This window comes from Cognataquiflexum aquatile (assembly GCF_003316845.1).
GTDB lineage: Bacteria > Bacteroidota > Bacteroidia > Cytophagales > Cyclobacteriaceae > Cognataquiflexum > Cognataquiflexum aquatile.
The window spans coordinates 1-57,671 of sequence record NZ_QMIK01000006.1; the positions used below are offsets into that span (position 1 = coordinate 1).

At 41.8% G+C, this 57,671-nt stretch carries 49 protein-coding genes; 33 read left to right on the plus strand and 16 right to left on the minus strand.

What is annotated here, in order from left to right; all coding sequences use genetic code 11:
- Window positions 1–340 precede the first annotated feature (340 nt).
- Complete coding sequence (locus DQW11_RS16950) at window positions 341–1,318, minus strand: pyruvate dehydrogenase complex E1 component subunit beta (protein WP_113925305.1); 978 nt, start codon at window positions 1,316–1,318, stop codon at window positions 341–343.
- Window positions 1,319–1,434: 116 nt separating this feature from the next.
- Entirely contained in the window at window positions 1,435–1,860 is a 426-nt protein-coding gene (locus DQW11_RS16955) for a rhodanese-like domain-containing protein (protein WP_113925306.1), read from the minus strand.
- A gap of 232 nt (window positions 1,861–2,092) precedes the next feature.
- Here DQW11_RS16955 and DQW11_RS16960 point away from each other — a divergent pair, with 232 nt between their 5' ends.
- On the plus strand, window positions 2,093–2,599 hold the full coding sequence (locus DQW11_RS16960; RefSeq protein ID WP_113925307.1) for a metallophosphoesterase family protein: 507 nt from the start codon (window positions 2,093–2,095) through the stop codon (window positions 2,597–2,599).
- A 448-nt stretch (window positions 2,600–3,047) separates the two neighbouring features.
- Window positions 3,048–4,421 (plus strand): histidine--tRNA ligase, encoded by a 1,374-nt coding sequence (gene hisS / locus DQW11_RS16965; RefSeq protein WP_113925308.1) that lies wholly within the window; start codon window positions 3,048–3,050, stop codon window positions 4,419–4,421.
- A gap of 47 nt (window positions 4,422–4,468) precedes the next feature.
- Here the strand turns inward: hisS and DQW11_RS16970 are convergent, their stop codons facing one another.
- Window positions 4,469–4,750 carry a hypothetical protein gene (locus tag DQW11_RS16970; protein ID WP_113925309.1) on the minus strand — a complete coding sequence of 94 codons (282 nt, stop codon included), beginning with the start codon at window positions 4,748–4,750 and terminating at the stop codon, window positions 4,469–4,471.
- Between the two features lie 192 nt (window positions 4,751–4,942).
- On the opposite strand from DQW11_RS16970, the gene DQW11_RS16975 reads away from it, so the two are divergent.
- Together DQW11_RS16975 and DQW11_RS16980 are read left to right on the plus strand one after the other, a co-directional pair.
- Window positions 4,943–5,275, plus strand: coding sequence for a YbaB/EbfC family nucleoid-associated protein (locus DQW11_RS16975; protein WP_113925310.1), 333 nt, complete (start codon window positions 4,943–4,945; stop codon window positions 5,273–5,275).
- Window positions 5,275–6,279 carry a glycosyltransferase family 2 protein gene (locus DQW11_RS16980; protein WP_113925311.1) on the plus strand — a complete coding sequence of 335 codons (1,005 nt, stop codon included), beginning with the start codon at window positions 5,275–5,277 and terminating at the stop codon, window positions 6,277–6,279. The genes DQW11_RS16975 and DQW11_RS16980 overlap by 1 nt, the downstream gene beginning before the upstream one ends.
- On the opposite strand, the gene DQW11_RS16985 is transcribed toward DQW11_RS16980, so the two are convergent.
- Window positions 6,276–6,494, minus strand: a complete 219-nt coding sequence (locus tag DQW11_RS16985) for a PspC family transcriptional regulator (protein ID WP_113925312.1) — start codon at window positions 6,492–6,494, stop codon at window positions 6,276–6,278. The two genes, DQW11_RS16980 and DQW11_RS16985, sit on opposite strands and share 4 nt — an antisense overlap.
- 144 nt (window positions 6,495–6,638) lie before the next feature.
- On the opposite strand from DQW11_RS16985, the gene DQW11_RS16990 reads away from it, so the two are divergent.
- The 4 genes from DQW11_RS16990 (at window position 6,639) to DQW11_RS17005 (ending at window position 17,573) form a co-directional block, all read left to right on the plus strand.
- Window positions 6,639–8,348, plus strand: a complete 1,710-nt coding sequence (locus DQW11_RS16990) for a tetratricopeptide repeat protein (protein ID WP_232826779.1) — start codon at window positions 6,639–6,641, stop codon at window positions 8,346–8,348.
- A gap of 477 nt (window positions 8,349–8,825) precedes the next feature.
- Window positions 8,826–12,080, plus strand: a complete 3,255-nt coding sequence (locus DQW11_RS16995; RefSeq protein ID WP_113925314.1) for a SusC/RagA family TonB-linked outer membrane protein — start codon at window positions 8,826–8,828, stop codon at window positions 12,078–12,080.
- 59 nt (window positions 12,081–12,139) lie between these two features.
- The gene (locus DQW11_RS17000; protein WP_113925315.1) at window positions 12,140–13,891 is read left to right on the plus strand and encodes a RagB/SusD family nutrient uptake outer membrane protein; all 1,752 of its coding nucleotides are present in this window, start codon (window positions 12,140–12,142) and stop codon (window positions 13,889–13,891) included.
- Between the two features lie 160 nt (window positions 13,892–14,051).
- A complete protein-coding gene (locus DQW11_RS17005; protein WP_113925316.1) occupies window positions 14,052–17,573 on the plus strand; it encodes a VCBS repeat-containing protein in 3,522 nt (1,173 codons plus the stop codon).
- 1,285 nt (window positions 17,574–18,858) lie between these two features.
- Here the strand turns inward: DQW11_RS17005 and DQW11_RS17010 are convergent.
- Window positions 18,859–19,620 (minus strand): creatininase family protein, encoded by a 762-nt coding sequence (locus DQW11_RS17010; RefSeq protein ID WP_113925317.1) that lies wholly within the window; start codon window positions 19,618–19,620, stop codon window positions 18,859–18,861.
- A 346-nt stretch (window positions 19,621–19,966) separates the two neighbouring features.
- On the opposite strand from DQW11_RS17010, the gene DQW11_RS17015 reads away from it, so the two are divergent.
- From DQW11_RS17015 to DQW11_RS17035, 5 genes are all read left to right on the plus strand, one after another.
- Complete coding sequence (locus tag DQW11_RS17015) at window positions 19,967–20,953, plus strand: isoaspartyl peptidase/L-asparaginase family protein (protein WP_113925318.1); 987 nt, start codon at window positions 19,967–19,969, stop codon at window positions 20,951–20,953.
- 3 nt (window positions 20,954–20,956) lie between these two features.
- Window positions 20,957–21,703 (plus strand): copper homeostasis protein CutC, encoded by a 747-nt coding sequence (locus tag DQW11_RS17020; protein WP_113925319.1) that lies wholly within the window; start codon window positions 20,957–20,959, stop codon window positions 21,701–21,703.
- Window positions 21,700–22,281: a sugar O-acetyltransferase gene (locus tag DQW11_RS17025; RefSeq protein WP_113925320.1), complete on the plus strand. Its 582-nt coding sequence runs from the start codon at window positions 21,700–21,702 to the stop codon at window positions 22,279–22,281. Before DQW11_RS17020 ends, DQW11_RS17025 begins: the two co-directional genes overlap by 4 nt.
- Before the next feature lie 168 nt (window positions 22,282–22,449).
- On the plus strand, window positions 22,450–22,908 hold the full coding sequence (locus tag DQW11_RS17030) for a CBS domain-containing protein (protein ID WP_113925321.1): 459 nt from the start codon (window positions 22,450–22,452) through the stop codon (window positions 22,906–22,908).
- A 67-nt stretch (window positions 22,909–22,975) separates the two neighbouring features.
- Window positions 22,976–23,779: an endonuclease/exonuclease/phosphatase family protein gene (locus DQW11_RS17035; RefSeq protein WP_232826780.1), complete on the plus strand. Its 804-nt coding sequence runs from the start codon at window positions 22,976–22,978 to the stop codon at window positions 23,777–23,779.
- On the opposite strand, the gene DQW11_RS17040 is transcribed toward DQW11_RS17035, so the two are convergent.
- Complete coding sequence (locus DQW11_RS17040) at window positions 23,776–26,262, minus strand: DUF3857 domain-containing protein (RefSeq protein WP_113925322.1); 2,487 nt, start codon at window positions 26,260–26,262, stop codon at window positions 23,776–23,778. The two genes, DQW11_RS17035 and DQW11_RS17040, sit on opposite strands and share 4 nt — an antisense overlap.
- Window positions 26,263–26,357: 95 nt before the next feature.
- Window positions 26,358–26,861: a DUF6265 family protein gene (locus DQW11_RS17045; RefSeq protein WP_113925323.1), complete on the minus strand. Its 504-nt coding sequence runs from the start codon at window positions 26,859–26,861 to the stop codon at window positions 26,358–26,360.
- Window positions 26,862–26,943: 82 nt separating this feature from the next.
- Here DQW11_RS17045 and DQW11_RS17050 point away from each other — a divergent pair, with 82 nt between their 5' ends.
- Window positions 26,944–27,816: a 3-keto-disaccharide hydrolase gene (locus DQW11_RS17050; RefSeq protein ID WP_113925556.1), complete on the plus strand. Its 873-nt coding sequence runs from the start codon at window positions 26,944–26,946 to the stop codon at window positions 27,814–27,816.
- A 273-nt stretch (window positions 27,817–28,089) separates the two neighbouring features.
- Window positions 28,090–28,959 (plus strand): hypothetical protein, encoded by an 870-nt coding sequence (locus DQW11_RS17055; protein WP_113925324.1) that lies wholly within the window; start codon window positions 28,090–28,092, stop codon window positions 28,957–28,959.
- A gap of 555 nt (window positions 28,960–29,514) precedes the next feature.
- On the opposite strand, the gene DQW11_RS17060 is transcribed toward DQW11_RS17055, so the two are convergent.
- The 6 genes from DQW11_RS17060 to DQW11_RS17085 form a co-directional block, all read right to left on the minus strand.
- Window positions 29,515–30,402: a dienelactone hydrolase family protein gene (locus tag DQW11_RS17060; protein ID WP_113925325.1), complete on the minus strand. Its 888-nt coding sequence runs from the start codon at window positions 30,400–30,402 to the stop codon at window positions 29,515–29,517.
- Between the two features lie 234 nt (window positions 30,403–30,636).
- Window positions 30,637–31,572, minus strand: a complete 936-nt coding sequence (locus DQW11_RS17065) for a DUF4097 family beta strand repeat-containing protein (RefSeq protein WP_113925326.1) — start codon at window positions 31,570–31,572, stop codon at window positions 30,637–30,639.
- Window positions 31,573–31,586: 14 nt separating this feature from the next.
- Window positions 31,587–32,384, minus strand: coding sequence for a hypothetical protein (locus DQW11_RS17070; protein WP_113925327.1), 798 nt, complete (start codon window positions 32,382–32,384; stop codon window positions 31,587–31,589).
- 24 nt (window positions 32,385–32,408) lie between these two features.
- On the minus strand, window positions 32,409–33,434 hold the full coding sequence (locus DQW11_RS17075) for an outer membrane beta-barrel protein (RefSeq protein WP_113925328.1): 1,026 nt from the start codon (window positions 33,432–33,434) through the stop codon (window positions 32,409–32,411).
- A gap of 28 nt (window positions 33,435–33,462) precedes the next feature.
- Entirely contained in the window at window positions 33,463–34,215 is a 753-nt protein-coding gene (locus DQW11_RS17080) for a hypothetical protein (protein WP_113925329.1), read from the minus strand.
- Window positions 34,208–34,777: an RNA polymerase sigma factor gene (locus DQW11_RS17085; protein ID WP_113925330.1), complete on the minus strand. Its 570-nt coding sequence runs from the start codon at window positions 34,775–34,777 to the stop codon at window positions 34,208–34,210. The genes DQW11_RS17080 and DQW11_RS17085 overlap by 8 nt, the downstream gene beginning before the upstream one ends.
- A 259-nt stretch (window positions 34,778–35,036) precedes the next feature.
- On the opposite strand from DQW11_RS17085, the gene DQW11_RS17090 reads away from it, so the two are divergent.
- From DQW11_RS17090 to DQW11_RS17125, 7 genes are all read left to right on the plus strand, one after another.
- The gene (locus DQW11_RS17090; protein WP_113925331.1) at window positions 35,037–35,279 is read left to right on the plus strand and encodes a type II toxin-antitoxin system ParD family antitoxin; all 243 of its coding nucleotides are present in this window, start codon (window positions 35,037–35,039) and stop codon (window positions 35,277–35,279) included.
- Complete coding sequence (locus DQW11_RS17095; RefSeq protein WP_113925332.1) at window positions 35,280–35,579, plus strand: type II toxin-antitoxin system RelE/ParE family toxin; 300 nt, start codon at window positions 35,280–35,282, stop codon at window positions 35,577–35,579. It abuts the gene before it with no gap.
- A gap of 54 nt (window positions 35,580–35,633) precedes the next feature.
- Window positions 35,634–36,179, plus strand: a complete 546-nt coding sequence (locus DQW11_RS17100) for a pyridoxamine 5'-phosphate oxidase family protein (protein ID WP_113925333.1) — start codon at window positions 35,634–35,636, stop codon at window positions 36,177–36,179.
- Window positions 36,180–36,418: 239 nt separating this feature from the next.
- On the plus strand, window positions 36,419–37,507 hold the full coding sequence (gene eutH, locus DQW11_RS17105) for an ethanolamine utilization protein EutH (protein ID WP_113925334.1): 1,089 nt from the start codon (window positions 36,419–36,421) through the stop codon (window positions 37,505–37,507).
- A 2-nt stretch (window positions 37,508–37,509) separates the two neighbouring features.
- The gene (eutB, locus tag DQW11_RS17110; protein WP_113925335.1) at window positions 37,510–39,636 is read left to right on the plus strand and encodes an ethanolamine ammonia-lyase subunit EutB; all 2,127 of its coding nucleotides are present in this window, start codon (window positions 37,510–37,512) and stop codon (window positions 39,634–39,636) included.
- Between the two features lie 235 nt (window positions 39,637–39,871).
- Window positions 39,872–40,258, plus strand: coding sequence for a hypothetical protein (locus tag DQW11_RS17115; RefSeq protein WP_113925336.1), 387 nt, complete (start codon window positions 39,872–39,874; stop codon window positions 40,256–40,258).
- Between the two features lie 377 nt (window positions 40,259–40,635).
- Window positions 40,636–41,232, plus strand: a complete 597-nt coding sequence (locus DQW11_RS17125; RefSeq protein ID WP_317047896.1) for a YdeI/OmpD-associated family protein — start codon at window positions 40,636–40,638, stop codon at window positions 41,230–41,232.
- An 85-nt stretch (window positions 41,233–41,317) separates the two neighbouring features.
- On the opposite strand, the gene DQW11_RS17130 is transcribed toward DQW11_RS17125, so the two are convergent.
- Window positions 41,318–41,818: a hypothetical protein gene (locus DQW11_RS17130; protein WP_113925339.1), complete on the minus strand. Its 501-nt coding sequence runs from the start codon at window positions 41,816–41,818 to the stop codon at window positions 41,318–41,320.
- 405 nt (window positions 41,819–42,223) lie between these two features.
- Here DQW11_RS17130 and DQW11_RS17135 point away from each other — a divergent pair, with 405 nt between their 5' ends.
- From DQW11_RS17135 to DQW11_RS17145, 3 genes are all read left to right on the plus strand, one after another.
- Window positions 42,224–43,057 carry an alpha/beta hydrolase gene (locus tag DQW11_RS17135; protein ID WP_113925340.1) on the plus strand — a complete coding sequence of 278 codons (834 nt, stop codon included), beginning with the start codon at window positions 42,224–42,226 and terminating at the stop codon, window positions 43,055–43,057.
- A gap of 135 nt (window positions 43,058–43,192) precedes the next feature.
- A complete protein-coding gene (locus tag DQW11_RS17140; RefSeq protein WP_113925341.1) occupies window positions 43,193–44,290 on the plus strand; it encodes an MBL fold metallo-hydrolase in 1,098 nt (365 codons plus the stop codon).
- Window positions 44,291–44,438: 148 nt separating this feature from the next.
- Complete coding sequence (locus DQW11_RS17145) at window positions 44,439–45,002, plus strand: TetR/AcrR family transcriptional regulator (RefSeq protein ID WP_113925342.1); 564 nt, start codon at window positions 44,439–44,441, stop codon at window positions 45,000–45,002.
- A gap of 57 nt (window positions 45,003–45,059) precedes the next feature.
- On the opposite strand, the gene DQW11_RS17150 is transcribed toward DQW11_RS17145, so the two are convergent.
- On the minus strand, window positions 45,060–46,469 hold the full coding sequence (locus DQW11_RS17150; RefSeq protein WP_113925343.1) for a sugar porter family MFS transporter: 1,410 nt from the start codon (window positions 46,467–46,469) through the stop codon (window positions 45,060–45,062).
- A 259-nt stretch (window positions 46,470–46,728) separates the two neighbouring features.
- Here DQW11_RS17150 and DQW11_RS17155 point away from each other — a divergent pair, with 259 nt between their 5' ends.
- The 8 genes from DQW11_RS17155 (at window position 46,729) to DQW11_RS17190 (ending at window position 55,644) form a co-directional block, all read left to right on the plus strand.
- Window positions 46,729–47,280: an outer membrane beta-barrel protein gene (locus DQW11_RS17155; protein WP_113925344.1), complete on the plus strand. Its 552-nt coding sequence runs from the start codon at window positions 46,729–46,731 to the stop codon at window positions 47,278–47,280.
- Window positions 47,281–47,474: 194 nt separating this feature from the next.
- Window positions 47,475–48,215 (plus strand): DUF2490 domain-containing protein, encoded by a 741-nt coding sequence (locus DQW11_RS17160; protein WP_113925345.1) that lies wholly within the window; start codon window positions 47,475–47,477, stop codon window positions 48,213–48,215.
- Between the two features lie 109 nt (window positions 48,216–48,324).
- The gene (locus DQW11_RS17165) at window positions 48,325–48,780 is read left to right on the plus strand and encodes a DUF4440 domain-containing protein (RefSeq protein ID WP_113925346.1); all 456 of its coding nucleotides are present in this window, start codon (window positions 48,325–48,327) and stop codon (window positions 48,778–48,780) included.
- 27 nt (window positions 48,781–48,807) lie between these two features.
- Window positions 48,808–50,484 carry a mechanosensitive ion channel family protein gene (locus DQW11_RS17170; protein WP_113925347.1) on the plus strand — a complete coding sequence of 559 codons (1,677 nt, stop codon included), beginning with the start codon at window positions 48,808–48,810 and terminating at the stop codon, window positions 50,482–50,484.
- 44 nt (window positions 50,485–50,528) lie between these two features.
- Complete coding sequence (locus DQW11_RS17175) at window positions 50,529–50,984, plus strand: GNAT family N-acetyltransferase (protein ID WP_113925557.1); 456 nt, start codon at window positions 50,529–50,531, stop codon at window positions 50,982–50,984.
- A gap of 23 nt (window positions 50,985–51,007) precedes the next feature.
- Window positions 51,008–52,144, plus strand: a complete 1,137-nt coding sequence (locus tag DQW11_RS17180; protein ID WP_157966136.1) for a lycopene cyclase family protein — start codon at window positions 51,008–51,010, stop codon at window positions 52,142–52,144.
- A 112-nt stretch (window positions 52,145–52,256) separates the two neighbouring features.
- Window positions 52,257–53,402, plus strand: a complete 1,146-nt coding sequence (locus tag DQW11_RS17185) for an amidohydrolase family protein (protein ID WP_232826781.1) — start codon at window positions 52,257–52,259, stop codon at window positions 53,400–53,402.
- A 181-nt stretch (window positions 53,403–53,583) separates the two neighbouring features.
- Window positions 53,584–55,644: a serine hydrolase gene (locus DQW11_RS17190; protein WP_113925349.1), complete on the plus strand. Its 2,061-nt coding sequence runs from the start codon at window positions 53,584–53,586 to the stop codon at window positions 55,642–55,644.
- Between the two features lie 9 nt (window positions 55,645–55,653).
- Here the strand turns inward: DQW11_RS17190 and DQW11_RS17195 are convergent, their stop codons facing one another.
- Window positions 55,654–57,054: an MBL fold metallo-hydrolase RNA specificity domain-containing protein gene (locus tag DQW11_RS17195; RefSeq protein WP_113925350.1), complete on the minus strand. Its 1,401-nt coding sequence runs from the start codon at window positions 57,052–57,054 to the stop codon at window positions 55,654–55,656.
- Window positions 57,055–57,671 lie beyond the last annotated feature (617 nt).

The window sequence follows — 57,671 nt, forward strand, 5'->3', positions numbered from 1 at the left end:
TTTGCCGCATTTCTACCACCCCCCTCTGATCTCACGATATCCGTTAACCGAGCTTGCCTAGGTTGAGAAAAATGATATTTGGCTATCGGTATAAAAGCGGATAATCATATTTCTTTTTATTTTTTCCAAAACTCCAGAACTGCATGATATAGATTTTACCCGGATATTTTCAATCGAAAGATTTAGACATAAAAAAACCACTCGGTCTACCCAAGTGGTTTTTATATTTCTATTTCCAATTTAATCTTTTACTTTTTACTTCTCACTTCCTACCTCTTACTTCTAACCTTTTACTTCTCACTTCCTACCTCTTACTTCTAACCTTTTACTTCCCAACTTCCTACTTATACATCACCTTCTTCACAGCATCGATGGTCCTCTTTACATTTGGCAAAGTTGCTTCAATGTAAGTAGGGGAATAGCTCAAAGGGATGTCCATGGAGTTGACCCTGATAACAGGAGCGTCAAGGTAGTCAAAAGCGTTTCTTTGGATATGGTAAGCAAGCTCTGAGGAAAGGCCTGCAATTGGATTGGCTTCTTCTACGACTACACACCTGTTGGTTTTCTTTACAGATTCCAGGCACGTAGCATAATCTATCGGTCTGACAGTCCTCAAATCAATGATTTCTGCTTCGATGCCTTCTTTTGCCAATTCGTCAGCAGCTTCAAATACCACTTTCATCATTTTTCCAAATGAAATGATAGTGACATCTTTTCCTTTTCTTTTGACATCAGCGACACCGATAGGCAATAAATATTCTCCTTCAGGAACTTCACCTTTGTCACTGTACATCAATTCAGATTCCATAAAGATCACAGGATCCGGATCCCTGATAGCGGCTTTCATCAAGCCTTTTGCATCGTAGGGATTAGATGGAACAATCACTTTCAATCCAGGAGTATTTGCAAACCAGTTTTCAAAATTTGAAGAGTGGGTAGCACCAAGTTGACCGGCATTTCCGGTTGGTCCTCTGAATACAATCGGAACACTGTAGGCCCCACCTGACATAGAAAGCATCTTGGCCGCGGAGTTGACAATCTGATCAATGGCAACCAATGAAAAGTTGAATGTCATGAATTCGATGATAGGCTTGAGCCCATTCATTGCTGCACCCACACCCAAACCTGCAAATCCAAGTTCGGCGATCGGGGTATCATAGACCCTCTCAGGCCCAAACTCATCCAACATTCCTTGGGATACCTTGTAGGCACCGTTGTATTCTGCCACTTCTTCGCCCATCAGAAACACGTTTTTATCGCGTCTCATTTCTTCGGACATGGCTTCTCTTAATGCTTCTCTAAATTGAATGACTCTCATTTTAAACAGTATTTTCGGCCGTAAAAATAGGAAGTAATCCCTCAAATCCAAAACAACCTTTGGTTTGGGGGCCTATATTTTAGGAATGGTTTTTTGGTAAGGAATCGGCTCCTAGATTATTGTTTTTCAGGCTTGACAACAGGCTTGCCGGATTCTACCCAATTATTCAATCCGCCTTCGAGCATGTATATCTTTGTGAACCCAAGTTCTTTCATTTTCTCTGTAGCTGGAATGGTTCTTTTAGCAGACCTGCAATAGACATAATAGGTTTTCTTTTTGTTGAGTTTGCTGACCTCTTCCTCAAAATTACCTCCTGTCCAATTGATGAAAGTTGCCCCTTCGATGTGTCCTTCCGCGATCTCTTCCGGGGTGCGGATATCCAAGATCACAGCTTTTTTTCCTTTGTGGGCTTTGATGTCAAATTCTGCTGGGCTGAGTTTAGGAGCTCCTTCTTGTGCAAAGGATTCTTTTGGGAAAGCAAAGAAAAGAGTCAGGACCGTCAGCGTCCATACTGATTTTAACAAAGTGGTTTTATTTTTCATGATTTTCTTGGGGTTAGATTTTTTAGGATTTCTTTAGGTATGTACGCTATCTTGCCCCTAGCCATTATAGAACTCGGAAGGACTACAATTGATTGGCTATGGACTGTCGACTGTGGTCTAATTATCCGCAGCATTGATCTTTAACATAAGCCTGTGTCAAAATAGCGGATAATCAAATTTCTTCATTTCTTTAGCAACAAATTTATTGATTAAATAATTTAAAAAGCCCAAAATGAAGAAAATCGGCCTTATTTCCGATTCCCATGGTTACCTGGACGAGATTGTGACCGGCCATTTGGCGGATGTTGATGAAATATGGCATGCCGGGGATATCGGTGATCTGTCTATTTTGGATATCCTGCCGCGGGATAAGGTTTTGAGAATCATTACCGGAAATATTGATGACCAAGAAGCAAGAAGTGGATATCCTGAAGAATTATGGTTTGAAGTAGAGGGACTCAAAGTAGGCATAATCCATATCGGTGGCAAGCCTCCCCAATACGCCAAAGGGGTCAAAAACCTCATCCGACAGCACGGTGTGCAACTGTTTGTTTGCGGGCATTCCCATATCTGTAAGGTGGAATTTGACAAAAACCTGAATTGTCTCTACATGAATCCCGGTGCTGTTGGTCAATCAGGGTTTCATATTGTGAGGACAATGTTGCTTTTTGAGATTGAAAAAGGAAAAATACAAAACCTCAGGGTGGTGGAATTGGGGAAAAGAGGGAAAGGGCAGTGAACAGTGGGCAGTTTTCAGTCTCAGTCGGCAAACAGTTAAAATTGAGAGTTTTTCTGTAAAGAGTATCTGTCACTGGAGTGGCCTGTGGCCTGTCTTCCATGGACAAATAACCAATAACCCAAAAACCATTAACCATTAACCAAAAACCATCCAATAAAAAAAGGCAACGTATCTAGCGTTGCCTTTTTTATTTCTTGTGAAAGAAAAGTAAAATAGGATTAAGCGAAGTTCTTTTTCAATTCTTCGATGTCTACATTTTTGATTACCGGCTTGGCACTCAACTGTTTGATCTTAATCACCCTTGTATTTTGCTTAAGTCTCTTTCTTCTCAATTTTCTTTTTAAAGCAGTAACTCCCATCGTCTTATTCTTTATGTGAACGCAAATGAAGCGCAAAATTAAGATAAAAATTTGATTTTGCTTAACTTTGGTCAAAATTAAAAACAAAAATGTCCATCCAAAAACCCAGTCTGCCAAAAGGAACCCGAGATTTCGGTCCGCTCCAAATGGCAAGGAGAAATTTCATTTTAGACACCATCAAGGAAACCTTCAGGCTTTTTGGATTCCAGCAGATCGAAACTCCCGCCATGGAGAATCTCAGCACGCTGACAGGAAAATACGGGGATGAGGGGGATCAGTTACTATTTAAAATACTCAACAATGGCGATTTCATCAAAGATGTCAAGGCGGAAGACCTCCTGTCCGGAAGTTCCCGTGTATTACCAAAAGTTGCTGAAAAAGGCCTCCGCTATGACTTGACAGTCCCTTTTGCGAGGTATGTGGTGATGAACAGGAACGACATTTCTTTTCCATTCAAGCGTTTTCAGATCCAACCGGTATGGAGAGCGGATCGGCCACAGCGGGGAAGGTACAGAGAGTTTTACCAATGCGATGCGGATGTGGTGGGGACGGACAGTTTGGTATGTGAACTTGAAATCCTGCTCATGATCAAGCGGGTATTTGGAAAACTTGGTATCACAGATTATGATATCAAAGTCAACAACCGAAAAATCCTGACCGGAATCTCTGAGGTGATCGGTGAAAAAGGAAGGGAGGGTGAATTGTGCGTCGCCATCGACAAATTAGATAAAATCGGTTGGGAAAAAGTACAGGAGGAGTTGGCACAGAGGAATTTTTCACCGGATTCCATTTCCAAATTGGAGCCGATTATCAGTCTCAAACAAAACAATACAGACAAACTCAATTTTCTGAAGGATTTTTTGAGTTCCTCCGAAACCGGTTTAAAGGGAATCGCCGAACTAGAAGAAGTTTTGGATTTGCTGCATAAATATGGAGAATCCGAAGCCCATGTAGATTTCGATGTTGTTTTGGCCCGTGGACTCACGTATTACACAGGCGCCATATTCGAAGTCAAAGTCAATCATGTCACTATCGGATCGGTCAGTGGAGGAGGAAGGTACGACAACCTTACCGGGGTTTTTGGTTTGGATGGCGTATCAGGTGTGGGATTCTCTTTTGGAGTGGACAGGCTTTATGATGTAATGGATGAACTTGGGATTTTTCCTGAAAGCAATTTGGACAAAACGAAAGTGCTGATTACCCATTTTGACGACAAAGGATTTGAATACGGACTTCAAATCCTTCAAAAATTAAGATCAGCAGGTATTTCTTCAGAATTGTTTCCTGAAACGGGTAAGATCAAAAAGCAACTGACCTATGCGGACAAAAAGCAGATTCCCTTTGTCATCATTTTGGGTGATAACGAAATCCAACAGGGAAACATCAGCCTCAAAAACCTAAATTCCGGTACCCAAGAAACTGTCAGTTTAGAAACGACCATCGAAATCCTCATCAACAATTAACCCAATAACCAATAACCCAATAACCAATAACCAAATAACCCAAACCCCTAATTCACTTCCAAGATGGCATTGATAGGGATATGTGTATTGCATTTCAATGAAATAAATCTGTCTCCGACTGCCCAAACCGTCGTGCTGACCTGATAAGTATTTCCCACCGCATCTTCAAAAACAATGGTTGATTTGCTGCGGAGAAGATTTCCTATAGCCTGCGCACGCATCAGATCAAAATTCCTTCGCCTTCTCGCCATTTCATCTTCCAGAACTTCTTTTTTTGAAAATCTAAGTTCATTGATTTTTTCTTTTTCTATTTTCTCGATGGTTTTCATAGGAATGGAATTTTACATATTGAATATACAGATTATCAATCGTTTAATTTTTTCATTTGTTTCAATGTGACTATTTAATTTTTTAATGGTAAAGATTACAGAAATTTAATTTGGTAGATTAATCCAAATACATGGAATGCATCCAACTGCCATGATTTCTTTTATATTTGCAACCTAAAAAAACAAGTTGCTATGTTTGATTTTATGAGTATCATGAATAAGGTAAAGGAAGCCCAGGCAAAAATCAAGGATGCCCAGGCCAAATTGGTCCACCTTACTGCTGAAGGCGAATCCGGGGCAGGATTGGTCAAAGTGACTGTAAATGGCAACAGAAAAATCATGTCCATCGACATGGATGATTCTTTGGTAAACCTTTCAGATAAAGAAATGCTCAGCGACCTGATTGTGGCTGCCACCAATAAAGCCCTTGAGGCCATAGAAATCAAGATCAAAGAAGAGCTCAAATCTGCTACCGATGGCATGATGCCCAATATTCCGGGAATGGATCTTGGAAGTATGTTTTGATGCAACTTGCCGCTATAGTCATATTGAATTACAATGGAGTAGAGATGCTCCGCAGATTTCTACCCTCTGTTATTGGGTTTTCTGCATTTCCGGTTATCGTAGCTGACAATGGTAGCACTGACGGTTCTATAGATTTGCTTCACAAAGAATTTCCCCAAATCAGGTTGCTACAGTTTGAGTCAAATTTTGGGTTTACCGGAGGCTATAACCGCGCATTGGAAATCCTGAAAGGAGAATTTGAGAATTATATTTTGCTCAATTCTGATGTTCAGGTCGAACAGGATTGGGATGTAAAATTGATCCGGTTTTTGGATGAAAACATAGAGACAGCCGCGGTTCAGCCAAAGATCCTGTCTTTTCCCCATCCCGGATTTTTTGATTATGCCGGTGCGGGAGGTGGATTTTTGGATAGTTTGGGATATCCTTATTGCAGGGGAAGGATTTTCAATACCATAGAAAAAGACATCAACCAATACGATGATACTGTCGAGGTGGATTGGGCGTCCGGGGCATGTATGGCCATCCGATCACAGATTTTCCACACTACCGGTGGATTTGATGAAAGATTTTTTGCCCACATGGAAGAAATTGACCTCTGTTGGAGAATCAGGAAAACGGGATATTCCATCCATTATTTGGGAACTTCAAAGGTTTGGCATGTCGGTGGCGGGACACTTGACAGGACAAGCCCTTGGAAAACATTCCTTAATTTCCGAAACAACCTATTGATGCTCCATAATAATGAAAGGCCTTCCCGCTTTGCTTTGATTTATTTGACAAGAATTGGATTGGACCTTTTGGCCGCGGTGGTGTTTTTGGTCAGAGGAAGCCGTGAAGATGCAAAGGCCGTCTTCAAGGGGCATGTGGAATTTCATAGAATGAAATCAAAATCCCCCGCTACCTCACCGGTTGAAAATATCACGTCCAAGGGAAATCGGAAATCCCGAAAATCTATACTTTGGGATTACTATATCAGGGGGAAGAAGAATTTTAGCGAACTTTAGTCAAAAAGGACAGGATTGTTCATCTTGCGGAAATACTTTCTGATCTTCATCATCATGGCAAGACTTACATAAAGGATGACCGGCGATCCTAAGGTGACAAAAGAACTGTAAATGAAAAATAACCTGATACTGTCTATTGGGAAATGGAGACGTTCTCCAAGCTTGTAACAAACCCCAAAAGCCCTATCTTGAAAAAAAAGCTTGATCTCGTTCATATATAGTTGGTTTGATTAGCGGGATAAAAGTACTAATTTAAAATCATTAATCTAATTGAATGCCAAATGTTTAATAATCTGATAAAATCAGCAGCCTTTTTTTTACTAATCCATATTTTAGGATCCTGCAGTCCAAAGACCGGAATGTACGACAGCCTTATGGATGGGATCGTAGCCAAGCCGGATGTATTGCAATTACACAGAGATTCTATTAGGGTAACTGTTCAGGGTGCTATTCCTCTGTCTTTCTTAAAGCAGGATTCAAAAATTTACCTCTATCCCGAGTATATATATGGAGAAGGTTCCTTGAGATTGGGTGAAATCATTCCTTTTGATGGCGCTTATACCAAAAACCTTGTAGAAGCCAAAGTGGAGGAGACCATTGTATTTCCCTATTTGCCGGGAATGGAAAAAGGTGAATTGATTATCAAAGGGGTTGTCGAAAGAAAAAAGGGGATTTTTCAGGCACCAAATAAAGTAATTGCAACAGGGTTGGAGACTTCGCCATTGTTGACAAGGTACGGTCAGGTACTTTCAGACCAACCGATACCTAGCATCGGTATTTATATGACGAAAATTTTTGAGGATAGGAAGCAAACAGAAATCCGTGATTTTTATATTCCTTTTGAAATCGGAAATGGACAAAAGCAAAACCCTGTTTTCCCGGTCGCTTTCAATGATTACGTGATAAAGGGGGAACCGGCAATGAAAATCAACAAGGTGGTGGTCACAGGATTGTCCTCACCTGAACCCAAAGACAACATCATGGGATTGGCAAAAAAGAGAGGCGATTTTGTAACCGAAAGGCTGAAAATGAACCGGTCCTTGTCAAACGTTCCTATCGAATCGATGTACCGGTCAGGGGATTGGTTTGACCTCCGACAGTTATTGACTGATTATGAAGGAATCACACAGGAACAAAAAGAAGATGTTTATACCGTGCTACTGAATGGAAGCAGCTTCGCCTCACAATTGGCTTCACTGCAAAAACTACCGGGCTACAGGAATATTGCAAGGGATTTATTTCCAATGTTGAGGTCAGCCAAAGTTTCTTTTGAACTTGAAAACACAAGATTCAATGACACTGAAATATCAGCCAGTGTTTTTGCCCTTTTAAATAACAATACACCATTAGAAGGATTTGACAAGGACCACCTTACCTATGCTGCCCAAAATGCACTCAAACTTGATGAGAAAGAAGCGATTTACAAAAAGTTAAATGAGCTGTTTCCAACCGAACTCTCTTATAACAACCTTGGGGTGGTTTATTTGAATATGGCACAAAGGGAATTGGATTTACGTAAAAAAAATATTTTTATCAGTGAAGCCATTTCCAATTTGACCCAAGCCAATAATATAAAAGCCAGTTCTATATCCTTGCACAACATGGGCAGGGCGTATTTGTTGAGGGGGGATTATTTTGAGGCATATGTAGCCATTTCTGAAGCATCTGCCTTAGAAAAAGAGGAGACCAACGATTTTCTGAACTATAACGAGGGACTACGCGGTGCTTTGGATATCCTGAATGGGGATTACAAACTCGCCACTATCAGGTTCAACAGAACAGTAGAAAACGAAAGCAATTTTTTCAACCGGGGATTAGCTTATTTCTTGACGGAAGATTATTTGTCAGCATCAAAAAACTTCGAGTCTGCTGTACAAGCGGATAGAGAAACAGGATATGGGTTTTATGGTTTGGCATTGGTAGCTGCTGTCAACGGAGACAAGGAAGTCTTTCTAGAAAACCTCGGGAAGGCAATTGAACGCAGTGAATTCCTTAAAGACAAGGCTCTCAAGGATATTAATTTTAAAAATTACCGGGATGACCAGGAATTTATCAACCTGTTTAGATAGTATGTAAAAAGGAGAATATTCTTTGCTTTGAAAACAAATTTCATTTTTATTCAAAAACTTTTGAATTTGTGTTTTATCTTTTATATTAGTTCCTGAGTTGTGTGTTTACAGAAGAAAACAACAATTATTGAAATGATTGCAGACTAATATATTTTATATATATTGGCACCCATAGAAATTAACAACTATTAACATTAACCCAAAATCTCCATGCCTATGAGTCCATTCTTTTTTTTTGAAGAGTAAAATAAATCGTTTTAGCACCCCTTAAATTGGCGTTTTGGATCACTTATCTAAGACGGAGTAGAGACAGAATTTCTGTCAAGGTATAATCAGCAATAGTTCAGGAATTCAATTTCATCTTCCTTAAAACTGTTGCAATTATTTTAAAGATACTTGCAAACGATTGCACTATCGGTTGAATTGATGAAAAACTTTAAAAATCTTATCAATTAATAATTATTACCCAATCAATCTATGTTTATGGAAAAACTCTACAAAAGCCTAAGTGTATTCCTACTACTCTTAGTACTTTCCAGCGCCACGGCGTTGGCACAAAAAACGGTCACAGGAACCATCTTGGATGAGTTCGGTGAAGGATTACCGGGCGTTACCGTATTGGTAAAAGGAACCACTACTGGTACGGCCACTGATATTGACGGAAAATTCTCCCTCAATGTACCAAGCAACGAAAGTGTGCTTGTATTCTCTTTTATAGGCTATAGAGCTGTCGAACAAGTGGTGGGTAACCGCTCCGTGATCGATTTGTCAATGGCACCTGATGAAAGACAATTGTCAGAATTGATTGTAACAGGTTACACCATCGATAGCCGAAGAGAAACTACCGGTGCGATATCCACTGTTAACCCAAGAGACTTGACCATCATACCGACAGGTAACGTGGAGCAGGTGCTACAAGGTAGGATTGCTGGTGTCACTGTTGTTACAAACGGTCAGCCAGGTACAGCCTCTCAGGTTAGGGTACGTGGTTTCGGTGCTTTTGGTGGTAACCAGCCATTGTACATCGTAGACGGTGTGCCTGTGGAAAGCACAGACTTCCTTAACCCTGACGATATCGAATCCACTACTGTATTGAAAGATGCAGCAGCGGCTTCTATCTATGGTGCAAGAGCAGCCAACGGTGTAATCATTTACACAACCAAAGGAGGCAACAAGAAATCTCAAAAACTAAGATTTACCTATGATGGTATGTATGGTTTTACAGATCCGGGAGCAGGTTTGGAAATGGCTAATCCACAGGATTTCGCCGACTTGACTTGGTTGGCTGAAACCAATCAGGCTAGAATTGACGGTAGGTCTCCAAATTATGGCCACCCTCAGTTCGGAACAGGTTCTACTCCTGTGATGCCTTATTACATCAACGTCGGTGGTGCTGCTGGCCAACCTGGTCCACTTAGCCAAGCGCAATTGGATGAGCAGAGAAGGTTGTATAACATCGACCCAAGAAAAGGTCCTGTACACCAATTGGTGAGAGCAGCTACCGGAGAGGGAACTGATTGGTATGAGGAAGTAACAAGAAGAGCTCCAATTACCAGACATTCTTTGGGCTTTTCCGGAGGAAATGGTACAAGCAGGTTCTTTATGGGTTTGGGTATTCAGGAGCAGGCAGGTATCCTGATAGGCAACGACTTCAGGAGGATTTCTTTGAGAGCCAATTCTGAGCATGACTTGGGATCTAAAGTCAGAATCGGACAAAACTTCCAAGCAACCTACCGTTCAGTTTTAGGACAAGGTGGTGGTAACAATGGTCAGGGTGTTGCAGGTGATGAAAACGACATCCTTCAAGCATTCAGGATGCCTTCTATCATCCCGGTACGAGATGAATTTGGTGGTTATGCAGGTACTGCAGCCAGAGGATTTAACAACCCTAGGAACCCTGTTGCAAACAGAAATGGCCTTGAAAACAACAAGAACTTCAACGCCAATGCTTTCGGTAACGTGTATTTGGAAGTTGATCCGATCGAAAACTTGACATTCAGAACCTCTATCGGTGGTCAGTATGACAACTTCTATGGTGTAGGATTCAGCAGGTTACAATATGAAAACTCAGAAAACAACTCCGCATTCGGATACAATGAGTTTTCAGGATTTGTTTTCAGATGGACCTTTACCAACACGTTGACCTACACCAAAAAATGGGGTCAACATAATGTAAGAGCCTTGCTTGGTCAAGAAGCTTTGAACACCGGTTCAGGTAGACAAATGAGTGCATCAGGTCAGAGCCCGTTCTCAGAAGATCCTAATTTTGTGAATATCTCTAACTTACCGGTTTCTTCTAGACAGGTAAACTCTAGCCAGTTTAAAGGTGTAAATTTCGCTTCGCTTTTCGCAACTGCAAGGTATACCTTCAATGACAAATATATTGTTGATGCGGTCATAAGAAGAGATGGTTCATCAAGATTTGGTGAAAACAACAGATACGGTGTTTTCCCTGCATTCTCTGCAGCATGGAGGATCTCCGCTGAAAGCTTCATGGCTTCTGCTACTTGGTTGGATGATTTGAAAATCCGAGGTGGTTGGGGTCAGATGGGTAACTCCAACAACGTAAACCCTGACAACCAATACAGCTTGTTCGGTGGTGACGTCGGTGCATCTTCTTATGATATCAGCGGTACCAACAGTTCTGCTGTCATCGGTTTCAGAAGATCAAGATTGGGCAACCCTGATGGGAAATGGGAAACTTCAGTGACCAAAAACATAGGTTTTGATGGTACTGCTTTTGGCGGAAAATTGGACTTCATCGTTGACTTCTGGCAAAAAGATACAGAGGATTTGTTATTCACTGTTCCTGTGCCTTCTACAGCAGGTTTCAATGCTGCAGCCCCTTCAGTCAACGTAGGTGAAATGATGAACAGAGGTGTTGACATCATGGTGGCAACAAGAGGTAATTTCAGCAAAGATTGGAGATACGAGTTCCAGATCAACGGTGGTTTCTTGAAAAATGAAATCGTATTCTTGTCAGAAGGACTAGATTTCATTACGGCAGGTAACCCAAGTTTCAGGGGAATTGAGCCTATCAGAAATGCTGTGGGCCAACCACTTTCTTCTTTCTTCGGCTATCAGGTAGAGGGTTTGTTCAGCAGTCAGGAAGATGTAAACAACCATGCCACTCAATCAGGTGCTGCTCCGGGAAGATTTAAATTCCAAGATATTAACAATGATGGTGCCATCACTCCTGATGACAGAACTTTCTTGGGAAGTCCTGTTCCTAAATTCTCCGGAGGTTTTAACTTCATCATCGGATACAAAAACTTCGACATGGCTGCTTATTTCTACGGAACTTCCGGAAACAAAATATGGGCGCAATGGAGATGGTTTACCGACTTCTTCCAGACTTTCGAAGGTGCTGCTATCTCTAGCAGATTGAACGATGCTTGGACTCCAAATAACCTTGGTGCCACTGTACCGGTTGTTGAGAAAACTGCTAACTTCAGTACTTCTAACGTAGCCAACTCTTACTATGTAGCAGACGGTTCTTATTTGAGATTGCAAAACCTTACCATAGGTTACACGCTTCCAAACGAGATCCTTCAGAGATGGAAGATTGAGAGATTGAGAGTTTTTGGTTCTGCCAACAACCTATTTACTTTGACAGGCTATGATGGATTGGATCCAATGGTGGGTGGTAACGTGGATACTGCCTTTGGTATAGATGTGGGTAACTATCCTGTAACAAGAGGATATACCGTGGGTTTGAATCTTGCTTTCTAATCAAACAATCTGTTAAACAAATTGTTGTTGTAAAAAAAATTCATAAATCAAGTTAAATTATGAAAAACATAAAATATCAATTCGCGGCAATGTGTACAGCAGGAATGATGCTGTTCGCAACAAGTTGTGACGATTCCTTTCTGGTGATTCCTCCGGTAGGACAGTTAAGTGAAGCGCAGTTAAGTTCACTTGCTGGAATAGATGCGGTATTAATTTCCGCATATTCCCAAGTCAATGGCCGATTTCAAAGATTGGCTTCTCCTTCCAACTGGGTTTGGGGAAGTATCAGAGGTGGCGATGCCAATAAAGGCACTGACCCCGGTGACTTCTCTACCATCAACCCTATCCAAAGATTTGAGACAGATCCAACTGTATCAATTCTTGAGGAAAACTGGAATGGTAATTTTGAAGGGATTGCAAGGGCAAATCAAGTATTGAGATTGTTGGATGTAAAAGGAGCTGATGTATCGGATTCTTATGCCAAAATTGTGGAAGCACAGGCAAGATTCCTGAAAGCACATTTCTACTTCCAACTTTGGAGAAACTTCAACAAGGTACCTATCATCCCTAAAGATGCAGATTACAAAAAAGGCTTGGAAGAAATCAAGAACGACCAAGAAATGCTTCCATACATTGAAGCTGAAATGAGATTTGCAGTAGATAACCTACCTGCCACTCAGCCTCAGGTAGGAAGAGTGAACTCTTGGGCAGCTAAAGCTTATTTGGGTAAAATTCTTCTTTACAAAGCCAATCAAACCGGTGCACCTGCAGATTATACTGCTGCTAAAACCTTGTTTGATGATGTGATTGCAAATGGTGTTACTAGCAATGGCTTGAAGTATGGCTTGGTTCCTTATTATGACAACATGTTCAGAGGTGCCAATGACAACCACCAAGAGTCTATTTGGGCTTATCAGGCTGCAGCGAATACAGGTTCTGTAAACAATGCAAACCCTGAATTTGACTTGAACTTCCCTTATAATACCGGACCTAACGGACCTGGTAACTGTTGTGGATTCTTCCAGCCTAGCTTTACCTTTGTGAACTCTTTCAGAACTAGCGGTGGTCTTCCTTTATTGGACGGTTCATTCAATGCCCCTGCAAACAGAGTGGTAAACGACATGGGTATCGGTTCAGCTGCAGCATTTACTCCAGATGCAGGCCCACTTGATCCTAGAGTTGACCATACTGCCGGAAGAAGAGGCATCCCTTATTTGGATTGGCAAGACCATCCAGGTGCTGCTTGGATCCGTAACCAACCAAATGCTGGACCTTATGCTCCAAAGAAATATGTGTATACCAGATCTGAAAGAGGTTCTTTCCAAGACAACTCTTCATGGACACCAGGATACACAGGTATCAATTTCATGATCATCAGATTTGCAGACGTTTTGTTGATGGCTGCAGAAGTAGATGTGGAATTGGGCAACTTGGAAGCTGCAAGAGCTAAGGTAAACTTGGTAAGAACTAGAGCGAAAAACTCTCCTTTATTGAGAGCCAATGGATCTCCAGCTGCTAACTACGTGGTCAATACCTATGATGCTGCTTGGACAGATGCCAATACAGCGCGTGCAGCAGTAAGATTTGAGCGTAAGTTGGAATTGGGTATGGAAGGTCACAGATTCTATGACCTAGTAAGATGGAAGACTGACAAGGCTGAATTGGACGCTTATTTCGCATTGGAAGGCGTATTGTTGCCTGCTGCAATGGGAAGTACTTCTTATGACATCAAACACCGTTTGTTGCCATTGCCTCAAAACCAAATTGACTTGGTAGGTTCTGATATCTTGACTCAGAATCCTGGATTCTAATCAATTATTAATGAATAATCCTTAATAAAAGGGGCAGCTAAAAAGCTGTCCCTTTTTTTTTTGATACTGCTGTCATTTTTCACTTTTCTTTTTTTGGGAGAAGATAATATCATGTAAATTCAAACCCTGACCCGATTGCTATCTAACCCATTCCAGCCCAATGAAATCAGAAATTTATTTGAGTGCTTTTATTTTGGTTTTTCTTTTTTCCTGCTCCAAAAAAGAGGATACCCTTTTCAACCAACTTTCTCCCGAAAAGACAGGAATAGATTTCAACAACCTGATTGTGGAATCTGATTCCTTCAACATCCTAACCGATGAATATATTTTCAACGGGGGTGGAGTAGCGACCGGGGATTTCAACAATGACGGCTTGCCGGATTTATTCTTTACCGGAAATCAGGTAGCCAACAAACTTTATTTGAATGAAGGAAAATTAAAATTTAAAGATGTCAGCTTGGCAGCGGGTATTGAAGCAAAGGATAGATGGAGTACGGGAGTTACAGTCGTAGACATCAACGGAGACGGATTCTTGGATGTCTACGTGTGTGCAGCGATGTTCAAGGAAGTGGAAAAGAGAGCGAACATGCTTTTTGTAAACCAGGGATTGAACGGAGAGGGCATACCCACTTTTATTGAATCTGCTTCGAAATATGGGATTGCAGGGGCAGATAACAGCATGATGGCTACCTTTTTTGACTACAATAACGATGGGCTTCTTGATCTTTATGTCCTCAACAACGAGCAGAATAAGTCAATTCCTTCCAATTACAGGGAAAAAATCACCGATGGTTCGGCCATCAACAATGACAGGCTATACCGAAACAATGGAAATGAAACATTTACGGATGTGACCATTGAAGCAGGCATTACCATTGAGGGTTTCGGTTTGGGGTTAGCTGTCGCAGACCTGAACGGGGACGGATGGTCTGACCTATACATCAGTAACGATTACACCACAAATGATATCCTTTATATCAATAACCAAAACGGTACTTTTTCTAACCAATCCAAATCCTACCTAAGACACCAAAGCATGTTTTCCATGGGGTCTGATATTTCCGATTATAACAATGACGGCTTTCCGGATATTGTCACTTTGGATATGCTCGGTGAAAACAACTTCAGGAAGAAAACCACGATTTCCAAAAATTCCTACCAAACCTATATCAGCAACGAACAGTGGGGATATGAATACCAACATGTACGCAACATGCTTCACGTAGGCAATGGACCAAATATTCCCTTTAGCGAGATCGGTTTTATGGCAGGAATGTACCAGACTGATTGGTCTTGGTCGCCGCTTTTTGTGGACATGGACAATGACGGTAATAGAGACCTTTTGATCACAAACGGCTTCCCAAGAGACATTACGGACAAGGACTTTGCCAATTACCGGGCAGATGTGGGTGGTGTTGCCTCGGTCAGGCAATTGTTGGATTCTATACCGGTAATCAAAATCCCGAATTACGCCTACCAAAATAAAGGAGACTGGACTTTTGAAAATGTCGGAGTCAGTTGGGGACTCAGCAAGCCTTCCTTTTCCAATGGAGCTGTTTTTGCAGATTTGGACCTAGATGGTGACCTTGATTATGTGGTCAACAACATCAATGACCCGGCCTTTGTCTTTGAAAATACACTGAATGAAAAAGAGATCAAACCCAATTACCTCCGGATAAAATTAAAAGGCCCTGCTTCCAATCCCTTTGGAGTCGGTGCAAAACTGGTTCTCAGGTTTGGAGAGGGAAAATTCCAATACCAGGAACAGCAGCTTTCAAGAGGGTATTTGTCAGCCGTGGAAGACATTATTCATTTTGGCCTGGATACAATAAATGAAGTCAATTCCTTGGAAATCCTTTGGCCGGACGGCCGATACGAAAAAACAGATGGCCTAAATGCCAATCAGGTCATTGAACTGAAGCATGCCAATGCTGCTTCAAAACCTGCCCAATTGCCTTTTCCTTTTGGACCAAAATCTGTTTCCCCATTGTTGGAAGAAGTATCAGCCAAGCTTGGGGTAGAATTTGTCCATCAGGAAATGGATAAAATCGATTACAATGTCCAAAGAACACTTCCTCACAAACTCACCCAATATGGTCCAAGCTTGGCGATAGGGGATGTGAATGGTGATGGCTTGGAAGACTTTTTCATTGGTAGCGCTTCAGGTTATTCTCCTGTGGTTAATTTACAGAAGCCTGATGGGACTTTTTCTTCGAAGGAAATATTTGCAACCGACCTTGAAAAATCCTTTGAGGAAATGGGAATGTTGCTTTTTGACCTCGACAATGACGGAGACCTTGACCTATACCTCGTTTCAGGCAGTTCGGAGTTTATGCCCGACGCAGCCGAATACCAAGACAGAATATATACCAATGACGGCAAAGGCAACTTTTTCGAACAAAAAGAAATCCTTCCTGCTTTTAGGTCGAGTGGTACCGTAGTCCGTGCAGCAGACTTTGATGGGGATGGATTCATGGATCTTTTTGTAGGAGGAAGGACTCCCATCGCCCAATACCCGCTGCCTGACCAATCCCTTATTTTGAAAAACAACCAAGGCAAGTTGGAAGATGTCACAGACAACGTGGCGCCCGGATTACGCAGGGTCGGTATGGTGACAGACGCGCTGTGGACGGATGTGGATGGAGATGGCCGCCCTGACCTGATGGTAGCGGGCGAACTGATGCCCATCACTGTTTTCCTCAACAAAGGTTCCCAACTGGAGAAAATGACAGATTCAGGTTTGGAAAACCATTTGGGTTGGTGGAATAGCCTCGCAGCAGGTGATTTTGATGGGGACGGGGACATGGACTACGTCGCTGGAAATATGGGGGCTAACAATTACTACCACCCGACGATGGACCGCCCGGTGAAAATCTATGCCAAAGACTTTGACAGCAATAAAAGTATTGACCCTGTCACCACTACTTATTTCAAAGACAATGAAAACAAATACATCCCTGTTCCTGCCCACTATTGGGATGACTTGTATGGACAAAGCACCTTGTTCAGAAGGAAGTTTGAAAGGTATAAGGAATACGCCCGGATTACCGAAGCTGATTTGTTTACAGCAGAAGAATTGGAAGGGGTCACCATCCTGCAGGGCAATTACGACCGAAGCAGCTACATCGAAAACCAGGGAAATGGTAAGTTGAAAATCCATGAGTTACCCTTATTGGCCCAGATCGCTCCGGTCAACGGCATGGCGGTCGATGACATCAACGGCGATGGAAACCCCGATGTACTCATGATAGGCAATGACTATGGCAATGAAGTATTCTCAGGCAGGTATGATGCCTTGACCGGATTGGTTTTGTTGGGAGATGGAAAAGGCGGTTTTGAGCCTGTAAGGAGCTTGGAAAGTGGATTTGTCGTACCGGGAGATGCCAAAGCCATGGCGGTACTGACCTTGGCTGACGGTAAAAAGACCTACCTGTCCACCCAAAACAGAAACGCCTTGAAAATCCATGCTGCTGTGAATGAAAGTCCGGGCAAAGCCTTCAAAGTTCCTGTCGGAATCCACACCTTGGTATTGGAATTAGACAATGGCAAAATCCAAAAAATAGAGGTTTACAATAGATCAGGATTTCTTTCCAATTCAGGAGGAACTATTTCCTTGCCTTCAAATTTGAAAAGCTTGAAAGGGATTGATTACAAAGGGGGAGTAGCGGGGGTAGAATTTTGATTGGATTTAATCAGGGCATTCCCTGTTTTGGCAGAAAGCCAATCCCCCCATTGCAGATCAAATTTGTCAAAACCCACACGGGTTTTTTCTAACTCCATGCTATAAACATATCATCTTTTCAGGGTTTTTTCCAACCTGACAACGCGCAGCTGACAACCAAAATAGACTTAAGATTCAAGACACAAGATCCAAGACTTGATTCTCTGATAACTTTCCTAACCCTACAACCTGACAACGCGCAGCTGACAACACGACAACAATTACAACCACTACAACCATTAAAACCACTAGAACTATCACAACCCTATGTTCTCTATGACCCTATGTGGTAAAAAAATCATATTTTTCCATCTGTGAAAATCCTGTTCATCTGTGGTTAAAATCTCCAACCCTGTTTTGGCGGAAAGCCAATCTCTCCTTTGCACTTCAAATTTGCCAAAACCAAACCGGACCTTATGTGACATCATTTTCTATAAACATGTCACCCCTTCAGGGTTTTTTCATACCGAAAAGGCGAAGCTGACAACCAAAATAGACACAAGATTCAAGACACAAGATCCAAGACTTGATTTCTCGACAACTTTGAGAACTTGAGAACTTGAGAACCCAAAGCAGACAACCCGACAACCATTACAACCACTACAACAATTACAACCAATTCAACCCTATGTTCTCTATGACCCTATGTGGTAAAAAAATCATATTTTTCCATCTGTGAAAATCCTGTTCATCTGTGGTTAAATTCTCCAACCCTGTTTTGGCGGAAAGCCAATCTCTCCCTTGCACTTCAAATTAGCCAAAACCAAACCCAACTCATTTCACATTTCTTCTATAAATATGTTACCCCTTCGGGGTTATTTACCAACTTGACAACCCCTAGTAGACAATAATTACAACCACTACAACAATTACACCCGTCCGCCGTGGCGGAACCATTCCAACTTACCAACCTGACAACGCGCAGCAGACAACAATTAGAACAAATTCAACAATTACAACCTTATAAAGTCAAATTCCCTTAAAAATACAACTCCTTCAACCTTAAAAAAAATCAATTATTTAAGAAATAATACAATAAAAATTGCCGAAATAGGTAGAATTTACCCCCATTCCCGTTACCCTTCGCTTACCCTTCGCTTACCCTTCCGTTACACCCTCCTTACCCATTCGTTACCTTTTGACTAATTTCTAAGAAACCATATAATTATTCCGATATTTTTTACAATTGCACATTTCCAAGATGGAAACTTAGGTATCTTCTTAGCAGAATTGGTACCCAACCACATTACTCATAAAGCTTCTTCCTATCCACTTTACAAAGGTCAATCATCAGTTGACCGACTTTGGCGCAGACATCGTTGAAATACCTTTCTCCTTTTTCAGCATTGGATTTTTTGGGATTGCCGATACCGGTGTCCTCGGTAACTTCTGACCATTTCCTTTCGGCCCAAGCCCACTTTTCCCTGATACCGGGGATGACGGATTTCTTCTCTTTGCCTTCTCCGGCTTCTTCCAATGGCAGCACCAACCGTGGATGCAGGTACATGATCAGACTTGTTTCCATCTCGTCGGCATGGTCTCCCGCTTCCTCAAAATACAGACTTTTGTCCAAGGCCTGATACCAATTGCAGGTGACGAGCATCATCTCTGGAAATTGGAGTCCAAGTTCCCTGAGCATGGTCTTAAAATCATTGCCACCGTGGCTGTTCAGGATCAAAAATTTCTTAACCCCCTGTCTGTCCAATACCGTCAGGATATCCCTTAATATGGCCATTTGGGTACTTGGATTCATGTTGATGTCCAGGTAAATGTCGCTCTGACCGGTATTCACACCAAAAGGCAAAACAGGCAACACAATTGCTTTCACACCTTTTTCCCAAGCAAATTTTCCTGCTCCGGCGGCGATGGACTCCGCTTCAAAAATGTCTGTCCCATAAGGCATATGGTAATTGTGTGCTTCTGTGGCTCCCCAAGGAAGGATAGCCAATTCAAAGCGATGGTGTTCCAGGTTTTTCCAGTTGTTTTCAGCGAGGATATAAGGTCTCATTTTTTTAGTATCAAGTATCAAGATTAAAGTATCAAGTATTTAGAAATAAGAAGCGAGAGCCGGGAAACGAGACTCTGGAGTCGCAGAAGGCAATCTCAGTGATCAGATGAAAGGCTTAAGTCTCTAATCAGTTAACCAATTAACCAAATTAACAGTTAACCGCCCGACAACGCGAAGCACACAACCCTTACAACAACTACAACCATTACAACAATTATAACCGCTACAACCCCTTGTACCCTCCAACTTCCCCAAAATATTCAACCTTCCCAAATATATTTATCCGAATTTTTTTGAATCTTTAATCTTCAATCAATTTAATGTTTTTTGCACAAACCAAACCACCATGTCCAACAGAAGATCATTTCTTAAGAAAACACTCGCCACATCATCATTACTTATACCTGCATCGCTATCTTCTGCGACTGATCTTTTTTCTTCCACAAGTTATGGGGAAAAATTCAAACCGCTTATCCTTTCCACTTGGAACCATGGAATGCCCGCCAATGACCGTGCTTGGGAGGTTTTGATGAAATCCGGAAATCTTGTCGAAGCAGTGGAAGAAGGGGTGAAAGTGACCGAATTGGACATGGACAACTTATCAGTTGGACTGCAGGGACTTCCTGACAGGGAAGGAATTCCGACACTTGATGCCTCCATTATGAAGGGAGACGGAAGCTGCGGATCCGTGGCTTTTGTCAGACAGGTTAAGCATCCCATTTCTCTGGCGAGAATGGTCATGGAAGAAACCCCCCATGTAATGTTGGCCGGTGAAGGTGCGAGACAGTTTGCGATCGCAAAAGGATTCCCGATCGAATCCGAGACCCTCAGTCCAAAAGCCGGAGAAATGTACCAGGAATGGAAAAAGGAATCCAAATACAAGCCCATCATCAACATTGAAAACCATGACACCATCGGGATGATAGCTTTGGGCCCTGATGGGAAGTTGGCAGGTTCTTGTACTACCAGTGGCTTGGCATTCAAAATGCACGGCAGGGTTGGAGACAGCCCGATCATCGGCGCAGGGCTGTATGTGGACGATGAAGTGGGTGCTGCCACAGCCACAGGACTTGGTGAAACCATCATCCGGATCTGCGGCAGCTTCCTGATTGTGGAGCTTATGCGTCAGGGGAGAACACCCCAAGAAGCCTGTGAGGAAGCGGTGAGAAGACTGATAGCCAAAAACTCCGCCAATATCAAAGACATTCAGGCAGGATTTCTTGCCATCAACAAAGACGGTGAATACGGCTCCTATGCTGTCCATCCGGGATTCAATTTTGCCAGGCACCACAGCGGGGGTGGTCTTTTGATTGATTCAAAAAGTAAATTCTAAGCGATGGAAAAGATCTTGTTGGAAGCTCCTGTTTTTACAGTGGAGGCAGCGATCAAAGCTGCGGAATATGGAATAGACAGGTTGGAACTCTGTTCTGATTTTGGGGAAGGTGGCGAAACCCCAAGTGCCGGCATGCTCGCATTTCTCAAAGAAAAAGTAGATGTCCCGATTTTTGTCATGCTGAGACCGAGAGGGGGAGATTTTGTCTATTCCTCCGAGGAACTTTATGTCATGAAAAAGGACATTGCCATTCTCAAAAATCTCGGAGCTGATGGATTTGTTTTTGGGGTCTTGGATCAGAATGGACACGTGGACAGAGAAGCCTGCAAATACCTGATCAATGTGGCAGGAGACTTGCCCTGTACTTTTCACAGGGCTTTTGATATTGCCGCAGATAAGAAAAAAGCTTTGAGTACGATCATTGACTTGGGTTTCCAAAGAATATTGACTTCCGGGGGAGAAAATGACGTAACCCAAGGTTTGGAGACCATTTTGGAGTTATTGGAAATGGCCAAAGACGATATTATCATCATGCCGGGCGGAGGCTCCAAACCTGAACATGTCTCGCAATTGAACCGAAACGGGCACCTTCGCGAAATCCACGCCTCCTGCAAAAGCTATAGGCCTACCCAAAGCAGTTACTTTCATCCTTCGGTCTCCCTTTCCTCAGACCCGTTGGCATTCAAACAGGTGTTGACTGTGGATCAGAACATGGTCAATCTTTTTAGAAAAGAAATTGCAGCTCAATGACAGAAAGAGAAAAACTCCTTCCAGGCGAATTCTATAATTCCAGGGATCCCGAATTGCTCGAAATGTACCACCAAGCCAAAGAGTTGTTAAAGCAATGGAGTAATGTATCTTCCCGGAAAGGAGAGGAAAAATCCCGGATTCTTCAGCAGCTTTTGGGGAAAGTAGGTAAAGGTGTGTGGATAGAAGGTCCTTTCTACTGCGATTATGGCAAGCATCTCACAATCGGAGAAAATACCTTTATCAATGCCAATGCTGTTTTTTTGGATTGCAATAGGATTGACATCGGGAAAAATGTGCTGATCGGACCCAATGTACAGATTTATACGGCGACTCATCCGATTTCTGCCTCAGACAGGATTATCCCAAACCCCGAATCCAATCAGGCGCCCTACAAAACCAAAGCACTTCCTGTAAGGATTGGAGACAATTGTTGGATTGGTGGTAATACCGTAATTCTTCCGGGCATAACCATCGGAAACAACGTGACCGTGGCGGCAGGTTCTTTGGTCACCAAAGATATTCCTGACAACAAGCTCGCAATGGGAAGCCCTGCACGGTTGGTGCGGGATTTGGAGTGATAATGAGTGAAAGAATAATGTTTTATTATTTTTGATTATTTTTTAATATTGTTTTTTTATGTTGTATAATTTAAAATAATATATTGAATTTGATTTTTTTATCTCTATCTAATTTGTTTTAGATTTTTAATTTCTTAAATTATTAATCTCAAAATAATCAATATAGCTATGGTAAAAAGTTTTCAAGGCGTGCGGGTGGTCGAACCCAAAAAAGCAGCAGCGCCCATCTTGGTCAGTGACCACATGAGCACCAATTTGGTCACCTTCCGTCCTGAGGACTCGATAGATCACGTATTGGATATGCTTACCAAAAAGAAGATCTCCGGAGCACCGGTTTTGGATGCCAATGGCAATCTTGCCGGTATCATATCCGAAGTGGACTGCCTGAAGGAAATCATCAAAGGTAAATATTCCAATACCCCGACATTTCCCGGAACAGTGGCTGAGCATATGACTAAGAATGTGATGACACTCTCTCCCGACCTTTCCTTGTTTGACGCAGCCCAGAAGTTTTTGGACAACAAAATCAGGAGATTTCCTGTGATGAAGGATGGAAAATTAGTCGGTCAGATCAGTTTGAGCGATGTCATCAGAGCCTTTCCCAAACTGAAATCCACGACTTGGTAGTCTTAACAAAAGCCTTGAAGTAATTTTCAGGGCTTTTTTTATTGACATGCCTTTTTTACTTTGAGCCATGAAAAAGTTTTACCTATTCCTGCTTTTTGCCATGATTTCTGATTTTGCTGTATTTGCCCAAAGTGGCATTGCCAAAAAGGAAATCACCCTGATGACCTATAACATTTACCATGGAGAAGATCCATATCATCCCGGAACGGGTAATATCAGGGAAATCGCAGACCTGATCAATCAGATCAAACCTGACCTTGTTGCCCTTCAGGAAGTGGACAGCATGACCAACAGGACAAAAAATTTCAACCCTGAGGGAAAATTGGATGTGGTACATGAATTGGGGAAATTGACAGGGATGACACCGTTTTTTGCCAAGGCAATAGACTTTTCAGAAGGGGGATATGGAGAAGGAATTCTGAGTAGACTTCCCGTCACATTTCATGCCTATTCTTTGCCAATTCCAAACGGCGGTGAGGAAAGAAGTCTCGCTGTTGCTAGTGTAGATTTGGGAAATGGAAAAAGCATCACTTTTGCAGGAACCCACTTATGCCATGAATTTGCTGAAAACAGGACTGCGCAGGTAGTCGCCATCAAAAATATTCTTTCAGGATTCAAGGGTGCAAAGGTATTGACAGGGGATTTCAATTTCACTTCGGAGGAAACAGGGTATTCAATTCTTTCAGAAGATTTCTTAGATGTCGCATTGAAACATGGAAATCCTCAAAACACCTATTCCTCCAAAGATCCAAAAATCAGGATCGATTACTTTTGGTTAGAAAAAGAAACGGATTGGGAAATTGTTTCAGTAGAGGTTTTGGATGTGGAATATTCCGACCACAAACCGGTGCTGGTAAAACTCAGGTTTTAATCCCTTGTCCGAAAAGTCTTGCAGAAAGTTGATTTTACCCTTTCAGATTTTATGAAATAAGGGATCCAGATTATCGCAGCTGCCGTTGCCCGTATGATTTCCCGAGTCTCAATTTCAAAATCTTTACTGATAAAATATGCGGCAAGATTATCAAGAAGAGTCATTGAAATACTAATTGCATAAAACACCACCATCAACTTTGGAACACTTGTCCTTCTTCTTAAAAACAAAAGGATCAAAAGCAAAGTAAAACCCAAAAAACAAAAATTGTAAATCATCTCCGACACAACCAGAAACCTAAGAGCTTTTCCATGAGTTTCGACGTTGGTCCAAGTTTGCTCGGCGAAATATTCCATGTCAAAGATGGTGATCAAAAGAAATACGGGGGTAGCCAAAAGCCCAATAGCAGGAAAAACAAGCCATCCTCCAATGGATTTATTTTCCGCGTAAATCCATGGATCAGGATCGTAATTTTGGTAAAGTTTGATGCCGAAGTAAATCCAAAAGCCGGAAATAATCAGGGCAAGCAAAATGGACAGCAGTCCGAGATTTGTTGAACTGTCTTTTTGCTGACCGGTGTGGGTTACGTAAAAAGAGAGTTCCTTCATGACAGCCTCTTTCTTTTTTAACAATTCAGCAACTTCAATGGCGGGGATTGTATTTTTTAGCCTCTTCAGGGTGTGTTCTACCACTACTGTATTGCCTGCGCCAAAGATTTTATTATCGTATGTGAATGCACCGGCATCAATGGAATTTTGATAGGGGGTAATGTTCCAGTTTTCGGGAAGTACCACTTGGGTAGTCTGATAAAATTCCTCAGCGTCCCCAACAAAATATTCCATGGTCCTATTGGCAGATTTTGGAAGTTCAAGCATTGACTCCAAGACTATGGGATATATTTGTCCAAATACATAGCTGCTGTCATCGGCATTCTGCCAAAAGTTTGGGATCTGATAATATTCCTCAACGGTGAGTAAGTTTTCTCCATTTCGGGCATAATCCATTAATTTTACAGTAGCAGTGGATGAAATCCCCGGATACAGATTGGCGTAATAATTCATGTACTCTTGGGTGATTTCCTCTTTGGAAGTATTTGCAAAAAAGGACCTGGTTTCGTCTGCCTTTCTTCCATACATCTCTGAGCGAACGATAAATTCGGCTTTTCCTGAAAAATCATTGACGGTGATGAGTTCGTTGATTTTGGTGTATGGGACTTTACCTTGGGGGATTTCAATCAGGTCTTTGACTCCCTCTTTGATAACCAGACCTACGCTGTAATTCGGAAAAAATGAATTGTCAAAAGAACCTCCCTGATCTGAAATGGTGGGATCGATGTAATAATTCTTTCCTTCCCATTCGTAAGTCACGACACAATGGTTAAAGGCACTTTGGCTGGGTTGCAGGGCCTTCGTTTCACTTCTCAATTCGGTATTTACCAAAAGCGGATATGCTTGCACGCCTTCTTCCCTAAGTAATGCAACCAAAAGAAGGGATTTGTCTTTACAATCCCCGAATTTTTGGTCAAAAACCTTCTTTGGTGAATTGGGCAGGTAGGCACTCATTCCGGATTCCAAGCCGAGATACCGGATGTCGTCCTGGACCATCCGGATCAATTCTGGGATTTTTTCTTCAGTTAATACTTTTTTATTGACACTCTTCAAAATCGGGCTGATCGTCCGGGAATCATATTGGTACAAAGGCAAGGCCCATGAGACGACTTCTTCCCATCCCGAAAAGTTGGATACAGAAGTCATGGGGTAATTGGCCAGCCAATGAGGCACATTGATATCAAAAGATTTTGGGCTCAAAGCTTCATTTTCCCAAGTATAGATTTTAAGACCCGATTCCTGCTCCGTTTTTGGACTGTATTCGTGGTCAATCTTTTTGAAATGAAGGTCTGAAGTTGCCGAGGTAAAGATTCTGTACCTGAATTTTTGTACAGGAAAATAAAGCTGATGGTAAAGGTCAGCGGAGAAATAATCTTTGTTAACAGGATTGATTCCTTTGATAGAATAACTGTATTCAATGATATCCTGCTTTTGTACATCCGAAAGGTGGATGACCGCTGACAGTGAACCATCATAGATGAATTGGTTTGAGTCCGATTCTCTTTGGATGGTTTTGACTTCTCCTAGGTTGAGTTTGTTTATCTGTTGGCCATTTCTCCAAATTACTATCTCATGGAGGAAAAGTGATTGGTAGGTTGGGTCGTAATTGATGCTGATATCGGAATTTTCCTGTATTCCATCCACGGTCAACACCTGGATTTTAAATCTTGAAAAGGAAGTTTTCTGTGGCACATGATACTGTCTTTCAAACAAGAGGTAGGTGTATGCGCCTTCAGTTGGCTTAGAAGAGTTGTTTTCTGATGCTGGTCCGGTTTTGACCCATTCGGGTATGGGGGAGGTTTTTACTTGGGCAAATGATAGGCTAGAAAAAATGAATAAAAGCACTATAGAAAATGCGAATGGAATTTTCCCCATAAATAATCTTAACTAATAGTTTTTGGAAATATAAATAATTGGGCAATAAAATTCCAAAAGCTTCTAAAAAAATATTTAACGCCTTAGTTTTTTCCTTAAAGTGCTGTTCTCTTAAATCTGAATTCCTCAATGCTTTTTTTGCCCTCATTGGTCATTGCCAATCTGATCATCAATTCATCCCCTGTGCGGTGAAAAGTAATCCCGCTGAAATAGGCCGTTTGGCCTTCGGATTTGATAAACTTAAAAATCGTCCAGTCTTCTTTTTCTTCCCAAGGGGTGAGGTCCCTGTTGAAATGTTTGATTTTCAGGGAAAGTTTTCCGTCTTCTTCCACCATGTTCATGTATTCAGAGAATATCAGGCTCCCATTCATCATAAACCGGAATGTCCCCACCATGCCGTTATCCTTGGCCGGAAGCCAGAGTTCTTCGCAGTCACCACCTAATCCTGATCCTGTCCAGTATCCAGCCATCCAATCAAGATCTTGGATAGACCCTTTTTCGGCAGGTTGTTCCTTGTCCAGGAATAAAACGTCCTGTGCCTGTAGGCTGATGGATAGAAAGAAAATGAACAAAAATAAAGGTGCGGATTTATTTGTCATGGTCTTGGGATTTTTTGATACCAATCTATCAAATATTTCCCTATTTTCCAGTTCAGTTTGTGCTTCTAAATCCAAAAATAAAATGATCCATCAAAGACAAAATCCGGTTTATTACGCTTTCATTCTTTTTTCATTTTTCTTTATCACAGGATGTAGTGCATCCAAAAATGGAACCGAAAGTGAAGAATCAGAAGAATGGATCCAGCTTTTCAACGGCAGGGATTTAGATGATTGGACCATCAAAATAGCCAAGCATGAACTCAACGAAAACTTTGCCAATACTTTCCGTGTGGAAGACAGTCTGATGAAAGTCAGGTACGACGGATACGGGGCCTTTGACCAGCAATATGGCCATATCTATTTCAATACCCCTTTTTCTTATTATTTCCTGAATGTGGAATACCGTTTTGTCGGTGACCAAGCAACAGGTGGTGAAGGATGGGCTTTGAGGAATTCCGGAGCGATGCTACATTGCCAAGACCCCAAGACGATATTGAAAGACCAGGATTTTCCGATTTCAATAGAAGGACAGTTTCTAGGCGGTGATGGTACCAATCCAAGGACCACGAGTAACCTCTGCACTCCCGGAACCAATGTCTATATGGATGGGAAGTTGTTTACGCCCCATTGTGTCAACTCCACATCCAAGACCTACCATGGAGACCAATGGGTGACAGCGCAGTTTTTGGTATTGGGAGATTCGGTTGTGTATCACATTCTCGAAGGGGATACTGTTTTGAAATACTTCAATCCGGAAATCGGTGGCGGAAATGTCAGTCCATCAGATCCTGCTGTCAAAGTTGACGGAACTCCCCTGAAGTCGGGATTTATTGCCCTTCAAAGTGAAAGCCACCCGATAGATTTCAGAAAAGTGGAATTGTTTGACTTGGCAGCTTATAAAGGAGACAAGGAAAAACTTAAAGAGGTAATGAGGAGATTGAGTAAAAAAGAGTAAAAGCCAAAGCCATTCAAATTTTCACTGATCTTTCAACCAAAGGATTTGATCAAATCAGAGGTCGTTTGGATGGATTGGATATTTAACTAAAAGAGCCCAGGTTTAAATAATTTAAAAATAACAACAATATTGTTGATACCAGCCCAAATTGGGTAGATATCAACAAGTCTTGTTGATATACAATCGTTGTGTGTCATTCAGGGACGACCTTAAAATGAGCAGGGGAACTAAAATATGCGGAATTTATTTAACCATACCCAATAACAATTCAAAATGACACTACTAAAAAAAATACTCAAAACACTCGTAATAATCCTCTTAATACTTTTTCCCTTTTTAGGTGGAGCATTATTGAGTAAGCATACGCCTTACATAGAAGGAAACAGCATGACAAGTTTTGTAGTCATATATTCAGTATTTGTATTGGTGCTAGTTTCGGCTTTAATTTTTATTATCAACAAGTATAAGCAGGCCTTTGTTCAGCCAGTTTTGTCCGGTATGCTGCTTTTTGTTCTTGGTTGTGTAATGATGGGTATTGTAGGGTTCTCAGTAGCTCCCGATTTGAGCATAAAAATGTTAGAACATCCTGAAAGAGAACATTTCAGATATATTTTATTCTTTATTGGAGCACTATTCTTTGGACTGTATTTTGTCCAACTCCTTACAACAAATGCTTTACAACTTAACAGTACTTTTAAATGGGTGATGATTATAATATTTGCTCTTACAATGACTGAGCTTATATGGGAATTTTCTCATCACTATTTGTATCCAGAAGGATTAAAGGAATGGGTTGACAAAGGCAATAAAGCAGAAGATTTTAATGAACATTATGACGATTGGAGAAGTATTACGACAGGTGCGATTGGACGATTTTTAATATATATACTAATGCTTTGGTTATCATTAAGACTGTATAAAATTCGCAGAATTAGTATTTGGAATCCTATCCTAAATACTTTCTTGTGTTTATTGGGGATTATTTCTTCCATCGCATTCTTTTTGTACGGAGCTTACGATATAGAGACACCAAAAGAGTTAGGTTTTTTAATGCTGTTTTTTATACCTGGGCTTCCATTTTTGATTATGTATTGGATAGGAGTTGCTTTGCTTTCTAAGACAAATATTTTAAAGACAAATTGAGCCCAAACCGATAAAGGACAATTATAATTAAAAGCTAAATTGAACGGCACCCAACAGCATGTTTCTGCAATGGTGGCGTGACGAGTGATATTGAAGTATATTTATTTTTTAAAGTTTTGTGCACGCGGACAGGACGCGGTTTCAATAAGCCACCACTGCGCAAACACAAACGGAGGGCATTTTTAAAGACGAAATATTTATTACAAACAATTGATCAGATAGAATGAAAATAGCGGAGCATAATCAAGTAGGTGGCCTTGAACTATAAGCCGGTGTTTTTCTTCCCGCATGTTCTGGAGCAAGTCACTGAGTTGTAGATTGGGCGTTGAAGTTTTTTCAACATTTGTGTTAAAATTAGCCACCATATGATCAAACCTGCTCCAAAAGTAAAAAGTCAGCGAATCCGCTGACTTTTTTGTTGACTTGGAAGTTAAATAGGTCACAACCTTATTAGCAAAATAAGGATAAGTAAAATCCTTTGCAGCAGAAAGTAATGTCCGCTACATCTGACATCCGTCATCGGTCAAAATTTCTCTTCATACCGAAATTTCAATCTTACTTCAGGTTTTTCTTAAAGAAATCAATAGTCCTTCCCCAAGCCAAATCTGCAGCAGCTTTGTCATATCTTGGAGTGGAATGGTTGTGAAAGCCATGGTTCACTCCCGGATACATGTGCATTTCATATTTCTTTTTATTGGCTTTCAGCGCTTCTTCATAAGCCGGCCAACCTTCATTGACCCTTGTATCCAATTCCGCAAAATGGATCTGTAACGGGGCTTTGATGGTCGGAACATCCGCCGCTGTGGGTTGACCGCCATAGAAAGGAACAGCCGCTTTCAGGTCAGGAACCCTCACAGCCATCATGTTGGAAATCCAGCCCCCAAAGCAAAATCCAACTACGCCGACTTTGCCGGTACAGAGTTTATGCTCCTTCAAAAATTCATACCCTGCAATAAAATCCTGTAACATCTCTTCTCTGTCACGCTTGGCCTGCATGGTCCTGCCCTCATCGTCTGTTCCCGGATATCCACCAAACGGCGTCAAAGCATCCGGGGCAAAAGCAATAAAACCATCCAAAGCTGCCTGATGGGCAGTATCTTCTATGTACGGATTCAATCCTCTGTTTTCGTGGACCACGATGACACCCGGGAGTTTCCCCTTTTTGTCAGCAGGTCTTGTCAGCAGGCCTTTCATTTTGCCGGCACCTTTTGGAGAATCATACTCCACATATTCTGATATCAGGCGTGGGTCATCTTGGGTAAATCTCTTGGCTTCAGCATAATTGGGTAATAAAAATCCCAAAATCGCTGATACCGTCAGGCCTCCCACGGCAAATACCGAAAGGCGGTTTACAAATTCTCTTCTGTCGATTTTACCATGTACATAGTAGTCATACATGTCAAAAATTTCTTGGCTTAAATCTTCTTTTTTGATTGGTTCCATATGGTTGGATTTTGAATTGGGTTAAAGTAAGGATTAAAATATCACCATAAGTTAGACATAAACTTGGTAACCCTTAGAACTTTGAGGAGGAGAAAAGTTTAAACCGCTCGTGTAATTACATAGAATTATTTTATTCTTGGAACAAAAAAACAGACGGAGGGCGAGACTTCTTGCAGTTTCACTGACTGCATTGGCCTTGCCCTCCGCCGGGAAGTATTGTGGTTTTGGTGGAAATTACTGGTTCACAATGGAGATATTTCCGGAGGTGATATTGCCCCGGATTTCAGTGCTTGCGCCGTTATCAATATTTAGGTTTCTGCCACCTTTGGAATTTCCGACAGTGATGTTTCCGGAAGTGGCGTTCAGGTTGAAATTGAACTCCCGTAGATTGGAGGGGGTTTGGATTTTAAAATTCCCGGATGTTCCGCTGAATCTGGTTTCAGTTCCCAATCCTGCATTGGTGGCAGAGACATTCCCTGAAGTCACTTTCAAATCTCCCAACTCCGATACATTTTCCAATTTTGCATTGCCTGAACTCAGACTCACATTGACGATGCCCTGGACGCCCATCACGCTGATTCCACCGCTTCCTGAGGAATAATTGATGTTTCCGTTGATGTCCTGCATGTCGGCCGAACCTGATCCGACTTGACCTTGGACATTGCCTTGGATACCATACATTTTGATAGATCCCGAACCCGCATTTGCAGAAACATCACCCCGGATATCTTTTGCGGACACGCTTCCCGAGCCTACGGCCAAGTTGGTGGTTTCAGAAGAGACATTTTCTACATAGACCGAACCTGACCCGCCCTTCATATCCAGACTCATACCTACAGGTCCTTTGATTTTGATATGGCCTTTGGTTTTGTTGTTCCAGTTATTGTTGTTGCTGACTTTGTGGGAGATCTTAAGTACATCACCAAGGGTGACGAAAACGATATCCTGATCGGAATTGGTAGATTCGAGAAAAGCATTTACGGAAACATCGGTTTGGGAGCCTCCAATGTATTCCACTTCTAACTGACCTCCCGAAACTTCGATTTTATTGATTCCGGAAAATGATTTGGTGACATCTACGAGCGTTTTGACCTGGGCAAAAACCGGAGAAAGAGCTGCCATAGAAAAGAAAAAAAGCAGCAGGGTTGATAATTTTAAGTTTGTTTTCATAGTAGGTTTTGTTTTTAAAGGATGAATCCAAAGCTCAAAGCATTCAGCTTCGGTCCTTTGTTTTCTTGGAAAGTTTCGTTTAAATCATAATTGAAATAGAGGGTTACATCTGCCACGCAAATCTCAGCCCTCAAGCCATATCGGAAATTGCTGGCAAACATATTGCCCATCTGAAATTTTTTGATTCTGTTGCCTTGCGGATCACGGTAGACAAATTTACCTCTACCTCCAAGCCTATAACCTGCATAGGGACCCACACCGAAGCTGAAGTTTCCGTTGGTTGTCTTCACAGTGGGTATCAGGGTAAGGTTGGCATAGGAGGCCGAAATTTTGGATTTGGTACCTGCACCTGATGGATGCTCGACAAAAACCAAACCATCATCTCCTCTCAAAGCCTGCAGGTTTCTTTCCTCAAATTTGAAATTGTACCAGCTGACGCCAATGGTGGATTTCAGGTTGAAGTTTTTGCTTGGCTTATAGGTGTAATGGTAATTGATCGCAGGATTCCAGCTGCCCCAAGGTTTGACAGCAGGAGCGGAATCATCCCCGATCCAGGTATTGATACCAATGTCAAAGGTTAGGCCGTTGCTTGATTTGTTATTTTTGGAATAGTATTCTTTATACTCGTCATCTTTGGAAATGAATTCCCAGGTATTGGTACCATCTGCATTTTTGTAAACAATGACATCGGTATTGAAAAGTGTAAAGTTGGTGGTTTTTAGGGATTTTTGCTTGGCCGAGTCTGCTTCCTGGGCAAAGCCCAGAGAAGTCAGAAACAGCAATGGAATCAAAATCAGTGTGGTCGTTTTCATTGGCTTAGTATTCAAAAAAGGGACTTAGAAAATAATACCGAAGGAAATTGGATTCAGTTCAGGTCCTTTGCCGTCTTGGAACAGCTGGTTGAAATCGTAGGTAGTAAAGAAATTGACCCTACCGAATCCTACTTCACCACGGATACCGTAGCGGAAGTTGTTTAAGAAGATACCTGTATTCAGGTGTTCTTTTCTCCTGTTACCACCTTCTAGAGGTCGGTAGACATATTTGCTGGTACCACCCAAGCGATAGCCTGCGTATGGGCCCAAGGCTATTCTCATCCCTCTTCTTCCCTGATCATTCATCCTTCCAAAGTCTAATTTGAAAAGTCCCATGGTAGTCAGGTAGGAGGCAGAGATTTTACTTTTGAATCCGGCCACATCATTCCTTTGGACAAATTCAATGCCTTCGTCTCCTCTGACAGCCTGGAAATCCCGGTTTTCAAATTTGAAATTATACCATTGGACGCCCATACCGAGGTCAAAGCGGAAGCCTTTGCTGATCCTCTGGCTGGCAAAGAAGTTGAGGCCGACGTTCCAGCTTCCCCAGCCACGGACTGCATAGGGCTGTGTGGTTTTGGGAAATTGGCCATTGTTGTCCAGGTAATTGTTGAGTCCAAGGTCCACTGCAAAATAGGTTCTGAATGGTGGATCACTTTTTTTCTTGACACCGGTTTCAATCTTGACCTTGGTATTGGGGCTGGATTCATCGACCAAGATCCGCATGCCCGCGACTGACACTTCGGTTTTGTTCCAGTCTTCAGTTACTTTGACGATTTCCCGTGTTCCTTTTTGACCGGAAACTTCCACGACTACAAGTTCGCCGGTTTTCTCATCTATCTGCAGGTCAAGTTCGGAGATGATCTGGTTGATGTTCATTTTTTTGAGCCTTTCAAAATCCTCTTTGTTGTCCACGACAAGGACTATTTTTCCCGAGGTTCCAAACTCCACGATAATGGTATCTTTGGGAGCCAAAAACTCCCTTTCCGTACTCCCGAAGGCAAACTGCACCAGTCCCAGGAAGCAAAATAATAGCAGGTATTTTTTCATGATGGTCTATGTTTTCAATTTTGGTGGGTTACTTTCTTTCTTTTTTGGAGGTATTGTTGCTCACAAATAGGTTGTCTTTTGCATCCTGCAGGTCTGCAAAACCCTGTTCTACTTTGTTAAGCAATCCTCCGATTTTATCTACTTTATTTTCAATTCCGGCAATGAATCCTTGATTTTCAGGTTTTTCTGTGATTCCGTTGGACTTGATGGTGATTTTGTAAGTCATCACTTCCTCTTCTTCTTCAAGGTCGTTTTGGGCAATGGCTTCATTGACATCAAGGTCAGGAATGATGATTTCTGGCGCATCGAAAGTGGCTTCATCTATCCTTTCCTCAGGTTGTGTCACTTCAGCCAGCAATTCCTTTTGTTTTTCTGTATTGATTGGTTTTGAAACGGTTGCTTTTTTCTGAGGAGTTTGCGCAGGTTTGGTTTCTTGTTTGGTTTGCTCTTCAGTCACCATTGTAGATTCTTCCAAAGATTTTGATGGTGCTGCTTCCGTTTCCTCTGTGATTTCAGAATTGGAATCGTTCTTTTCGGTAGTTACCTCTGCTGTCATCGGCATGTTGGCTTCGGTTTCCCGGTTGAACTGCCAAATCACATATCCTACTGCGAGGAATAGCAACAAAGTGGCTGCAATGCCCATCAAGGGAAACCATATTCCTTTCTCTTTTTTTGGCAACTGACTTTCAAGCTTTTCCCAAGCGAGTTGGGAGGGTTTTTCTTCATGCTTGGCCAGCCTCTCTTTGAAGTACTGGTCGAAGTTTTTATCTGTATTAGCCATTGATTCTCCTTTCTTTGATTTGTTGATCGGCTATTTTTTGTTTCAATGTATTTCTTGCCCTGTTGAGTTGGGACTTAGATGTTGATTCTGTGATACCGAGAAGGTCAGCGATTTCGGCGTGGCTGTATCCTTCTATGGCGTAGAGGTTGAATACCGTTCTGTATCCCACCGGCAAACCCTGTATCAGGTCCATTAGCTCTGCCGTCTCCAAGTGGTTGAGTTCATAGTGAGAATCAGCCGTTTCAAGGTGACTTTCCATGTTCACTTCCATACTCAGGTTGCGGTTGTTGCGAAGGGTGAGCAAAGATTGGGTGACGACGATCCGCTTCATCCAACCTTCGAAACTGCCCTTGGCTTCATATTGAGGTAATTTTTCAAAGATCTTCATAAAGCCTTCAATCATGACATCTTCTGCTAAATCACGGTCTTTGACGTACCTGAGGCAGATTGCGAAAAACTTTTTGGAGTAAGACTCATACAGATGCTGCTGGGCTTTTCGCTCACCCTTGAGGCAACCTTTGATGATGTCCGACTCTGTGGTAAAAGTTTTTCTAAATAACATTACTGTTGGCTTTCAAATAGGTAGATACAGGTTGGTAAAAATAGGTTGCACAGGAATGTGAAAAAAGGTTAAATTTTTTTCAATACCTTAAATTCAGCCTTTGCTTTACATATTATATTGGGTTTCCTATTTGATTCTGAAAGTTTAAAATCTATCCTTCAAAAATTTCGCGATACATATTAGTTGGATTTTTATCCAGACTGTTTTTCAATTTTTGGTTTGTTACCAAAAATTGGTACTTTTAAGAAAGATTATATTTATGAGAAATAATACTTCTGTTTCACTAGGGGACTATTTTGAGAATTTTGTGGAGACAAAAATCAATGAAGGCCGCTTCAAAAATGCAAGCGAAGTGATTCGGGCAGGATTACGATTATTGGAGGAGGAGGAAAATAAAAGCGTTGCTTTGAAGAAAGCCATTCAAGTAGGAATCGACAGCGGGATTGCCAAAGACTTTGATGCCAAACTTCATCTCGAATCCTTAAAAGAGAGAAAAAAGTAAATGGGCATATATTATTTATCTAACAAAGCTGTTGAGGATTTGTCAGAAATTTGGGAATATACATTTGATGTTTGGTCTGAGGATCAGGCAGATAAATATTACGAATTTTTACTGAGCACCTGCCAAGAACTTGCTCTCAATCCAGAAAAAGGAAAACCCTACGATAGAATCCAAAAAAATTTGGTAGGATTCTTAGCAAATAGGCATGTTATATTCTATATAGTCAAATCCGAAATGGAAATTGAAATCATAAGAATTCTTCATGAAAAGATGGATTTAAAAAATAGGATAAATCATTAAAATCAAATCTAGAGACAATAGTTTTTTGTTTATTAAGACCTTATCTTAAAACCAATGGGAAAAAAACTAGAACACATTACACCTGAGTTAGCCGAATTTATCCAACAACAAAAAATATTTTTTGTCGGTACTGCAGCCGAGGAAGGAAGGGTGAATATCTCTCCCAAAGGAACAGACACTTTCAGGGTGTTAGGGGAAAACAAAATCGTATGGCTCAACCTCACCGGAAGCGGAAATGAAACTGCCGCCCACCTTCTCAAAAATAACAGGATGACCATCATGTTTTGCGCCTTTGAAGGCAAGCCCATGATTCTGAGGTTGTATGGTACAGCTCAGATTTTTCACAATAGGGATGAAAAATTCGAAGAATATTTCCGGCTTTTCGAGGACTTTACCGGTGCCAGACAAATCATCGAAATGGATGTTGATCTCGTGCAGACTTCCTGTGGATTTGCGGTTCCCTTCATGGATTTTAAAGAGGAAAGGACAATTCTCACTAACTGGGCCGACAAACAAGGAGAAGAAGGCATCAAGAAATATTGGGCGGAAAAAAACGTAAAAAGTATCGATGGCTTTGAAACCAAAATCTTTGATGAATAAGTCCGCCATTTTTCAAACCTCCTCCTAGTTCAAGTCTCCAGACTTGGACTCCTTTAATTCAAGTCTCCAGACTTGGACTTATAACTACCCAGGCTGGTTTAAGTCTTCAGACTTGGACACCAGCCTATTTCAGGTCTCCAGACTTGGACTCTTTCCATTTCACCCACTTAATTTCCCCCATTTTTTAAATTTCCATCTCTCTTTTCTTATCTTGATTGCCTCTACTCAAACCTACCTTTATGGGAATCAATGACATCATCATCTACATCATGTTGTTTTTTATGGTGCTGGGTGCTCTGGATAAAATTTTTGGAAACAAATACGGACTAGGCGAAAAATTCGACGAAGGATTTATGGCCATGGGACCGCTCAGCATTGCGATGTTGGGGATCATTTCAATTGCACCGGTTCTCGCAGATGTTTTGGGCAAAGTGGTCGTTCCCGTGTATGCTTTTTTGGGTGCAGATCCCGCCATGTTTGCCACAACGCTCCTCGCCAACGACATGGGTGGCTATCCGCTGGCGATGGCAATGGCTCAGACTGAGGAAGCCGGATTATTTGCAGGTCTGATATTGGGTGCCATGATGGGTCCAACGATCGTCTTTACCATTCCTGTTGCTTTGGGAATTCTCCAAAAAGAAGACCAACACTATTTCGCCTCCGGCATCATGATCGGCATGGTCACGATTCCATTGGGTTGTCTGGTGGGCGGCTTGACGGCCGGGTTTTCATTGGGTATGATATTGGCCAATCTTGTCCCAATCGTAATTTTCTCCCTTCTGATTGCCGCAGGAATGTATTTTGCCCCGACCATGATGATCCGTCTTTTTGACTATTTCGGGAAGGGGCTGATGGTATTCATCACGATTTGCACGGTATTGATTGTGGTCGAGACCTTGGCAGGAATCGTGGTTATCCCCGGGATGACTTCCATCTGGGAAGGGATCAGAATTGTAGGTTCCATCGCCATTGTCCTGATAGGAGCATTTCCGATGGTGGCTTTTTTGACCAAAGTTTTCGAAAAACCGCTATTGAAAGTAGGGCAAAGTCTCGGAATGAATACGGCCGGCGCAGCTGGTATGATCGCCACTTTGGCCAATGCCATCCCCATGCTGAATATCCTTAAAGACATGAATCCCAAAGCCAAAATCCTCAATACCGCCTTTGCTGTCAGTGCTGCTTTTGTATTGGGTGATCACCTCGGATTTACAGCAGGCGTGCAGCGGGATATGATTTTTCCTGTTATCGTGGGAAAAATGACAGGAGGAATCACCGCAGTACTCCTCGCTTTGGTATTGGGTAATAGACTGATCAAAAACCACAACTGAAAATGGAAACCAATTCTTTATTGTCTCTTTTTGCCCAAGCCAATGCCTTCAAAGAGGGGGATTTGTTGGTTGGGGGAACCCAGGACGAACTCATCCGGGAGATAGCCCGAGGCCGTATATCCGACCTCAGCATCGCCCAGATCGCAAATACTGATTTTGTCGAAGACAGGCTTACAGAAATTCTCTCTAAAAGTCTCAACAGAAAGGCATTAAAAGAAATCTCCCATTTGAGGATATCTGAATTAAAGGCCATTCTCCTGTCAGAAAAAGGTTCTGATTGGGTCAAAATCTACGCAACCGGACTTCCAAGTGAAGCCATTGCCGCAGTGGTCAAGGTCATGTCAGATTCGGAATTGTCGCAGGTTGCAACAAGTATTTTTAACCCGATCCCAAATTCTTTTGGAGATTTTGGAGCAGCCATAGGTTCGGCGAGGCACTTTGGCAGCCGCATCCAACCAAACAGCCCCGGAGATGAGGAGGATGAGATTTTGTTTTCCACACTCGAAGGACTTTGTTACGGTTGTGGGGATGTGATCATCGGACTCAACCCTGCAAGCGATGACTTGGAGACGATCGTCCGAACAGAGAAACTCCTTCAAAACATCGTAGAAAGGCTCCAACTCCCCACGCGCTTTTGTGTCCTTTCTGATATGGTCAAGCAAAGATCTGCCATGGCCCACACCAAAGTCGATGTTGGATTTCAAAGTCTGGCAGGCACTTCCAAAGGTTTGGAAGGCATGTTGGGTTGTGATGTGGGTGAACTGTTGGATTTGTGCAGGTATTTTGAAGGATTATACTTCGAGACGGGACAAGGTTCGGAAGTTACCAACGGTGCCGCCCATGGTGTGGATATGGTTACATTGGAGGCGAGATGTTATGGCCTTGCCCGGTATATCAAACAAGAAACAGGCAAATGGATGATTGTCAATGATGTAGCGGGATTTATCGGCCCGGAGGTTTTCAGCACCGGCGCCCAACTCCGACGCGCGTGCCTCGAGGATACTGTTATGGCCAAACTCCATGGCTTGGTGATGGGATTGGATGTGTGTTCGACTTTCCACATGGGCATCCATCCTGCCGAATTGCAGCAACTCACTACAGAGATTGTGCAACTCGCCGCGCCTGCTTACCTGATGGCAGTGGCAGGAAAAGCAGATCCCATGCTCGGCTACCTTACCACTTCTTACCGTGAGCATCCAAGGTTGAGGAAGTCTTCAGGAAAAATGGTTGCTTCAGCTTTTCAAAAGCGTTTGGTTGAAATTGGAGCCTTGACCGAAGATGGAAATACCGATCCTAATGCAGACCGAATCGCAAAACTCTATTCCCAATACATCAAAGCCGGAGGTGAAAAAAGAACCAACGAAGACCTGGAACTTGAAGCCAAAAAGAAAATCAAGAACCTGCAGGAAAAAGGCTGTGACCTGGGTTATGGCGTAGGTCATCAAAATGAAGATCCTGATTTTGTAACCAAGCGCCTTGATGGACTTTTCTCCCATGCGAGGAAAGCCCTTTTTGCAGGGCTTGATGCTGCTGTGATCCGGGACTGCTGCGAATCTCCAGTCTATGTCCATACCGAGTCCAAAGACCGGGAGGATTACCTTGCCCATCCGGGAAGCGGGGAAAAAATCAGTAAAGCCAGCTCACATGAACTGATAAAATTGGCCAAAGGATTGGTTAATACTTCGAAAATCCAATTTGTCATTTCCGATGGATTGAATGCCAATGCAGTCAGCGAACACCTCCGTCAGGTACTTCCTGCGCTGAAGAAATCACTTTATGGAACACAGTTCACCTATAGTCGGCATGACATCATTGTCCGCAATGGCAGGGTAAGGGCAGGTTATCATATCGGTCAAATCCTGCAACCAGACCTGATTGTACACCTGATCGGCGAGCGTCCCGGTACCGGCCTCAACCAACTTTCGGCCTACATTACCTATGGCAAAAGCCCGGAAGGTTTTTCGATTTTTGATCGGGATATGGACCATAGCCTGACCACCGCCGTCTGCGGCATCCATCCCCAAGGCAAATCCCCACAATCCGCCGCCCAAGAAATCCTCCGCATCATCGCCAAAGCCATCGAAATGAGAGGGACAGGGGTGAGGTTGGGAAAGGGGGATAAAGGATGAAGGAAGGAAGAGGGAGGAAGGATGAAGGTTAAATGTAGTGCCGGGTAGGGAATTGGAATTTCAAAAATTCATGTGCGGTATAAATCACAGGAAAAAGTCCATTTGATGGATTGGATACATAAAAATTTCTTTTAGTTTTATAGGATATCTTTCCACAATATTGTGGAAAGCACGCTATTTTGGAATGCTTTCCACGAAAATAGAAGAAAGCGAAACGTTGCCAAAAATTTAAAGAATGAAGCTACCACTATTATTAATCACATTTTTATTGATTCTGCCTTCGAACAAATTAGACTGTTCAGACCTGAAAAAAGGAAAGTTTCAGACAACAAATGATGACGGTTCAGTTACAATCATTTCAAGAAAGGGAAAAAAACAGATTGAGAATTTTCGGAACGGAGAAAGAATTAGTGAGTTTGACGTTACCTGGTCAAATGACTGCGAGTATCTTATCTACAACAGACATGTGACCAAAGGAAATGACCCTTGGCCTGAAATGAATAGCGACACTTTGAGATTCAAAATCATTGAAATAAAAGATGGATATTACTTTACAGAAAGCGAAATGTTATCGAAAGGTTGGAAAATGAATCAGAAAGTTCAAATTTTGAACAAAGACTAAATGGATATCGAAGCTATATTTTGGATTTATCTACCGATATTAATTGCGGTTGTAGAAGTGGTTTGGTCTTTTAAGCTTACAATTCAACAAAACTCGTACTTTGATTCCATAGCCTCATTTCTGATTCTATTCCTAAATGGGTTTTCGATTTACATTTTGGTTCTGATTCTTGATGGTGCTTGGCCGACCTACACTCCACATTTAGCTATTTCAATTTCAACAATACTTACTGTGATTCAAATAATAAGACGAAAAAGAAAAAAAACGTTTGGCAACAATGGGTATAAAACATAGGGCGGTCAGTGGCTTCCTCGAGTTTCGGGTTTCCAATAGTTGGAATGCAGGATTTGAATAATCTACTCTAATTCATATTCATCATGGAAAAAGAAATAGAAACTTTTTATCCCAAAAGCCGGCAGGAGTGGCGGGATTGGTTACAGGAACACCACGATAAAAAGCAATCCATTTGGATTATTTATTACAAAAAGAAATCAAATGCTCCAACTGTCGCCTACTCGGATGCAGTGGATGAAGCGCTTTGTTTTGGTTGGATTGACAGCAAGCAAATGCCTATTGACGCTGAGAAATTCATGCAGTTTTTTAGCAGACGGAAACCCAACTCTGTCTGGTCAAGGATCAACAAAGAAAAAACAGAGCGGCTGATTTCCCAAGGACTGATGACCGAGGCCGGTTACCGAACCATTGAAATAGCCAAACAAAATGGCTCTTGGACGATTTTGGATGGGGCGGAAGCCTTAAATATTCCTGAAGATCTGGAGTCGGAATTCCAGAAAGTGCCCCAAGCCAAAGATTACTTTTTTGGATTAAGCAGGTCGGACAAACGCAATATTCTGCAATGGCTTGCCTTGGCCAAAAGACCTGAAACCCGGCAAAACCGCATCGCCGAGATAGTGGAGCTTGCTGCCCAAAAACTTAAACCCAAGCAATTTCGCGGACCAAAAAAAGAAAGCTAACTGCGGTTTTATGTCTTGATGGCGAAAAGACTATCCAGAAAAAGGCAACCCAATGTTCTTTACCTGCTTTTTAGTAGCCGGAACTTCACATTTTCAGCACTTCCAAAAAATATTTTTTGAGCTCTTTTTCTTCTTCGATATCAATTTTCCCGTCCTCCATCACATTTGTAAGTAAGGCATGCATCTCTTTGAAAGGGGATCGGCCAAGTACAGAATCATTCTCCTCCAGCCACTTTTTGAGGACAGTGACTTCGTATTTATTGATCTCTTCGTCGCCTAATATGCCATAACAGATTCCCTGAAGAAAATGGATTTTGGCTTCTGTACTTTCAGTCACGCTAAGCTCAGTTTCATACTTTTTGAGTATGGCCTTCAGCTCCATGATTTCCTCAGATGTCATCTTGCCGCCATCAAGAATCGCTTTTACCTCGGCAAAGAACTCTTTGAAAGGGGATTCCTCACATAGTCCCTTGTGGGCTTGGCACCATAGTTTCATTTCGGTGAACTCACCGCGAGTGATTCTCCCGTCACTGCTGATGCCATGAATGATACCTTTGAGGTGATTGAATGGTTTTTGGGTTTTCATATTCTGGTTATTTAATATTTGATTTTTAAAAATAAGCAATGTTGCCCTTCAATGTTATACCTATTTCAGGTATTTTATACTAAATATTGATTTAAACAGATTTTAATCCTTCTTGAAGGGTATTTTCAATCATAATTGGAATCTTTTCTGCACAAATTTTATGAACTGAAACTCCTAAATATGATGAGATTTTCATTGAAAACTAAATAAAGTTTGTGAAAAAATAAAGTGTTTTGGAGGAATCCCATTTAATAATCCACAGGAAATCTTTTTTTAGAAAAAAAGCTGCGGTTCAATAAAAGGATGAAAAAACAAATAGATAAATTCCCCATTTCCAATCTAGACCTAACAATCGAAATCATCTAAATTTAAGGGTTATTAGGGAAACATTAAAAATTTGAAGCCATGCAAAAATACTTTCCGATCATCCTAATTTCTCTGATTTTCATTGGGTGCAAAAATGAAAAAGAAGCTTCTCGACCGAGTACAGCGCAATCCAATGTTATAGTATTGGAACAAAGTATTGAGATCGCTGATCTAAATCGGGATCGGCAAATCAGAATTTATTTACCGGAGGATTATTGGGAGACTGAGAGAAGATACCCGGTTTTGTACATGCATGACGGTCAAAATCTATTTGACGATTCTACTTCCTATGCAGGAGAATGGGGTGTAGATGAAATTCTTAACCAACATTCCATATCACCTTCATTTGAAATGATTGTTGTTGGAATCGATAATGGTCAGGAAAAACGGATGTCAGAATTAAGTCCTTGGGAAAATAAAGAGTTTGGCAAAGCAGAGGGCAAGGAATATATGGCTTTCATTGTCAATCAAGTCAAACCGCTCATCGACAGCACCTATAGGACCTTACCGGAAAGAGAAAATACAGCGATCATGGGAAGTTCTATGGGGGGATTGATTTCTCATTTCGCCGTTTACGAATATCCTGAGGTTTTTAGCAAGGCAGGTATTTTCTCACCTTCGTATTGGTATTCAGAAGAAGTCTTCGAGCATGTCCGCGAGAATCCCATTCCCAAAGATTCGAAATTGTTTTTGTATGTTGGAAAAAAGGAAGGGGAAATGGTTGATGGTTCTCAAAAAATGTATAAATATATTTTGGAAACGGGCCACCCCGAAGAGAATGTGATTTTACAAATTTCCCCAGAAGGCGAGCATAATGAAGCCTCATGGGGAAATCAGTTTGCCCCTGCGATTAAATGGCTATTTACACAATGACAATTAAGTGATATAAGGTTTGAAATCAAGTATTACTTTCACCTGATTTTCCTTTTTTAGGATTTTTATCTGATCCATTTTCACAAATCAAAAATCCTAATACCTTTGCTGACTGTTTAGTCAGTCATGAAGATAATGTTGATAGCAATCTCAATTTTAATTGTATTCGTATTGGTGGTGGTGGTTTTTATCAACCAGCCAAAATTCGGGAAACTACCATCCGGTGAGCGCTTGGAGCGCATCAAAGCTTCTCCAAATTACCAAAACGGTTCCTTCCAAAACCTCAGCGTGACACCTGACCTCACTGAGGGAGTCAGCTATTCTACGGTGATGTGGGATTTTCTTTTTGCCAAAAAGGAAAGACAAACCCCAACTGGAACCCTTCCTTCTGTAAAAACTGACCTTTTGAATCTATCTCCCGAAGCCGATATTTTGGTTTGGTTTGGACATTCCTCTTATTTCATGCAGGTTGATGGCAAGACGATTTTGGTTGACCCTGTTTTGAGCGGAGCGGCCACGCCGATGCCTGTGGGAGGGAAGTCCTTTGCTGGTTCAGACATCTATACCACTGACGACATCCCGGAAATCGATATCCTGTTTATTTCCCATGACCATTGGGATCATTTGGATTATAAGACGATCATCAAGCTCAAACCCAAAATCAAACTCGTCATCTGTGGATTGGGAATCGGTGCCCATTTTGAGCATTGGGGATTTGATTCAAAAATTATTTTCGAGAGCGATTGGCATGAGCAGGTTCCATTGGAAGCTGGGTTTTCAGTAGAGGTTTTACCGGCAAGGCATTTTTCGGGAAGGGGGTTTTCAAGGAACAAAGCCTTGTGGGTGTCTTTCGTCATCAAAACCCCAAGTATGAATTTATATCTTGGAGGTGACAGCGGTTATGACAGGCATTTTGCCGAGATAGGCAATCAATACGGTCCTTTTGATCTTGCGATTCTGGACAACGGACAATATGATGCTGCATGGAGGTATGTCCACTTGATGCCAAATGAAATCCTGAAAGCTGCTAAAGAATTGCAGGCAAAAAAGATTTTACCGGTTCACTCCTCTAAATTTGTCCTCGGAAATCATCCCTGGGATGAACCTTTGGAAAAGATCATAGTGAATAATGAATCCGAAAAGCTGAATATCATCACTCCAATGATCGGTGAACAAGTCAATCTCAAAGACAGTGCACAGCAGTTTTCGCTTTGGTGGAGGAAGGTGAAGTAGTGTTCAGGTCATAGTAAATAATCCATAGATTCCACAATTAAACGACATTTTCATTAACCAATTAACAGTTAATCAAAAAACCCATTAACCATCAACCATACTTCGACAATCTCAGTAACCAATTAATCCTTAATCCAATAAACAACCAATGGACAAAAAACAACTTATTCTCAATGCTGCTATGCGGTTGTTTGTCGAGCAGGGTTTTCATGATACCCCGACAAGCAAAATCGCCAAAGAAGCGGGGATTGCCAACGGGACTTTGTTTTATTTTTTCCCAACAAAAGATGACTTGGTCAAGGCACTTTACATTGATCTCAAAACCCAAATGGGGGGTTGTGTAGCGGAAAGCATTTCAGGGGAAATGGAATTGAAGGAGATTTTGAGGGGATTCTATAAAACTTCATTGACGTGGGCTATGGAGCACAGGCCTGAGTTTGCTTTTCTTGAGCAGTTTAACAATTCACCTTATGCAAGGAAGATTGCCAATGCCGAAATGGATATCCATACCCGACCCTTGCTTTCCCTTCTCCAAAAAGGAATCGATGATGGATTGCTCAAATCTTTGGATGTGGATTTGATTTATGCCATTGTAAGCGGGCATACCTTTGGGGTCAATAAATACCTCTCAGGCAAGACTTTTTCCCAAACGGAAGCTATTCAAGTGATGGATGAAACTTTTGAGTTGATTTGGAAATTGATTACGCCTTAATTTTTTTGCCAAAATAAATGAAAAAGCCCGTTGATTGGGCTGATCAAGATCCATTCTTCAATCCTTCCCCATCAATTCCTGCTCGATCTGTTCCAAAGTCTTGCCTTTGGTCTCAGGCAGGACAAAGTAGATCACCACAAATCCAAAGGCGCAGATGGCGCCGTACAGCCAAAAGTTATTGGCCCAACCCAGGTTTTCTTTGATCGTGGGAAAAGTATAAGTCAGGGAAAAATTTCCCACCCAATGTGCCAAAGCGGCGATGGAAATCGCAGCCCCGCGGATCCTTGTAGGAAATATCTCGGACAAAACCACCCAAAGCAGCGGTGCGAGGGTGAAGGAATAAAACATGACATTGGCAAGTACCAGAAAAACTACCGGCAAGCCACCCTGTCCTGTGTAAAAGGAATAACCGATAAAAAGATAGATGATGGCCATAGCCGATGTGCCCGTCAGAAGGAGCTTTTTTCTGCCAAATCGGTCCACCGTAAAAATGGTAATGAAAACCGAAAGTACCATTACCCCACCGATCACAACGATATTGAGCATCATCTGCTTGAGGTTATAGCCAGCCGCCTGAAAGATATCCGCAGCGTAATATATCACCACATTCAGTCCGCTCCATTGCTGAAGAAAAGAAAGGAAAATTCCGATTCCCAAGAGCCTGATGATTCTTTTATTGAGAAGTTCTTTGAAATTGACTTTGGCAAGGCTCTCCTCATCGACTGTGGATTTGATTTCGGTGATGGCAAGGTCTGCATAAAATTTCCCTCCGATTTTTTCAAGAATCTTCCTTGCTTTGGTCTCTTGGTTGTTTTTGACAAGCCATCTTGCGCTTTCGGGCACAAAAAACATCAAGACAAAAAACAACAGCGCGGGAATGGCTTCCACACCAAACATCCACCTCCAGCCATATTGCCCACTCCAGCTTGTCGCCAGGGTCGCAAAATCCGGATTGTCGGGCAGAGAATTGTCCAAAAGTGAAATCTGCCAGTTGACAACCTGCGCCAATAGCACGCCAATCATCACCAAAAGCTGCATCAGGGTGACAAACATGCCCCGCTTCTCAGGTGGTGCCACTTCTGCGATGTACAGCGGTGACAGGTTGAGGGCGATGCCCATAGCAACACCACCTACGATACGGTAAAAATTGAACCACCAGAAAGTATCGCCCAGGGCGGTCCCGATCGCTGAAACTGAAAAGAGAAAACCCGAAAATATCAGGAGCTTTTTTCTTCCCAATTTGTCGCTGAGGAAGATGCAGAGCAGGGCACCGGCCATACAGCCTACGAGTGCGGAACTTGTCCCCCAACCTTGATCAGCAGGAGAAGTGATGTTGAAATAGGGTTCATAAAATGGCTTGGCGCCACCGATTACCACCCAATCATAGCCAAAAAGAAAACCGCCTAGGGCAGCAGTCATGCTGATAAGCCAGATGTAAGTTTGGTTGTAGCTGATTTTTTGGTCCATAGTGGTTTGGGTTTGGGAATTCCAATTTAAGGTGCTGAGCCGAATTTGCAAGAGGGGTTAGGGGGAAAAAGGCTGAAATAGAACAGTGAAACAGGTGTTTATTTGCAAAAAATCAAATCGGACAAACAAATCAGGATGTAAACAGGAAAAGTTGGCTTTATTTTTTTGAATGATTTCAATTATCAATAAATTGTTCGGAATTATGGGCGGAAACCGAAAAGCCATCAGAGTAGGTGAAAAATTTTGATATAATTTTGACATGAAAGTATTTCTTTTTGGGGTTTTGTTTTTGGGCCTTGTATTGATGCAATTGGAGGTCAATGCACAGGGAATAGGAGTGAGGGCAGGTTATCAGACGGCAAGTACTACTAACAACGGGAATCAGGTTGCGGGTAGTTTGGGAAGTTTTTACTTAGGTGGGTACAAAAACATCAAGCTCGGAGTAGGTGATTTGTTGAGACTGAACACCGGATTGGAATACATGCAAAACGGGCACAGAACCAACGACGCCAATTTTAGAAGTATCAATTACCTCAGCATTCCTCTTGGGCTCAGGGCAAAACTAGGACCTCTATATGCTCAAGGCGGTATCAATGCCAATTTTAAAATCGGGGAAAAATATGAAGTCAATAGTCAGAGTGTCTTGAATGATACCAACAGAACCAGTTCTTTTGATATGCCTGTTCATATCGGAGTAGGATTCAGGCTGTTTATCATTGATATAGAGGCAAGATACCACCACGGTTTTATGGATGTCAACAACGGAAACAAGAATTCATACCTGCAAATTGGTGCAGCTTTTGGGTTTTGACCGTCTGAAGATTCTTTGATTTTCAGTGAAAAAGGAAGGGTTTAACTTCCTTTTTTTGTTTTTAATTCTTATTCAGCACCGGTTTGATTTTGCGTTTGAATTTGACATATTTGTTGGATTAGGTCAAATGGGATTTTATTCCTTTCAGGTGAATTCCTTACAATAAATCCATTGGAAGACCTTTTTATTAGATTATGAAAAAAGTAGTGGTTTTAATGATTTTTGGGATGTCAATCCTGAAACCTGATTTTACCTTTTCCCAAGGAGATACCCAGCTTTGGCTGACTTATAACAACCAGACGAGGCTTTCCGACAAATGGGGTTATACATTTGATCTGAATTACAGGACACGGGGATTTTTTCCATTCAACTCTACCCTGACAGCTGCCCGAGTCGGAGCCAATTACTTTGTTAATAATCGATTGAGGATTTCCGGGGGATATGCCTGGTTTGGGACCTATATTTCTGATTTTGATATCAATTGGCTTCCGGAACATAGACTTTGGCAGCAAATTCAATGGACAATTCCCAAATCAAAGTTTCAGTTGGTGCACCGATTCAGACTTGAACAGCGCTTCAGGCAGGAATTGGTCCGTTATCCAGCTACAGACCCAACCTATGCCTACACCACAAGAGCACGATACATGATCCAATTGCAGGGTTTATTGCTACCACCCAAAACGCCGGACGGATTTCAGCTCAGTTGGCAGGCGGCCAATGAAATCATGTTTCACAGTGGGGATATCATAAGCAGTCAAATGTTCAACCAAAACAGGACTTTGGCGGGTGTGGTGATTTCACCCAGCCGCAAATTTGACTTTGCTGTATTGTACCAATTGATCATGCAATACCAGCCGGTGCTTGATAAAGTGGAGGACATTCATTCCATCAGGTTGACGGCTTTTCATAATTTGGATTACCGCAAAAAGAGATAAGGCGGGATATTCCCGGAATCAGCATAAATTTCATAAATTGAAATTGATTCTGCCTTCATCAGACCAAAGGTAACCTCAGCGCAGTTTCCGTTATCCTCTTTCCTATTTTATGAAAAAATCATTTTTCCTGATTTTCTTGATCCTGTTTTCTTGCAGTTCATTTTTGGTGGCCCAAAACACCAAATTGACAGAGAAAACCAAAAGTGAACTCGTGGCTTTGATTGGCTCGTATTCAGAAGCAAGGGACAAAAATGACACGGTTTTGCTGAAATCAATTCTGACAGCAGAGGTGGACCAATTGGTTTCATCAGGAGAATGGAGGGAGGGTATCTCCAAGGCCGTTGAAGGAATGCAGCGGAGTTCAACCACCAATGTGGGCACAAGAACATTGACAGTAGAAAAGTGTCGATTGCTCCATCCTGAGGTCGGAATTGTAGATGCGAGGTATCAGATTGAAAGTGGGGATGGGTCTATCCGAAAAATGTGGAGCACCTTTTTCGTGGTCAGGGAAAAAGGTAAATGGAAAATCTCCGCCATCAGGAATATGCTTCCGACTACTCAATAAATGTTTTGATATTTTATAAATTTCCAAATGACTAGATTCAACAAGATTGTTCTGAAAGGCTCCCTTTTTGTTTTGATTTTTCACCTGTTTGTGTTGGCTGCATTTTCACAAAGTGACAGTACGGCTGTGGATAGGGAAGGGATGCGAAAGGGTATCCAAGGATTCCCTGTTTTGGGTGTCATGAATGATACTGTATTTTATGTTTACATCAAGATGGGAGCTTCCACTCCAAGTGAAAGGGCCAAGCATATAACTGAAAAAATCAGAAGATTGTACGAGGATCCTAATTTCAGTGTGGACTCCTTGACCATTGTCGAATCCGAAAATACGGTGGACCTTGTTTACCGTGACATTATCGTGACGAGCGTATCACCTCAGGATGCTGCTATATATGATTTAAGCCTGTATGAAATATCAGGGGAGGCCAAGAGGAGAATTTCACAATCGGTCAAAAACGCCCTCGAAGAGCGCAAATTGAGCAAAATCCTGTTTAGGGTATTGTATACCTTTATCATGTTTTTGGTTGCCTTTCTTTTGTATTGGCTTATCAATAAAGGCTATTCGGCCATTCTTAAATACCTTAGAAAAAACCGGGATAGGTTTCTCAAAAACCTTACTTATAAGGATTATACATTTTTGACAGCAGAACAAGAATTGAGGGCAATTCTTGTTTTCCTGAAGGGAGTTAGATTGTTTTTTTTCGTTGTCCTAGGGTATTTAGTCTTATCCATTGGGTTCAGTATTTTCCCTCTAACCAGAGGATGGGCTGCTGCTTTGTTGGGATTGGTTTGGTCCCCTTTCAGGTCGATTTTCCTTGCGGTTTGGGATTACCTTCCAAACTTGGTTACCATTTTGGTGATTTCTGTAGTGATGCATTATTTCATCCTTTTTGTCAGGTATATTTTCTTAGAAATTGAAGCAGAGAAACTAAAATTTTCCGGATTCCATTCGGATTGGGCCATGCCTACCTATGGCATTGTCAGGGTACTGTTATATGCATTCACTTTAGTGCTGATTTTCCCCCATTTGCCGGGTTCAGATTCCAATGTTTTCAGAGGAGTTTCGGTTTTTATAGGAGTACTTTTTTCCCTTGGCTCTTCTACCGCCATAGCCAATATGGTGGCAGGATTGGTGATCACCTACATGCGTCCTTTCAAAATCGGAGATAGGATCAAAATTGGGGATATTACAGGGATAGTGTTGGAAAAGACACTTTTGGTTACCAGGATCCGAACCATCAAAAACGAGGAAATCACCGTACCCAACTCTTCCGTACTTGGGGGGAACACTATCAATTATACCACTTTGGCCAAAACTGAGGGACTGATAATCAATACCACTGTAACCATCGGCTACGATGTCCCATGGAGGGAAACGCATGCAGCTTTGATAGAAGCTGCTTCGAGAACAGATTTGTTATTGAAAGAGCCGCCACCATTTGTATTTCAGACAAGTTTAGATGATTTCTATGTTTCCTACCAAATAAATGCCTACTCAAGGGAATCTATAGGAATGGCAAGGGTATACTCAGAGCTGCATCAAAATATCCAGGATGTATTTTTCGAAAGAGGAATAGAAATCATGTCGCCGCATTACCGTGCCGCAAGGGATGGGAATATGACTACCATTCCTGCCAATTACCTTCCCCAGGATTATCAGGTACCGGCATTTAATGTCAAAATGGATCAAAAAAAAGACATTTGATTCCTTTGCTTTCAGAATCTAACAGCGGTCAAATATTTTCAAAAATGCTTACTATTGTTCGTACCAACTCCCAAAACGCTGATTTCATCGGACTGGTCAAGTACCTCGATGCCGGACTCGCTGTCACTGATGGGGAAGACCATGCTTTCTACAATCAATTCAATAAAATTGATAATATCAAATACGTCACGGTCGCGTATGAAAATGAAGTGGCTGTTGGCTGCGGTGCCATCAAGGAATTTTCTGAAGGGAGCATGGAAGTCAAGCGGATGTTTGTACTTCCCGAGCAAAGAGGAGTTGGTATTGCCAAGAAAATCCTTTCTGATCTTGAAACCTGGGCTGCAGAATTGGGTTATTCCAGATGTATCCTAGAGACTGGCATAAGACAAGTGGAAGCAGTGGCATTGTACAAAAAAAGCGGTTATAGCATCATTCCCAATTACGGTCAGTATGCTGGAGTTGAAAACAGCATCTGTTTTGAAAAAGTACTCAAACCATAACCATCCCATAAATCAAAGTATCATTGAATCAGGAATTTGACTATATCATCGCAGGGGCAGGAGCGGCAGGTCTGAGTTTGGCGCTTTATATTTTGGAAGAACCCGCGCTCAAAGACAAGCAGGTTTTGGTTCTGGATAAACATGTCAAAAACAGCAATGACCGTACCTGGTGTTTTTGGCAAAAGGAGCCAAGTCCATTTGACCAAATTCTGCATGCAAGTTGGGACGAGCTCTATTTTCATTCTCCTGTTTTTTCCAAGGTTCTGGAAATCCAACCCTATCGCTACAAAATGCTCCGTAGCAGGGATTTTTATGAGTTCTGTTTGGGTAAAATAAAAGAGTCTAAAAACTTCAGCTTTGTTCAGGAGGATATCAAAGAAATGATGGCCGATGGAACTGTCATCTGTCAGGGACAAACATTTAAAGGAAAGTATATTTTCAACAGTGCCTTTGTGTCTATTCCCAAGACCACCGGCAAACACCATTTGCTGCAGCATTTCACCGGATGGTTTGTCAAAAGTCCGGAGGCTATTTTTGATCCCCAACGGCCGGTTTTGATGGATTTCCGGATTGACCAAAAGGGGGATTGCAGGTTTATGTATGTGTTGCCAAAAAATGAGCATCAAGCCTTGGTGGAGTATACCATCTTTTCAGACAGTCTTCTCGAGGAAGCGGAATATAAGGCCGCCCTGGAAACATATTGTCGGGAGGTTTTGAAATTGGATTCCTACGAAATTGAAGAAACGGAGTACGGCGTCATTCCGATGACCAACGAACCGATTCCCAAAACCCAAAGCGGGCATGTCATCAATATCGGTACCGCAGGAGGCCATACCAAAGCCTCAACAGGCTATACTTTTTCTTTTACCCAAAAGAAATGCAGAAAGATTGCCGCCAACTTAGCTGACAACAAACTACCCTTGGATGGACTTGACAGCAAATTTGACAAGTACCTCCTTTATGACTCCATCTTTTTAAGGGTTTTGTCAGAGAAGAACTTTCCTGCTTGGCGTGTTTTCAGCGAACTTTTCGAAAAGCTTCCGCCAAAAACAGTATTTGATTTCCTGGATGAAAACACCAACCTATTGACGGACATCAGGGTCATGAACTCCACCCATATCCCTACATTTCTCAAAGCCGCATTAAAAGAGGTCCTCTGATTTATTCAAATGATGGAATTACAGAAATCATGTTTTTTAATTCCGATAATCACAAAACCCTTTTCAAATGATTGGCAGAAAGCCATCTTTAAACTTTTCAAAAAATATCCCCATGAAACCATCTCATCTCCACATGTCGACAAATAAATTCCTTACAGCAGTTTTGTTTTTTTCTTTTGTCATCGTCGGATTTGATTCCTATGGACAGGAGATGAGTTTTGAGGAATACAATCCACCTTCGACATTGGTTGTGCCTGAAAACCCGATCAAAAGAGCCAAATTCCCATTTATTGACATCCATAGCCATCAGTGGAATGTGTCACAGGAAAGGGTCAATATCTTGGTCAAGGAAATGAATGAACTCAATATGGCTGTCATGGTCAACCTCAGCGGCCGGGGTAGGGGAGCAGCCGGAGACATTGATGGACAGGAATATATGTATTCGATGATCAGGAGGTTTAATGGTGTCGCACCTGGAAGGTTTATAGTATTTACCAATTTATCATTCAGGGAATTTGGTGCTCCTGGTTGGATTGAGAAAGCTGTGGCCGATTTGGAAAAAGATGTTCAGAACGGAGCCAATGGATTGAAAATCTATAAGAGCCTTGGTTTGTCTACCAAAGATATTAATGGTGTACGTGTGCCGATAGATCATCCTGACTTGGATCCGGTTTGGAAAAAATGCGGAGAACTTGGGATTCCTGTGATCATCCATGCTGCAGATCCTGAGGCTTTTTGGCAGCCATTGGATGCCAACAACGAAAGATGGTTAGAATTGAAACTAAATCCGGGAAGGAAGAGAAGCGATACTGACCCTGCACCTTTTGATCAGATCATTGCTGAGCAGCATCATGTATTTAAGAAGCATCCAAAAACCACTTTCATCAATGCCCACATGGGTTGGATGGCCAATGACCTTGACAAAGCAAGTGCGCACCTTGATATGTATCCCAATGTGGTTTTCGGGATAGGTGCGATCATCGCAGAGTTTGGAAGACAACCAAAGCGTGCCAACCGGTTTTTTAACGAGTATCAGGACAGGATCCTTTTTGCGAAAGATGCCTACAACAAAGAAGAATTCTACACTTACTTCCGGGTATTGGAAACAGAGGACGAATATTTTCCCTATTACAAAAAGTACCACGCTTTTTGGAGCATGTATGGACTTGGGCTATCGGATGAAGTCCTGAAGAAAGTTTACTACAAAAACGCACTAAGGATCATCCCAAATATTGACAAGAGTGGTTTTCCGGATTGAGAATCAAATCCAATTAAAATCTAGAGATAAACAGAAGTAGGAGTTATCAATAGTTTGGAAGCTTCATTGTTAAAGAATCCTAAAAATCTGAAATTCATCAAAATGCAATCCTCATGGGTTGCATTTTTTGTTTAGTTTAGCTTGTACTATTTGAATTGATCTTCAAATCAACTTTCTAATAATGCGGGTTCTTCTGATTTCTTTGCTTCTTATTTTTTTTCAATGGTTCGCATCTCCTTCCGGGACTTTTCAATCTATTTTTCCACAGAAAACGATTTTAGGAATAATATTAGACCAATCAACTCAAAAACCAATTCCTTATGCCAATATCGGGATACCTGGGTCCAACATCGGAACGATTTCAAATATGGATGGGACCTTTGACCTTTTGGTCCCCGATAAATATCTAGAGGATACACTTATGGTTTCTGCACTTGGGTATGAATTCAAAAAAATACCCATCCACCAATTGATTCAAGAAACCTATGGAGTGATTTATTTGACGCCAAATGAAAAATTGCTGGATGAGGTCATTATTACCGGAAAAAGAACCAAGAATAGGGTTTTTGAACTTGGAAATAATCAATCAAGGGGTGGAGTCATTGAAAATGACACTACCTATTCAGGAAGGTCGATGGCATTATTGATAGAAAATTCCGGTCCGGGATTCCAAAAGGATTTTGTTTTTCCGGTTTATCTCGAAAGTGCAAGGTTGAAAATATTCAGAAATAATCTAAGTGCTGTCAAGTTTCGTTTGAGAGTCAATGAGTTAGATAAAACTACAGGAAAACCTGGAATGGATTTACTTCAGGAAAGTTTGGTTGTGGAATCTGATTTGAAAAATGGTTGGTTGGAATTTGATCTTTCAAATTTCAACTTTTTAGTAAATGAGCCATTTTTTATCACATTCGAGCAAATTACAGACCGTAATGACAGAAAGGCAATCGCCGACGGTTACAGGGAATTTATCAGCAAACATCCTGAAAAACTGATTTCAGATACAACCATCGTTGATGGGAAGATAGAGGTAAAACAGAAACTTATAGGAGCTGGGATTGACATTCCGGGAACATTTGTAGCCATTTCTACAACTGAATTAGCAAAAGAGAGTTTTAAAAGTTATGTCAGGGAAACAAGTTTTGGCGATTGGGAGAAGGTAAATGGTATCCTGACCGCAACGGTCTTGTTAAGCAACCAACCGGTATCCGATAAGATATCCTCCAAAAAACCATCTTGTGAAAATGATCCAGTTTGCCAAGCCAACCAACTTTTAGAGGATTTTATGAATGAATCAAATTTACCCGGACTTCAATTGGCAGTAAGTAAAAATGGCAAGGCTGTATATGCTGTTTCAAAAGGATTTTCATCTTTTGAAAATGAAACACCGGTTTCTGATTCTACCAAATTCAGGATCAACAGCATTTCCAAGTCAGTTACATCTCTTGGTTTGGTAAAGCTTGTTGAATCTGGGGAAATCAATCTTGACACAAACATCAAAACTTATTTACCTGATTTTCCTGATAAAAAATTTCCAATCACCACCCGACAATTGGCAGGACATATTGCAGGAATCCGTGATTATGATGAATCCAACATGAAGGATTTTATCCAGGGTGAGCATTACGGTTCTATGATAGAGGCAGTTTCCATCATAAAGGATGATAGTTTGCTGTTTGAGCCAGGAAGTGAATTTCATTATTCCACTTTTGGTTGGAACTTGATAGGAGCCGTGCTGGAAAGCGTCACCCGCAGAAATTATTTGGAATTTATGGAAATGGAAATTTTCAACCCGATTGGAATGACCAATACCTGTGGTGATAATAGTATGGATGTGATTCCAGAAAGGGCAACATTTTATGATTCAACCGGACTGGCAAATGATTTGGGTGATTGGAGTTACAAATATTCGGGAGGAGGTTTGTTGTCAACTGTATCAGACCTTTTAAGGTTTGGCAATGCTGTATTGCATCTCCCGAGGAGCCAAAAAGAGATTCTTTTTAGCAGCATGAAAACTGCAGATGGGGTTGAGACTGGATATGGTCTTGGATGGTATATTGGAAAGGATAAAAATGGGCAAACAATCTGGTATCATTCTGGAGATTCATTCAGTAGCAGTTCACACCTTGTGCTTTATCCTGATATTGAATTGGTCATTGCATTTCTTGGAAATTCCCAAGAAGGTGCTGCCTTTGATATCCAAGAGATTGGATCTCTTTTTTATAAAGAATCAAACTTAAAATGATAATCCCCTTTAAATCCCCTCAAACAACTCAAAACTCTCCATGTATTCGGGAATAATCGGATGCCAGTCCAACTCTTCCTTGAGTCTGAATGCCAATGCCTCAGATACTTCTTTTTCACCGTGGACAAGAAATACCTTTTTGGGCCTTGAAGTAAATCCCTCGGCCCATTCTATCAGTTCGTCCTGATCGGCATGTGCCGAAAGTCCCTCGATGTAAAATACTTTTGCTTTGACAGGAACATCAATGCCGTACATACGGGCGGTTTCTTCTCCGTCCAGAATCCTTCTGCCACGTGTTCCTTCGGCTTGGTAACCAACAAAGATGATGCTGTCTTGCTCGTTAGGTAAGCGGTGATAAAGGTGGTGGAGGATCCTGCCGCCGGTCGCCATCCCGCTTGCAGAGATGATGATGGCATCTCCCCGCAGATTGTTGAGTGACATGGAGGATTCCTGGCTTTGGTAGTAATGAAGGTTTTTATGCAAGAAAGGATTGCATCCCTCTTCCTCCAATACCGGGCAAAGCCTGTGATAGGATGAGAAATCCTTGTACATCTTGGTGACATCAATGGCCATCGGACTATCGACGTAGATGGGTATATCCGGGATTTTTCCTTTTTGAAGGAGCAGGTGAAGGTAGTACAGGATCATTTGGGTTCTTCCCACTGCAAAGGCAGGAATGACGGCTACTCCTCCGTTTCGGAATGTTTCACGGATTGCCCTCCCGAGTTCCTCTTCAGGTTTGGGATTGGACTGCTTTCTATTGCCGTAGGTAGATTCCATCAAGAGTATATCGGCAAAGGGAACCCTTACCGGAGGATTGAAAATGGGGTCATGGTACCTGCCCAAGTCACCGGAAAAAACGATTTTCTTTTCCTGATTTTCTCCCTTGATTTTTAATTTGAGTATTGCTGCGCCGAGGATATGACCGGCATTAAAGTAAGTAAATGAAATCCGGTCATTTATTTTTTCTTCCTGCTCCATGTAGATGGGCTGAAGCAGTGGGAATACTTTCTCCGCATCTTCTTTGGTGTAGAGGGGCTGAGGCTTTTCATGTCGTGAATAGCCCTTTTTCTGCGCATAAGCGGCCTCTTCTTCCTGCAACTTTGCCGAATCCAACAAAAGTATTTTAGTGAGTTCCATGGTAGGGAAGGTACAATAGATAAGACCTTCAAAACCTTCCTTGACCAGTTTGGGTAAATACCCTGTATGGTCAATGTGGGCATGGGTAAGGATTACCAAGTTGATTTGGGCAGGGTCAATTGGGAATTTGTCCCAATTTCGGAGTCTATATTCTTTCATGCCCTGAAAAAGGCCGCAGTCCACAAGGATTATGAGATGGTCGATTTCGAGTAAATACCTAGAGCCGGTGACGGTCTTGGCCCCGCCTAAAAATTTGAGTTTGACTTGCATCTTCTTTTGGGTTTGTTGCTATATAAAAATACGATTCTTTTGTTGGATTAAAGGTTGGATTCAATGCTTTCCTCACAAAAGATTAAAATAACTTTTATTGTTTTCTTATTTGACATCCCTCGTATGGGTTATATAAAGTGACAAGAGAAGTAAAGACATATCATTTATTTACAATGATTGAAGAATATTGCGAAAAGATAGTTCTAACCATTTCGGTATAGTCAATTCTCTTATTTACAAGATTCGTGACCGAAATTTCATTCGCTACCGTAATTTATACCACGGGCTGCGGTGCATTAAGATTAGAGAAAGTATTTAAATTAGTGTAGCACCTTACCCGTGGCTATTATTATTTCGCCCGCTTCGGGGCTTTCGTCGCGTTTAGAATCCTCTTCCTAAAAAGGTTCCTCCTATGAAACCACTGCGGGGTGCAGGAAATTTTACCGGGCCGGCGAGGCAAAGCGGGAGGGAGGATTAAAATTTCTTGAACTTTTTGGTTACTTTTTGTTTCAAGACAAAAAGTGACACGAGAAAAGATCTTCAAAATGCGGTGTAATTATTGAAAAATAGAATGGGAACATTGAGATTAAATTGATTAATCAATCTTCCTTTTTTTG

Coding starts and splice junctions, on each gene's coding strand:
- DQW11_RS16950 (WP_113925305.1), bottom strand. CDS start 1,318: ATGAGAGTCATTCAATTTAGAGAAGCATTAAGAGAAGCCATGTCCGAA.
- DQW11_RS16955 (WP_113925306.1), bottom strand. CDS start 1,860: ATGAAAAATAAAACCACTTTGTTAAAATCAGTATGGACGCTGACGGTC.
- DQW11_RS16960 (WP_113925307.1), top strand. CDS start 2,093: ATGAAGAAAATCGGCCTTATTTCCGATTCCCATGGTTACCTGGACGAG.
- hisS (WP_113925308.1), top strand. CDS start 3,048: ATGTCCATCCAAAAACCCAGTCTGCCAAAAGGAACCCGAGATTTCGGT.
- DQW11_RS16970 (WP_113925309.1), bottom strand. CDS start 4,750: ATGAAAACCATCGAGAAAATAGAAAAAGAAAAAATCAATGAACTTAGA.
- DQW11_RS16975 (WP_113925310.1), top strand. CDS start 4,943: ATGTTTGATTTTATGAGTATCATGAATAAGGTAAAGGAAGCCCAGGCA.
- DQW11_RS16980 (WP_113925311.1), top strand. CDS start 5,275: ATGCAACTTGCCGCTATAGTCATATTGAATTACAATGGAGTAGAGATG.
- DQW11_RS16985 (WP_113925312.1), bottom strand. CDS start 6,494: ATGAACGAGATCAAGCTTTTTTTTCAAGATAGGGCTTTTGGGGTTTGT.
- DQW11_RS16990 (WP_232826779.1), top strand. CDS start 6,639: ATGTACGACAGCCTTATGGATGGGATCGTAGCCAAGCCGGATGTATTG.
- DQW11_RS16995 (WP_113925314.1), top strand. CDS start 8,826: ATGTTTATGGAAAAACTCTACAAAAGCCTAAGTGTATTCCTACTACTC.
- DQW11_RS17000 (WP_113925315.1), top strand. CDS start 12,140: ATGAAAAACATAAAATATCAATTCGCGGCAATGTGTACAGCAGGAATG.
- DQW11_RS17005 (WP_113925316.1), top strand. CDS start 14,052: ATGAAATCAGAAATTTATTTGAGTGCTTTTATTTTGGTTTTTCTTTTT.
- DQW11_RS17010 (WP_113925317.1), bottom strand. CDS start 19,620: ATGAGACCTTATATCCTCGCTGAAAACAACTGGAAAAACCTGGAACAC.
- DQW11_RS17015 (WP_113925318.1), top strand. CDS start 19,967: ATGTCCAACAGAAGATCATTTCTTAAGAAAACACTCGCCACATCATCA.
- DQW11_RS17020 (WP_113925319.1), top strand. CDS start 20,957: ATGGAAAAGATCTTGTTGGAAGCTCCTGTTTTTACAGTGGAGGCAGCG.
- DQW11_RS17025 (WP_113925320.1), top strand. CDS start 21,700: ATGACAGAAAGAGAAAAACTCCTTCCAGGCGAATTCTATAATTCCAGG.
- DQW11_RS17030 (WP_113925321.1), top strand. CDS start 22,450: ATGGTAAAAAGTTTTCAAGGCGTGCGGGTGGTCGAACCCAAAAAAGCA.
- DQW11_RS17035 (WP_232826780.1), top strand. CDS start 22,976: ATGAAAAAGTTTTACCTATTCCTGCTTTTTGCCATGATTTCTGATTTT.
- DQW11_RS17040 (WP_113925322.1), bottom strand. CDS start 26,262: ATGGGGAAAATTCCATTCGCATTTTCTATAGTGCTTTTATTCATTTTT.
- DQW11_RS17045 (WP_113925323.1), bottom strand. CDS start 26,861: ATGACAAATAAATCCGCACCTTTATTTTTGTTCATTTTCTTTCTATCC.
- DQW11_RS17050 (WP_113925556.1), top strand. CDS start 26,944: ATGATCCATCAAAGACAAAATCCGGTTTATTACGCTTTCATTCTTTTT.
- DQW11_RS17055 (WP_113925324.1), top strand. CDS start 28,090: ATGACACTACTAAAAAAAATACTCAAAACACTCGTAATAATCCTCTTA.
- DQW11_RS17060 (WP_113925325.1), bottom strand. CDS start 30,402: ATGGAACCAATCAAAAAAGAAGATTTAAGCCAAGAAATTTTTGACATG.
- DQW11_RS17065 (WP_113925326.1), bottom strand. CDS start 31,572: ATGAAAACAAACTTAAAATTATCAACCCTGCTGCTTTTTTTCTTTTCT.
- DQW11_RS17070 (WP_113925327.1), bottom strand. CDS start 32,384: ATGAAAACGACCACACTGATTTTGATTCCATTGCTGTTTCTGACTTCT.
- DQW11_RS17075 (WP_113925328.1), bottom strand. CDS start 33,434: ATGAAAAAATACCTGCTATTATTTTGCTTCCTGGGACTGGTGCAGTTT.
- DQW11_RS17080 (WP_113925329.1), bottom strand. CDS start 34,215: ATGGCTAATACAGATAAAAACTTCGACCAGTACTTCAAAGAGAGGCTG.
- DQW11_RS17085 (WP_113925330.1), bottom strand. CDS start 34,777: ATGTTATTTAGAAAAACTTTTACCACAGAGTCGGACATCATCAAAGGT.
- DQW11_RS17090 (WP_113925331.1), top strand. CDS start 35,037: ATGAGAAATAATACTTCTGTTTCACTAGGGGACTATTTTGAGAATTTT.
- DQW11_RS17095 (WP_113925332.1), top strand. CDS start 35,280: ATGGGCATATATTATTTATCTAACAAAGCTGTTGAGGATTTGTCAGAA.
- DQW11_RS17100 (WP_113925333.1), top strand. CDS start 35,634: ATGGGAAAAAAACTAGAACACATTACACCTGAGTTAGCCGAATTTATC.
- eutH (WP_113925334.1), top strand. CDS start 36,419: ATGGGAATCAATGACATCATCATCTACATCATGTTGTTTTTTATGGTG.
- eutB (WP_113925335.1), top strand. CDS start 37,510: ATGGAAACCAATTCTTTATTGTCTCTTTTTGCCCAAGCCAATGCCTTC.
- DQW11_RS17115 (WP_113925336.1), top strand. CDS start 39,872: ATGAAGCTACCACTATTATTAATCACATTTTTATTGATTCTGCCTTCG.
- DQW11_RS17125 (WP_317047896.1), top strand. CDS start 40,636: ATGGAAAAAGAAATAGAAACTTTTTATCCCAAAAGCCGGCAGGAGTGG.
- DQW11_RS17130 (WP_113925339.1), bottom strand. CDS start 41,818: ATGAAAACCCAAAAACCATTCAATCACCTCAAAGGTATCATTCATGGC.
- DQW11_RS17135 (WP_113925340.1), top strand. CDS start 42,224: ATGCAAAAATACTTTCCGATCATCCTAATTTCTCTGATTTTCATTGGG.
- DQW11_RS17140 (WP_113925341.1), top strand. CDS start 43,193: ATGTTGATAGCAATCTCAATTTTAATTGTATTCGTATTGGTGGTGGTG.
- DQW11_RS17145 (WP_113925342.1), top strand. CDS start 44,439: ATGGACAAAAAACAACTTATTCTCAATGCTGCTATGCGGTTGTTTGTC.
- DQW11_RS17150 (WP_113925343.1), bottom strand. CDS start 46,469: ATGGACCAAAAAATCAGCTACAACCAAACTTACATCTGGCTTATCAGC.
- DQW11_RS17155 (WP_113925344.1), top strand. CDS start 46,729: ATGAAAGTATTTCTTTTTGGGGTTTTGTTTTTGGGCCTTGTATTGATG.
- DQW11_RS17160 (WP_113925345.1), top strand. CDS start 47,475: ATGAAAAAAGTAGTGGTTTTAATGATTTTTGGGATGTCAATCCTGAAA.
- DQW11_RS17165 (WP_113925346.1), top strand. CDS start 48,325: ATGAAAAAATCATTTTTCCTGATTTTCTTGATCCTGTTTTCTTGCAGT.
- DQW11_RS17170 (WP_113925347.1), top strand. CDS start 48,808: ATGACTAGATTCAACAAGATTGTTCTGAAAGGCTCCCTTTTTGTTTTG.
- DQW11_RS17175 (WP_113925557.1), top strand. CDS start 50,529: ATGCTTACTATTGTTCGTACCAACTCCCAAAACGCTGATTTCATCGGA.
- DQW11_RS17185 (WP_232826781.1), top strand. CDS start 52,257: ATGAAACCATCTCATCTCCACATGTCGACAAATAAATTCCTTACAGCA.
- DQW11_RS17190 (WP_113925349.1), top strand. CDS start 53,584: ATGCGGGTTCTTCTGATTTCTTTGCTTCTTATTTTTTTTCAATGGTTC.
- DQW11_RS17195 (WP_113925350.1), bottom strand. CDS start 57,054: ATGCAAGTCAAACTCAAATTTTTAGGCGGGGCCAAGACCGTCACCGGC.